The 54,794-nt window shown below is 74.7% G+C and carries 53 protein-coding genes and 1 pseudogene (1 of these 54 running past the window's edge); 25 read left to right on the top strand and 29 right to left on the bottom strand.

Annotated features, from left to right (window positions below; translation table 11 throughout):
- The 5 genes in view from AB0P35_RS03460 to AB0P35_RS03440 are tightly spaced (at most 31 nt apart) and all read left to right on the top strand, a layout consistent with a single transcriptional unit that may run on beyond the window.
- Positions 1–1,074, top strand: partial view of a prenyltransferase/squalene oxidase repeat-containing protein gene (locus tag AB0P35_RS03460; RefSeq protein ID WP_363505898.1) — the 3' portion only. The gene continues 261 nt to the left of window position 1, outside the view; the window shows 1,074 of its 1,335 coding nt (coding positions 262–1,335); its start codon lies beyond the left edge, outside the window; it ends in the stop codon at positions 1,072–1,074.
- Positions 1,071–1,715: an SCO2322 family protein gene (locus tag AB0P35_RS03455; protein ID WP_363505895.1), complete on the top strand. Its 645-nt coding sequence runs from the start codon at positions 1,071–1,073 to the stop codon at positions 1,713–1,715. The genes AB0P35_RS03460 and AB0P35_RS03455 overlap by 4 nt, the downstream gene beginning before the upstream one ends.
- 31 nt (positions 1,716–1,746) lie before the next feature.
- Entirely contained in the window at positions 1,747–2,853 is a 1,107-nt protein-coding gene (locus AB0P35_RS03450; RefSeq protein ID WP_363505892.1) for an energy-coupling factor transporter transmembrane protein EcfT, read from the top strand.
- Complete coding sequence (locus AB0P35_RS03445; RefSeq protein ID WP_363505889.1) at positions 2,850–4,460, top strand: ATP-binding cassette domain-containing protein; 1,611 nt, start codon at positions 2,850–2,852, stop codon at positions 4,458–4,460. The genes AB0P35_RS03450 and AB0P35_RS03445 overlap by 4 nt, the downstream gene beginning before the upstream one ends.
- Positions 4,412–5,344, top strand: a complete 933-nt coding sequence (locus tag AB0P35_RS03440; RefSeq protein WP_363505886.1) for an ECF transporter S component — start codon at positions 4,412–4,414, stop codon at positions 5,342–5,344. Before AB0P35_RS03445 ends, AB0P35_RS03440 begins: the two co-directional genes overlap by 49 nt.
- A 41-nt stretch (positions 5,345–5,385) precedes the next feature.
- On the opposite strand, the gene AB0P35_RS03435 is transcribed toward AB0P35_RS03440, so the two are convergent.
- Both AB0P35_RS03435 and AB0P35_RS03430 read right to left on the bottom strand, forming a co-directional pair.
- Positions 5,386–5,718, bottom strand: a complete 333-nt coding sequence (locus AB0P35_RS03435; RefSeq protein ID WP_095875065.1) for an antibiotic biosynthesis monooxygenase — start codon at positions 5,716–5,718, stop codon at positions 5,386–5,388.
- 35 nt (positions 5,719–5,753) lie between these two features.
- On the bottom strand, positions 5,754–6,245 hold the full coding sequence (locus AB0P35_RS03430; RefSeq protein ID WP_257019207.1) for an anthrone oxygenase family protein: 492 nt from the start codon (positions 6,243–6,245) through the stop codon (positions 5,754–5,756).
- 118 nt (positions 6,246–6,363) lie between these two features.
- Here AB0P35_RS03430 and AB0P35_RS03425 point away from each other — a divergent pair, with 118 nt between their 5' ends.
- The 3 genes from AB0P35_RS03425 to AB0P35_RS03415 all read left to right on the top strand — a co-directional run bounded on the left by AB0P35_RS03425 (position 6,364) and on the right by AB0P35_RS03415 (position 9,449).
- On the top strand, positions 6,364–7,311 hold the full coding sequence (locus AB0P35_RS03425; RefSeq protein WP_363505882.1) for an AraC family transcriptional regulator: 948 nt from the start codon (positions 6,364–6,366) through the stop codon (positions 7,309–7,311).
- Between the two features lie 64 nt (positions 7,312–7,375).
- Positions 7,376–8,287 carry a GNAT family N-acetyltransferase gene (locus AB0P35_RS03420; RefSeq protein ID WP_363505879.1) on the top strand — a complete coding sequence of 304 codons (912 nt, stop codon included), beginning with the start codon at positions 7,376–7,378 and terminating at the stop codon, positions 8,285–8,287.
- A 166-nt stretch (positions 8,288–8,453) separates the two neighbouring features.
- Complete coding sequence (locus AB0P35_RS03415) at positions 8,454–9,449, top strand: hypothetical protein (protein ID WP_363505876.1); 996 nt, start codon at positions 8,454–8,456, stop codon at positions 9,447–9,449.
- A 16-nt stretch (positions 9,450–9,465) separates the two neighbouring features.
- On the opposite strand, the gene AB0P35_RS03410 is transcribed toward AB0P35_RS03415, so the two are convergent.
- Both AB0P35_RS03410 and AB0P35_RS03405 read right to left on the bottom strand, forming a co-directional pair.
- Entirely contained in the window at positions 9,466–10,215 is a 750-nt protein-coding gene (locus tag AB0P35_RS03410; protein ID WP_363505873.1) for an ABC transporter permease, read from the bottom strand.
- A 3-nt stretch (positions 10,216–10,218) separates the two neighbouring features.
- A complete protein-coding gene (locus AB0P35_RS03405) occupies positions 10,219–11,844 on the bottom strand; it encodes a phospholipid carrier-dependent glycosyltransferase (RefSeq protein ID WP_363505870.1) in 1,626 nt (541 codons plus the stop codon).
- Between the two features lie 183 nt (positions 11,845–12,027).
- Between AB0P35_RS03405 and AB0P35_RS03400 the strand changes: the two genes are divergently transcribed.
- Positions 12,028–13,113, top strand: coding sequence for a MerR family transcriptional regulator (locus tag AB0P35_RS03400; protein WP_363505867.1), 1,086 nt, complete (start codon positions 12,028–12,030; stop codon positions 13,111–13,113).
- 305 nt (positions 13,114–13,418) lie between these two features.
- Here the strand turns inward: AB0P35_RS03400 and AB0P35_RS03395 are convergent, their stop codons facing one another.
- Together AB0P35_RS03395 and AB0P35_RS03390 are read right to left on the bottom strand one after the other, a co-directional pair.
- Complete coding sequence (locus AB0P35_RS03395) at positions 13,419–13,964, bottom strand: DUF2637 domain-containing protein (protein WP_179419498.1); 546 nt, start codon at positions 13,962–13,964, stop codon at positions 13,419–13,421.
- A 157-nt stretch (positions 13,965–14,121) separates the two neighbouring features.
- Entirely contained in the window at positions 14,122–14,442 is a 321-nt protein-coding gene (locus AB0P35_RS03390) for a hypothetical protein (protein WP_363505864.1), read from the bottom strand.
- 355 nt (positions 14,443–14,797) lie between these two features.
- Here AB0P35_RS03390 and AB0P35_RS03385 point away from each other — a divergent pair, with 355 nt between their 5' ends.
- Complete coding sequence (locus tag AB0P35_RS03385; RefSeq protein WP_363505861.1) at positions 14,798–16,102, top strand: IS21 family transposase; 1,305 nt, start codon at positions 14,798–14,800, stop codon at positions 16,100–16,102.
- Here AB0P35_RS03385 and AB0P35_RS03380 read toward each other — a convergent pair.
- Positions 16,086–17,471, bottom strand: a complete 1,386-nt coding sequence (locus AB0P35_RS03380) for an FAD-binding oxidoreductase (RefSeq protein ID WP_363505858.1) — start codon at positions 17,469–17,471, stop codon at positions 16,086–16,088. The genes AB0P35_RS03385 and AB0P35_RS03380 overlap by 17 nt on opposite strands.
- A gap of 113 nt (positions 17,472–17,584) precedes the next feature.
- Entirely contained in the window at positions 17,585–18,889 is a 1,305-nt protein-coding gene (locus AB0P35_RS03375) for an MFS transporter (RefSeq protein WP_363505855.1), read from the bottom strand.
- Positions 18,890–19,030: 141 nt separating this feature from the next.
- Here AB0P35_RS03375 and AB0P35_RS03370 point away from each other — a divergent pair, with 141 nt between their 5' ends.
- A complete protein-coding gene (locus tag AB0P35_RS03370; RefSeq protein WP_095875685.1) occupies positions 19,031–19,591 on the top strand; it encodes a MarR family transcriptional regulator in 561 nt (186 codons plus the stop codon).
- Positions 19,592–19,682: 91 nt separating this feature from the next.
- Here the strand turns inward: AB0P35_RS03370 and AB0P35_RS03365 are convergent, their stop codons facing one another.
- The 3 genes from AB0P35_RS03365 to AB0P35_RS03355 form a co-directional block, all read right to left on the bottom strand.
- Positions 19,683–21,434 carry a glycosyl hydrolase family 18 protein gene (locus AB0P35_RS03365; RefSeq protein ID WP_363506326.1) on the bottom strand — a complete coding sequence of 584 codons (1,752 nt, stop codon included), beginning with the start codon at positions 21,432–21,434 and terminating at the stop codon, positions 19,683–19,685.
- A 345-nt stretch (positions 21,435–21,779) separates the two neighbouring features.
- The gene (locus tag AB0P35_RS03360; protein ID WP_363505851.1) at positions 21,780–22,295 is read right to left on the bottom strand and encodes an FxLYD domain-containing protein; all 516 of its coding nucleotides are present in this window, start codon (positions 22,293–22,295) and stop codon (positions 21,780–21,782) included.
- Positions 22,296–22,365: 70 nt separating this feature from the next.
- Positions 22,366–22,929, bottom strand: a complete 564-nt coding sequence (locus AB0P35_RS03355; protein ID WP_363505848.1) for a DoxX family protein — start codon at positions 22,927–22,929, stop codon at positions 22,366–22,368.
- 104 nt (positions 22,930–23,033) lie between these two features.
- Between AB0P35_RS03355 and AB0P35_RS03350 the strand changes: the two genes are divergently transcribed.
- Complete coding sequence (locus AB0P35_RS03350) at positions 23,034–23,345, top strand: barstar family protein (RefSeq protein WP_095875052.1); 312 nt, start codon at positions 23,034–23,036, stop codon at positions 23,343–23,345.
- 125 nt (positions 23,346–23,470) lie between these two features.
- The gene (locus tag AB0P35_RS03345; RefSeq protein ID WP_363505845.1) at positions 23,471–24,142 is read left to right on the top strand and encodes a DUF4232 domain-containing protein; all 672 of its coding nucleotides are present in this window, start codon (positions 23,471–23,473) and stop codon (positions 24,140–24,142) included.
- A 41-nt stretch (positions 24,143–24,183) separates the two neighbouring features.
- Here the strand turns inward: AB0P35_RS03345 and AB0P35_RS03340 are convergent, their stop codons facing one another.
- Together AB0P35_RS03340 and AB0P35_RS03335 are read right to left on the bottom strand one after the other, a co-directional pair.
- Entirely contained in the window at positions 24,184–25,446 is a 1,263-nt protein-coding gene (locus AB0P35_RS03340; protein ID WP_363505842.1) for an alanine racemase, read from the bottom strand.
- 78 nt (positions 25,447–25,524) lie between these two features.
- Entirely contained in the window at positions 25,525–25,959 is a 435-nt protein-coding gene (locus tag AB0P35_RS03335) for an Lrp/AsnC family transcriptional regulator (RefSeq protein ID WP_095875050.1), read from the bottom strand.
- Positions 25,960–26,138: 179 nt separating this feature from the next.
- Between AB0P35_RS03335 and AB0P35_RS03330 the strand changes: the two genes are divergently transcribed.
- Both AB0P35_RS03330 and kynU read left to right on the top strand, forming a co-directional pair.
- On the top strand, positions 26,139–26,969 hold the full coding sequence (locus tag AB0P35_RS03330) for a tryptophan 2,3-dioxygenase family protein (RefSeq protein WP_363505839.1): 831 nt from the start codon (positions 26,139–26,141) through the stop codon (positions 26,967–26,969).
- Complete coding sequence (gene kynU, locus AB0P35_RS03325) at positions 26,966–28,189, top strand: kynureninase (RefSeq protein WP_363505836.1); 1,224 nt, start codon at positions 26,966–26,968, stop codon at positions 28,187–28,189. Before AB0P35_RS03330 ends, kynU begins: the two co-directional genes overlap by 4 nt.
- Here the strand turns inward: kynU and AB0P35_RS03320 are convergent.
- From AB0P35_RS03320 to AB0P35_RS03305, 4 genes are read right to left on the bottom strand one after another with little or no spacing between them, the layout of a single operon-like run.
- Positions 28,164–31,169 carry a TIR-like protein FxsC gene (locus tag AB0P35_RS03320; protein ID WP_363505833.1) on the bottom strand — a complete coding sequence of 1,002 codons (3,006 nt, stop codon included), beginning with the start codon at positions 31,167–31,169 and terminating at the stop codon, positions 28,164–28,166. The genes kynU and AB0P35_RS03320 overlap by 26 nt on opposite strands.
- Positions 31,159–32,166 (bottom strand): MoxR family ATPase, encoded by a 1,008-nt coding sequence (locus AB0P35_RS03315; protein WP_363505830.1) that lies wholly within the window; start codon positions 32,164–32,166, stop codon positions 31,159–31,161. Before AB0P35_RS03315 ends, AB0P35_RS03320 begins: the two co-directional genes overlap by 11 nt.
- Before the next feature lie 48 nt (positions 32,167–32,214).
- Entirely contained in the window at positions 32,215–34,029 is a 1,815-nt protein-coding gene (locus AB0P35_RS03310) for a trypsin-like peptidase domain-containing protein (protein ID WP_095875045.1), read from the bottom strand.
- A 12-nt stretch (positions 34,030–34,041) separates the two neighbouring features.
- Positions 34,042–34,395: a CU044_2847 family protein gene (locus AB0P35_RS03305; protein ID WP_095875044.1), complete on the bottom strand. Its 354-nt coding sequence runs from the start codon at positions 34,393–34,395 to the stop codon at positions 34,042–34,044.
- A gap of 235 nt (positions 34,396–34,630) precedes the next feature.
- On the opposite strand from AB0P35_RS03305, the gene AB0P35_RS03300 reads away from it, so the two are divergent.
- Both AB0P35_RS03300 and AB0P35_RS03295 read left to right on the top strand, forming a co-directional pair.
- Positions 34,631–35,371, top strand: coding sequence for a 4'-phosphopantetheinyl transferase superfamily protein (locus tag AB0P35_RS03300; RefSeq protein ID WP_363505827.1), 741 nt, complete (start codon positions 34,631–34,633; stop codon positions 35,369–35,371).
- Positions 35,372–35,453: 82 nt separating this feature from the next.
- Positions 35,454–35,957 (top strand): DUF2269 family protein, encoded by a 504-nt coding sequence (locus AB0P35_RS03295; RefSeq protein ID WP_363505824.1) that lies wholly within the window; start codon positions 35,454–35,456, stop codon positions 35,955–35,957.
- On the opposite strand, the gene AB0P35_RS03290 is transcribed toward AB0P35_RS03295, so the two are convergent.
- Positions 35,926–36,177 carry a DUF2277 domain-containing protein gene (locus AB0P35_RS03290; protein ID WP_095875042.1) on the bottom strand — a complete coding sequence of 84 codons (252 nt, stop codon included), beginning with the start codon at positions 36,175–36,177 and terminating at the stop codon, positions 35,926–35,928. The genes AB0P35_RS03295 and AB0P35_RS03290 overlap by 32 nt on opposite strands.
- A gap of 81 nt (positions 36,178–36,258) precedes the next feature.
- Positions 36,259–36,504, bottom strand: a complete 246-nt coding sequence (locus tag AB0P35_RS03285) for an Lrp/AsnC ligand binding domain-containing protein (RefSeq protein ID WP_363505821.1) — start codon at positions 36,502–36,504, stop codon at positions 36,259–36,261.
- A 2-nt stretch (positions 36,505–36,506) separates the two neighbouring features.
- On the opposite strand from AB0P35_RS03285, the pseudogene AB0P35_RS03280 reads away from it, so the two are divergent.
- Positions 36,507–36,650 (top strand): annotated as a pseudogene (locus AB0P35_RS03280) (3'(2'),5'-bisphosphate nucleotidase CysQ); the annotation flags it as partial.
- A gap of 22 nt (positions 36,651–36,672) precedes the next feature.
- Here the strand turns inward: AB0P35_RS03280 and AB0P35_RS03275 are convergent.
- The 6 genes from AB0P35_RS03275 to AB0P35_RS03250 all read right to left on the bottom strand — a co-directional run bounded on the left by AB0P35_RS03275 (position 36,673) and on the right by AB0P35_RS03250 (position 42,646).
- Positions 36,673–37,536 carry a DMT family transporter gene (locus AB0P35_RS03275; RefSeq protein ID WP_095875040.1) on the bottom strand — a complete coding sequence of 288 codons (864 nt, stop codon included), beginning with the start codon at positions 37,534–37,536 and terminating at the stop codon, positions 36,673–36,675.
- A 129-nt stretch (positions 37,537–37,665) separates the two neighbouring features.
- On the bottom strand, positions 37,666–38,547 hold the full coding sequence (locus tag AB0P35_RS03270; protein WP_363505818.1) for an amidohydrolase family protein: 882 nt from the start codon (positions 38,545–38,547) through the stop codon (positions 37,666–37,668).
- Complete coding sequence (locus AB0P35_RS03265) at positions 38,544–40,169, bottom strand: acyl-CoA dehydrogenase family protein (RefSeq protein WP_363505815.1); 1,626 nt, start codon at positions 40,167–40,169, stop codon at positions 38,544–38,546. The genes AB0P35_RS03270 and AB0P35_RS03265 overlap by 4 nt, the downstream gene beginning before the upstream one ends.
- A gap of 79 nt (positions 40,170–40,248) precedes the next feature.
- A complete protein-coding gene (locus tag AB0P35_RS03260) occupies positions 40,249–40,875 on the bottom strand; it encodes a TetR/AcrR family transcriptional regulator (RefSeq protein ID WP_363505812.1) in 627 nt (208 codons plus the stop codon).
- Positions 40,876–41,062: 187 nt separating this feature from the next.
- Entirely contained in the window at positions 41,063–41,899 is an 837-nt protein-coding gene (locus tag AB0P35_RS03255; protein WP_363505809.1) for a serine protease, read from the bottom strand.
- 123 nt (positions 41,900–42,022) lie between these two features.
- On the bottom strand, positions 42,023–42,646 hold the full coding sequence (locus tag AB0P35_RS03250; RefSeq protein ID WP_095875036.1) for a TetR family transcriptional regulator: 624 nt from the start codon (positions 42,644–42,646) through the stop codon (positions 42,023–42,025).
- A gap of 108 nt (positions 42,647–42,754) precedes the next feature.
- On the opposite strand from AB0P35_RS03250, the gene AB0P35_RS03245 reads away from it, so the two are divergent.
- Positions 42,755–42,910 carry a hypothetical protein gene (locus AB0P35_RS03245; RefSeq protein WP_363505805.1) on the top strand — a complete coding sequence of 52 codons (156 nt, stop codon included), beginning with the start codon at positions 42,755–42,757 and terminating at the stop codon, positions 42,908–42,910.
- A 67-nt stretch (positions 42,911–42,977) separates the two neighbouring features.
- A complete protein-coding gene (locus AB0P35_RS03240) occupies positions 42,978–43,241 on the top strand; it encodes a DUF4190 domain-containing protein (protein WP_363505802.1) in 264 nt (87 codons plus the stop codon).
- A gap of 65 nt (positions 43,242–43,306) precedes the next feature.
- Here the strand turns inward: AB0P35_RS03240 and AB0P35_RS03235 are convergent, their stop codons facing one another.
- Positions 43,307–45,202: a ricin-type beta-trefoil lectin domain protein gene (locus AB0P35_RS03235; RefSeq protein WP_363505799.1), complete on the bottom strand. Its 1,896-nt coding sequence runs from the start codon at positions 45,200–45,202 to the stop codon at positions 43,307–43,309.
- A 279-nt stretch (positions 45,203–45,481) separates the two neighbouring features.
- On the opposite strand from AB0P35_RS03235, the gene AB0P35_RS03230 reads away from it, so the two are divergent.
- A complete protein-coding gene (locus AB0P35_RS03230) occupies positions 45,482–46,687 on the top strand; it encodes an alginate lyase family protein (protein ID WP_363505796.1) in 1,206 nt (401 codons plus the stop codon).
- 68 nt (positions 46,688–46,755) lie between these two features.
- Here the strand turns inward: AB0P35_RS03230 and gcl are convergent, their stop codons facing one another.
- On the bottom strand, positions 46,756–48,537 hold the full coding sequence (gene gcl / locus AB0P35_RS03225; protein WP_363505793.1) for a glyoxylate carboligase: 1,782 nt from the start codon (positions 48,535–48,537) through the stop codon (positions 46,756–46,758).
- Between the two features lie 185 nt (positions 48,538–48,722).
- On the opposite strand from gcl, the gene AB0P35_RS03220 reads away from it, so the two are divergent.
- A complete protein-coding gene (locus AB0P35_RS03220) occupies positions 48,723–49,478 on the top strand; it encodes a protein phosphatase 2C domain-containing protein (RefSeq protein WP_363505790.1) in 756 nt (251 codons plus the stop codon).
- Positions 49,479–49,617: 139 nt separating this feature from the next.
- Positions 49,618–50,313, top strand: coding sequence for a type 1 glutamine amidotransferase domain-containing protein (locus AB0P35_RS03215; RefSeq protein WP_363505787.1), 696 nt, complete (start codon positions 49,618–49,620; stop codon positions 50,311–50,313).
- Between the two features lie 93 nt (positions 50,314–50,406).
- Here AB0P35_RS03215 and AB0P35_RS03210 read toward each other — a convergent pair whose 3' ends face one another.
- Complete coding sequence (locus AB0P35_RS03210) at positions 50,407–51,726, bottom strand: aldehyde dehydrogenase family protein (RefSeq protein ID WP_363505784.1); 1,320 nt, start codon at positions 51,724–51,726, stop codon at positions 50,407–50,409.
- Between the two features lie 78 nt (positions 51,727–51,804).
- On the opposite strand from AB0P35_RS03210, the gene AB0P35_RS03205 reads away from it, so the two are divergent.
- The gene (locus AB0P35_RS03205; RefSeq protein ID WP_363505781.1) at positions 51,805–52,230 is read left to right on the top strand and encodes a MarR family transcriptional regulator; all 426 of its coding nucleotides are present in this window, start codon (positions 51,805–51,807) and stop codon (positions 52,228–52,230) included.
- A 37-nt stretch (positions 52,231–52,267) separates the two neighbouring features.
- On the opposite strand, the gene AB0P35_RS03200 is transcribed toward AB0P35_RS03205, so the two are convergent.
- Positions 52,268–52,747, bottom strand: coding sequence for a hypothetical protein (locus tag AB0P35_RS03200; RefSeq protein ID WP_363505778.1), 480 nt, complete (start codon positions 52,745–52,747; stop codon positions 52,268–52,270).
- Between the two features lie 213 nt (positions 52,748–52,960).
- On the opposite strand from AB0P35_RS03200, the gene sulP reads away from it, so the two are divergent.
- Positions 52,961–54,694 (top strand): sulfate permease, encoded by a 1,734-nt coding sequence (gene sulP, locus AB0P35_RS03195; protein ID WP_363505775.1) that lies wholly within the window; start codon positions 52,961–52,963, stop codon positions 54,692–54,694.
- Positions 54,695–54,794 lie beyond the last annotated feature (100 nt).

Genomic DNA, 54,794 nt, shown 5'->3' with positions numbered 1-54,794 from the left:
CCCAGCTTCCGGGCGGACACCTCCGCCGCCTGCGACGCCAAGACCGAGGACAGCAACGCCACCGCCGTCGCCGTGCAGGCGCTCGTCGCGCTCGGCGGCCACCAGGACGCGGTCACCAAGGGCGTCGGCTGGCTGAAGGCCAACCAGAACGCGGACGGCACCTGGGCCTACAACCCGGGCAGCCCCGGCGACGCCGACTCCACCGGCCTCGCGATCAGCGCGCTGACCGCCGCGCACACCGACCCGGCGCAGGTGGCCAAGGCCGGCCGCACCGCCTGGGACGGCCTCGCCGCCTTCCAGCTCGGCTGCGCCGCCCCGGCCGCCGAGCGCGGCGGCTTCGTCTACCAGCCGGCCGCGGACGCCAAGGCCAACGGCCTGGCCTCCGGGCAGGCCTCGCTGGCCACCGCCGGCGGGGCGCTGCCGGTGACCACCACCGACCGGACGGACGCCGCGCCCGCCGCCCAGGCCTGCGCCGACGGCGCCGCGACCGCCGTGCCGCACGCGCAGTCCGCCGAGGCCGCCTCCGCGTACCTGGTCGGGCAGCTGAACGCCAACGGGCAGCACCTGATGCTGGCCACCCCCGGCGCCGAGCCCGCCCCGGATCTCAACGCCACCTCCTGGGCGGTGCTGTCGCTGGTGAAGGCCGGCCACCCGCACCAGGCCGCGGGCGCCGCCGACTGGCTGGCCGGCAACGGCTACTCCTGGGCCGCCAAGGGCAAGAACGGCACCGACCCGGCGGCCGCCGCGACCCTGCTGCTGGTCGCCCGGGCCGCCAAGCTCGACCCGTACAACTTCGGCGGCACCAACCTCGTCCAGCTGCTGGCGGACTCCGGCCCGAAGCCCGCCGCGCTGCCCTCGGCGGCGGCCTCGGCCGCCTCGGCCAACCCGGACGGCACCGAGGCGCCCGGCTCCGGCATCACCGACGGCGAGGACAACGGCGGCTTCTCGCCGATCTGGCTGGTCGGCACCGGCCTGGTGGTCGGCATCGGCGGCGGGCTGATGATCAGCCTCAACCGGCGCCGGCAGGCCGCCGCGGCCGCAGGCACCCCGGCGAAGGACGACGGGCAGCAGTGACCGCTGCGCTCCGCCGGACGGCGGCGGCGCTGCTCGCCGCCGTCCCGGCCGCCCTCCTCGTCCTGGTGCCCGCCGCGCCCGCGCAGGCCGCCGACTACCGCTACTGGTCGTTCTGGAAGTGGAGCGGCGGCGCCTGGGCCTACCAGCAGCAGGGCCCGGCGGTGTACGTGCCGGCCGACGGCTCGGTCGACGGCTGGCGCTTCGCGCTGAGCCCCGACGGCGGCCGGGACGCCGCGCGGCCCGGCGCCGCCGGGGACTTCGCGGCGCTGTGCGGCGCCACCGCGGCCCAGCAGGGCCGCAAGCGGGTCGCCGTGGTGCTCGACTTCGGCACGCCCGCCGACGCCCCGAAGGGCGCGGGCACCCCGCCCGCCGCCCGGACGGCCTGCGCCTCGGTGCCGGCCGCCGCGACCTCCGCCGAGGTCCTCGCCGCCACCGTCCCGCCGCTGCGCTACGACAGCGCGGGCATGCTGTGCGCGATCGCCGGCTACCCGAGGGCGGGCTGCGGCGAGGCCGTGGCCGACGCCCCCGCCGCCTCCGGCTCCCCGTCCGACGGCGGCGGCCTGCTCGGGCCGGTGCTCGGCGGCGTCCTCGTCCTGCTGCTCGGCACCGGCGCCTGGTGGCAGCTGCGCCGCCGCCGCTGACGTCCGACCCGGCCGCCCGGAGAACCCCGCCATGCCACGAACCCGCACCGCCGCACGCCCCGCCGCCGGCCCGCGCCACCTGCACCCCGGCGCCTGGTGGCTGTGGGCGCTCGGCCTCGCGGCCGCCGCCTCCCGCACCACCAACCCGCTGCTGCTCCTGCTGATCGGCGCGGTCGCCGGGTACGTGGTCGCGGCCCGCCGCGGCGACGAGCCGTGGTCCCGCTCGTACGGGGCGTTCCTGCGGCTCGGCCTGCTGGTGCTGGGCATCCGGATGGTGTTCACCGTGCTGCTCGGCTCGCCCGTGCAGGGCACCCACGCCCTGCTGACCCTGCCGCAACTGCCGCTGCCGCACTGGGCGCAGGGCGTCCGGGTGGGTGGTGCGATCACCCTGGAGGGCCTGCTGTTCGCCCTGTACGAGGGGCTGAAGCTGGCCGTGCTGCTGGTCTGCGTGGGCGCCGCCAACGCGCTCGCCTCACCGACCCGGCTGCTGCGCGCCCTGCCCGGCGCACTGTACGAGGCCGGGCTGGCCGCGGTGGTGGCGATGACCTTCGCCCCGAACCTGGTCGCCGACGTGCGGCGGCTGCGGGCCGCCCGCCGGCTGCGCGGCCGCGACGACCGCGGCGTCGCGGCCCTGCTGAGCGTCGGCCTGCCGGTGCTGGAGGGCGCGCTGGAGCGGTCGGTGGCCCTGGCCGCCGCGATGGACACCCGCGGCTTCGGCCGCACCGCCGACGTGCCGCGCCGCCTCGCCCGGGCCACCGCCGCGCTCACCCTGCTCGGCCTGCTCGGCGTCTGCGCCGCCCTGTACGGGCTGCTCGGCACGGCGGGCGGCGGCTGGGCGCTGCCGGTGCTGCTGCTCGGGCTGGCCTCGGCCGCCGCCGGACTGCTGCTCGGCGGCCGGCGCAGTCTCCGCACCCGCTACCGGCCCGACCCGTGGGCGGCCCGCGAGTGGCTGGTCGCCGGCTCGGGCGTCGCCGTCGCGGTGCTGACGATCTGGTGCGCCGGGCGCTGGCCGGCGGCGTTCGCGCCGTCGGTGGTGCCGCCGGAGATCCCCGGACTGCCGCTGCCCGCCGCGGCCGCCGTGCTGCTCGGCCTGGTGCCGGCGGTGGCCGCCCCCACCCCGCCCCGGAGGAGCTCGTGATCACCTTCGAGCAGGTGTCGGTGACGTACGCCGACGCCGCCGAACCCGCCCTGACCGGGGTCGACCTGACCGTCCCGGAGGGCGAACTCTGCCTGCTGGTCGGCCCGTCGGGCTCCGGCAAGTCCACCCTGCTGGGCGCGGTCAGCGGGCTCGTCCCGCACTTCACCGGCGGCACCCTGCACGGCCGGGTCACCGTCGCCGGCCGGGACACCCGCACCCACCGGCCGCGCGACCTCGCGGACGTGGTCGGCACCGTCGGCCAGGACCCGCTCGCGCACTTCGTCACCGACACCGTCGAGGACGAACTCGCCTACGGCATGGAGTCGCTGGGTCTCGCCCCGGACGTGATGCGGCGCCGCGTCGAGGAGACCCTCGACCTGCTCGGCCTCGCCGAGCTGCGCGACCGCGCCCTCACCTCGCTCTCCGGCGGCCAGCAGCAGCGGGTCGCGATCGGCTCGGTGCTCACCGTCCACCCCCGGGTGCTGGTGCTGGACGAGCCGACCTCCGCGCTCGACCCGGCCGCCGCCGAGGAGGTGCTGGCCGTGCTGCAGCGGCTCGTCCACGACCTCGGCACCACCGTGCTGATGGCCGAGCACCGGCTGGAGCGCGTCGTCCAGTACGCCGACCAGGTGCTGCTGCTGCCGGGGCCCGCCCGCGCCCCGGTGCTGGGCGACCCGGCGGAGGTCATGGCGCACTCCCCCGTGCATCCGCCGGTGGTCGCGCTCGGCCGGGCGGCCGGCTGGTCGCCGCTGCCGCTGTCGGTCCGCGACGCCCGGCGCCGCGCCGCCGGGCTGCGCGCCCGGCTGGCGGAGCGCACCCCGCCCGCCCCCGCCGCCCCGGCCGGCGAGCCGCTCGCCCTGGTGCAGCGGCTGGCGGTCAAACGCGGGCCGGTGCACGCGCTGCGCGGCGTGGACCTGGTGCTGCGGGCCGGCGAGACCACGGCGCTGATGGGCCGCAACGGGGCCGGCAAGTCCACCCTGCTCGGCGGCCTCGTCGGGCTGCACGCCCCGTCCGGCGGGAGCGTGCGGGTCGGCGGGCTCACCCCGCACAAGGCCCGGCCCGCCGAACTCGTCCGCAGGATCGGGCTCGTCCCGCAGGAGCCGCGCGACCTGCTGTGCACCGAGAGCGTCGGCGCCGAGTGCGCCGCCGCCGACCGGGACGCCGCCGCCCCCGCCGGCACCTGCCGGGCCCTGGTCGCCGACCTGTTGCCCGGGCTGGCCGACGAGCGGCACCCCCGCGACCTCTCCGAGGGCCAGCGGCTCACCCTCGCCCTCGCCGTGGTGCTCACCTCCGCACCCCCGGTGATCCTGCTGGACGAGCCGACCCGCGGCCTGGACTACGCCGCCAAGGCCCGGCTGGTGACGGTGCTGCGCGGCCTCGCCGAGGCCGGACACGCCGTACTGCTGGCCACCCACGACGTGGAGCTCGCCGCCGAACTCGCCCACCGCACCGTGGTGCTGGCCGAGGGCGAGGTGGTCGCCGACGGTCCGACGGCCGAAGTCGTCACCGCCGCACCGGCGTTCGCCCCGCAGATCGCCAAGATCCTCAACCCCGGGCCATGGTTGACGCTCGGTCAGGTCACCGCGGAACTCGGGGAGGAGCTGTGAGCGCCCCGGCCGGGCCGGCCCCGCTCGGGCGGCGCTCCGGGCCGGCACTGGCCCTGCTGTCGGCGATCGGCGTCGCCGCGTTCGGCTGGCCGCTGCTCGCCTCCCCCGGCTCAGACCTGGTCGGCCACTCCGCCGACGCACCCTGGCTGTTCGCGCTGCTCATGCCGCTGCTGCTCGCGGTGGTGGTCGCCCAGATCTCCGAGGGCCGCGCCGCGGGCGGCGGCGCCCCCGGGCTGGACGCCAAGGCCGTCGCCCTGCTCGGCGTGCTGGCCGCGGCCGGGGCGGCGCTGCGGCCGCTCGGCGCGGGCACCGCCGGACTGGAGCCGATGTTCTTCCTGATGGTGCTGGCCGGGCGGGTGCTCGGACCGGGCTTCGGCTTCGTGCTGGGCTCGGTCTCGATGTTCGCCTCGGCGCTGCTCACCGGCGGGGTGGGGCCCTGGCTGCCGTTCCAGATGCTCGCCATGGGCTGGGTCTGCCTGGGCGCCGGGCTGCTGCCCGGCACGGCCGGACTGCGCGGCCGCGGCGAGCACCTGCTGCTCGCCGGGTACGGGGCTCTCGCGGCGGTCGGGTACGGCACGGTGATGAACCTGCAGGGCTGGCCGTACATCGCCGGGCAGGCGAGCTCGATCGCCTTCGTCCCGGGCGACCCGCTCTCGGCGAACCTGCCGCGGTTCGCCCTCTACTGCCTGACCACCTCGCTGGGCTGGGACCTGCCACGGGCGGCGCTCACCGCGGTGCTCTGCCTGACGGTGGGCGGCGCGGTGCTGCGGGCGCTGCGCCGCAGCACCCGCCGGGCCGCGTTCGGCGCCCCGGTGGCCTTCGCGCCGCCGGCCGAGGTGCCGGCGACGGGGGCGCCGGCGACGGCACCCGCCGAGAAGCAGTGACGGGGTACGGCCGCCGGCCGTACCCCGTCACTGCTCCGCGATCAGGCCTTGGGGCCGGCGGACTGCACCACCTCGAAGGACCAGAGCACCGAGTCGCTGGCGGCGGGCCGCTTGGGCGCCTCGCCCTCGGCGGCCGGCGGGCCCTGGCGGTGCGCTGCCTGCATCGGGCCCTCCATCCACGCCTTGAAGGCGTCCTCGCTGGCCCACCGGGTGTACACCAGGTACTGGTCGGTGCCCTCGACCGGGCGCAGCAGTTCGAACCACTCGAAGCCGTCGGAGTTCTCCACCGCCCCGGCGCGGGCGGCGAACCGCTTCTCCAGGGTCTCCCGCATCTCGGCCGGGACGGTCAGCACGTTGATCTTCACTACGGACATGTCTCCATCCTGCACCACCTCACACCCGGTGGCGGTCAGGCCCCGGCGCGTCCGGAGAGGACGAGCGCCCAGCCGAGGCAGCCGAACGCGGCGGTGTTGAGTACCGCGCGGACGGTGTTCCAGCGCACCCAGGCCTGCTCGAAGGCGGCCCGGACGGCGGCCGGGTCGGTGAGCGAGCCGGGTTCGCCGGCCGCGGCGAGCCGGTCGTTGAGGGGCACGTTCACGGCCATCGTCACCACCAGGACGACCAGGTAGAGCCCTGCGGCGGCGGCGATCCAGGGCAGCGCGGTGCGCCCGGCCCCGCCGAGGTGCAGTGCCCCGGCCGCCACGGTGAGCAGCAGCGCGCCGACGAACGCGGCGGCGAACCAGCCGTTCAGGATGGCGGTGTTGATCCGCTGCATCGCCTCGACGAAGGTGTGGTCGCCGCTCCGCCCGAGGCCCGGCATCACCGCGCAGGCGAACGCGTAGAAGAGCCCGGCCATCAGTCCTGTCGCGATGGCGGCCGCGAGCAGCAGTGCCGTCGCCATGGTCCGCACCTCCCTGTCCCCCGTGGTCCTTGTCATACCGTCAAGTCAACCGGCGGGACGGCGCGGTGACCATGGCCGGTCCGCTCGCCCGCATACGCGTGCGTCTACGCTGGGAGCCATGGACGGCTCCGACGGACTGGCCGGGCTGCTCGCGGCGCCGCGGGCCCGGGGGGCGTTCCTGCTGCGCTCGGTGCTGGCCCCGCCGTTCGCGGTGGCGGTCCGCGACGAGGCGCCGCTGACGGTGGTCAGCATGGTGCGCGGCACGACCTGGATCGTGCCCGCGGCCGGGGAGCCGGCCCTGCTGGCACCGGGCGATCTGGCGATCGTGCGCGGCCCGGAGCCGTACACCGTGGCGGACCGGCCGGACACACCGGTGTCGGTGGTGATCCACCCGGGGCAGGTGTCCACCGATCCGGCGGGTGCCCCGCTGTGCGAGGAGATGGACCTCGGCGGCCGGTCGTGGGGCGATCGGGCGGACGGCGCGGCGGTGCTGCTGACCGGCACCTACCAGCTGCGCGGCGAGGTGAACGGGCGGCTGCTGCGGGCGCTGCCGCCGGTCGCGGTGGTGCCGGCGGACGCCTGGTCCTCGCCGCTGCCGGCGCTGCTCGGCGAGGAGATGGACCGGGACGCGCCGGGCCAGGAGGTGGTCCTCGACCGGCTGCTGGACCTGCTGCTGATCACGGCGCTGCGCGAGTGGTTCGCCCGGCCGGAGGCGGCCCCGCCGCGCTGGTACCGGGCGTCCGGGGACCCGGTGGTGGGCCGGGCGCTGCGGCTGCTGCACCGGCGGCCGGCGGAGCCGTGGACGGTGGCGTCGCTGGCGGCGGAGACCGGGGTGTCCCGGGCCGCGCTGGCACGGCGTTTCACCGAGCTGGTCGGCGAGCCGCCGATGGCGTACCTGACGGGGTGGCGGCTGGATCTGGCGGCCGACCTGCTGCGCGAGCCGGAGGCGACGCTCGCGGCGGTGGCCCGCCGGGTCGGGTACGGCAGCCCCTTCGCACTGAGCAGCGCCTTCAAGCGGGTGCGCGGGGTGAGCCCGCGGGAGCACCGGGAGTACGGGGCGGGCTGATCCGGCCGCGGTGGCCGGATTTTTCCGATGGCAGCGCCGGGCGGCCGGTGTCTAGGGTGCCTGGATGACCACGGACATATCGCTGGACGCCGACCGGGCGGCCTGGCTGCCTGCCTTCCTGCGGAGGCTCGCGGACGGCTACCGCGCGGAGGGGCTGGCGGCCCCTGCCGCCGAGCACCTGGCCGAGCAGCAGCGCGAGCAGACGGAGAAGTGGACGCTCGCCGCGGTGCGGGAGGGCGGCCGGACGGTCGGGTACGCCGCGGTGGCGGTGACCGACCGGGACGGCTCCCCGGTCGGCCGGATCGGCGAGGTGTGGACGGAGCCGGGGCGGACGGAGCTGCGCCCGGCGGTGCTGGCCTGGGCCGAGCGGTGGTGTGCGGAGCGCGGCGGCCGCCGGATCGAGGTCCGGGTGGTCGGTTCGGACCCGCTCTTCGACCGGTACGCGGTGCGCGGGCAGACCCGGGTCAAGGAGCTCGCCGCGACGGCGGTGGTGCCGGGCGGCGTGACGGCCCGTCCGATGACGGCCGAGGAGTACCCGCTCTGGCGGGCGGAGCAGGACGACGCCTACGTCGCGGACATCGTCCGCTCCGGTTCGCACACGGAGCCGGAGGCCCGGGCCAAGTCGGCGACGGACTTCGCCCGGCTGCTGCCCGAGGAGATGGCCACACCGGGCCACGCCTTCCTGGTGATGGAGGCGGACGGCGGACCGATCGGCACCGGCTGGCTGCTGCACGGCTTCCTGCCGGGTGTCACCTTCGGCTACTCGCTGGACGTCCGCCCGGAGCTGCGGGGGCGGGGCTTCGGCCGGGCGGCGATGGCGGTGGGCGAGCAGGCGGTGCTGGCCGCCGGTGACCGTGCGTTGATGTTCAACGTGTTCGGCGGGAACGAGGCGGCGATGGGCCTGTACACCTCGGCGGGCTACCGGGTGCTGGAGGAGGGCCGCTCGCGGGACGTCAGCGGCGGGCCGGAGGCGTAGTGGTGGCGCACCGGGAGGACGGTGGGCCGTCACCGACCGTTCATCCCGGCCGTTTCGTCATCAAATAGGACAAGCCCACCGCTCGTCACAGGACCTCCCTGTCCTACCCGTGCAACCTCCTGCATAATCGGGCGCGTTCGTCACACCGACCGAGGAGGACCGGCCGATGCCGGGAGAGCTCTGCCCGCTGTGCGGCACGGTCCGGACGGCCGTCGGCTGCGCCTGCGCCTCCTCGTCCCCGGATGCCGCCGAGACCGCCGTGCTGCCCCACATGGAGGGTCCGCCGCTGGTCAGACCCTACGTCGCGGCGGGGGGCGGCTACGGTTACCCGCCCAACCGGCCCGGCCCGGACCCGTTCGCGACCACCCTGATGCCGCCGGCCCCGGCCGCGCCCCACCGGGCCGCTCCCCCGCCGCCGACCGCCCCGCCGGTCGTGCCGCCGCAGCGACCGGCCGCCCCGAACGGCCCGGCCGCGCCCCGCGGCACCGGCGACGACCTCGGCGTCTTCGACTTCCACGGGACACCGCAGCAGCGCCCCGGCGGCCGGGCCGACCGGCGCGAGCGCGCCCAGCTGCTGGCCGGCCGGCGCCGCACGGCGGTCGTCGCCACCGGCCTCGGCATCGCCGTGGTCGGCGCCGGACTGGCCCTGGCGCTGGCCCCGTCCTCGGACCGGCCGACCATCGACCAGGCGCTGCCCGCGCCCTCCGGCACCCTCGACTCCGCGCCGCCGGACACCGATCAGCCGGCGCCCACCGCGACGGCCTCCGCCTCGACCACCAGGACGGCCTCCGCCGCGCCGAGCCGCAGCAGGGCCGGCACGGCGAGCCGGGCCCCGGCGGCGGCGCTGAGCCCGGTGGATTCCGCGTCGGCCGGCGCCAGCGCCGCACCGCCGGTCTCGCCCAGCAGCTCGGCGGCCACGCGGGTGCTCAAGCCCGGCGACTCGGGGGCCGACGTCAAGACGATGCAGCAGATGCTGATCACGGTCTCCTGCGGCGACCTCAACATGTGGTTCGCCACCGGCACCTTCGACTCGTGGACGCAGTGGATCCTGAGCGAGTTCCAGCGGGACGCCCGGATCAAGGGCGACGAGCGCAACGGCACGCTGTACGGCCCGAAGACCCGCGCGGCGCTGGAGAAGGCTTCGGCCGACCCCCACTGCTGAGACCGGGCCGCCGCCGTCAGACGGGCACCCGGCCGCGGCCGACCAGCTCCAGCACCAGCACCACCGCGGTCGACTCCACGGCGAGCAGCGCGATCAGCACGAAGAGCTGCACCGCACCCGCCTGCGCCGGCCCCGCGCCGCCGAGCAGCATGCCGACGAACGCCCCGGGCAGCGTCACCAGTCCCACCGTCCGGGTCTGGTCCAGCACCGGGACGAGCGAGGTGGCGGCCGCCGTCCGGCAGATCTCCAGCCGGGCGTCTCGGTCCTCGAAGCCGAGCGCCAGCGCCGCCTCCACCTCGCCGCGGCGGGTGCGCAGCTCGTCCAGGGACCGCCGGCCGGCCAGCGAGGTCGCGGTGAGCCCGCCGCCGATCAGGATGCCGGCGACCGGGATCAGCGCGATGCCCTTGTGCGGCAGCAGCCCGGTGGCGAGCAGCAGGACGAGCACCGGCAGCACCCCGGCGCCGATCGGCAGCGCCGCCCACGCCCAGCCCGGCCCGTCGGTCATCCGCCGGCCGGCGGTGCGCACCGCCACCGCGAACATCAGCAGCACGAACAGCGCCGAGGTCCACAGCGAGCCGACCACCCAGGTGATCACCAGCGCCACCGCGGCCAGCTGCACCACCGCGCGCAGCCCGGCCCGCAGCACGGCGTGCCCGTGCCCGAGCCGTCCCCGGCCGGCCACCGCGACGGCCGCCGCCAGCAGCAGCGCGACCACCACGCCGAGCAGCCAGGTGACCGGCAGCAGTTGCCCGGCCGACGCGGCCACCGGTCAGATCCAGCTGATGAACCACATCCGGTCCTGCCAGTCCGACATGGGGATCACCTCCGCCGTGTACAGCGGGTAGAAGTACGCGAAGCAGCCGACCACCGCGAACACCACCAGCCCGGCCCCCGCCGCGCCCCAGGCCCGGCGCCGCCGGCTGCTGCCCGCCGGGCCGAGCATCGCCCCGAGCATCTGGGCCACCGCCAGGCACAGGAAGGGCACCAGGATCACCATGTAGAAGGAGAAGATCGTCCGCTCCTGGTAGCCGAACCAGGGCAGGTAGATCCCGGCGACCCCGGCGAGGATCGCGCCCGAGCGCCAGTCCCGCCGGAACAGCCAGCGCCAGATCGCGTACGCCAGGGCGAAGCAGGACGCCCACCACAGCAGCGGGGTGCCGAGCGCCAGGATCTGGCTGGCGCAGCCGCCGGTCGCCGTGCAGCTGTCCTGCCCGTCGACGAGCTGCTGCCAGTACATCGACACCGGGCGGCCCTGGACCAGCCAGCTCCACGGGTTGGACTGGTAGGTGTGCGCCGAGGTCAGCCCGGTGTTGAAGTCGTACATCTGGGCGTGGAAGTGCCACCAGCCGCGCAGCGCGGACGGCACCCAGGTCATCGGCACCTGTGGCAGCGGGATGTCCACCACCGGGGTGCGCGGCGGCGACAGGCCGGCGCGGTGGTCGGCCCAGTGCCGGTCGTAGCCGCCGTCGGTGGCGAACCAGCCGGACCAGGAGGCGACGTACACCAGCACCGCCGTCCCGACCACGGCGAGCAGGCCGGGCAGCAGGTCGCGGCGGAGCAGGCTGCGGGTCGGGCGGTGGGCGCCGGCCCAGCGGCGGCCGGCCCGGTCCCAGAGCAGGGTCAGCACGGCGAACACCAGCAGGATCTGCAGGCCGTTCCACTTCACCGCGGCGGCGCAGCCGAGCAGCGCACCGGCCCCGATCCGCCACGGCCGCAGGCCGAGCCGGACCTCGTCGGCGGCCCGCCCGCCCTCGGCCCGGGCGGCGGCCAGCAGCTGCCGGGCGCGGTCCCGGTCGACGAGCAGGCAGCCGAAGGCGCCGAGCACGAAGAACATCGAGACGCCGTCCAGCAGGCCGACCCGGCTCATCACGAAGTGCAGGCCGTCCACCGCCATCAGCAGGGCGGCGGTGCAGCCGAGCAGGGTGGAGGAGAACAGCCGCCGGCCGATCCGGGCCAGCATGAGCACCGAGAGCGTGCCGAGCAGGGCGACCATCACCCGCCAGCCGAAGGGGTGCAGGCCGAAGGCCCACTCGCCGAGGGCGATCACCCACTTGCCAAGCGGCGGGTGGGCGATGAACGCCGGTTCGGCGGTCAGCGGGATCTTCTGCGGGGTGGAGAGGATGGCGCGGTTGGCGATGTCCGGCCAGACGCCCTCGTAGCCCTGGTGCAGCAGCGACCAGGCGTCCTTGGGGTAGTACGTCTCGTCGAAGACGAAGGCGTCCGGCTTGGCGAGGCCCCAGAAGCGCAGCACGCCGGCGAAGAGCGCGACGGCGATCGGGCCGAGCCAGTCCGTGTGCCGGACGATCCACGGCAGCGCGCCGCGCGGGGCGGCGTGCCGGCCCTCGGCAGGGCCGTCGGTGGGCGCCGCGTGCTCGGTGACTGCCGGGTACGCCATGGTCTGCCGCCGCTCCTCGCTCGGTGTCGCGGCGGCCGCGGCGGTCGCGGGCTGACGGGTCGCAGGCCCGGACTGGCGCTATGTCGCCTTTGTCGGAGAGATCCTAGCCGGACCGCGCCGCCCGACCGTCCACCCGCCCCGCGGTTTGACCCTCGACCTGGTCGAGGGGGCAGAGTCGGCCGTGTGGACAGCGGACTTCACAGCATCGGCGAGACGGCCAGGCTCAGCGGGCTCAGCGTCAGCGCGCTGCGGTTCTACGACGGCGCGGGCGTGTTCGGCCCGGCCCGGGTCGACCCGCAGACCGGCTACCGATGGTACGCACCCGGGCAACTGGCCGACGCCCGGCTGATCGCCCGGCTGCGCCGGGTCGGCATGCCGCTCGCGGACATCTCCCGGGTGCTGGCCGGCCGTCCCGGCGAGGCCGCCGCCGCTCTGGACGCACACCTGCGACGCCTGGAGGAGGGCCTGGCGGACGCCCGCCGCGAACTCTCCACCGTCCGACACCTACTGGAACTGAGGGAGCATCCCGTGACCGTCACCTGTCTGACCCTGCCCGCCGCCGACCTGGCCGCCGCGCTGGACGCCGTCCGCTTCGCCGTCGGCCCCGACGGCGCACTGCCCCAGGTGGCCGGGGTGCTGTTCGAGGCGGAGGCCGGACTGCTGCGCCTGGTCGCCACCGACCGGTACCGGCTGGCGGTCTCCGAGGCAGCCGCCGGCGCGGTCGAGGGCCCGGCCGTCGGCGTGGTCGCGCCGACCGCCTTCGTGGACGGGCTGCGCGGCCTGCTCGCCGAGGCCGGCGACGGCGAGGCCGAGCTGGCGGTCTCCGCGGACGGCCTGCGGGCCGCGGCCGCGGGCCGCGAGCTGACCGGCACCCCGGTGCCGGCCGACTTCCCGGACTACCGCCCGATGCTGCGCCTGGACGCCGTCCACCGGGTCGAGATCGCCGCCGACGCGCTGCGCGACGGCCTCGGCGCGGCGCCCGTCCGCACGGTGCACCGCGAGCAGGACGGTGTGGACTTCCCGGTCTCGGTGCTCACCGTCTCGGCCGACGGCACGCTCGCGGTCGGCGACGGCACGGCCGGGGAGATCGGGGAGGGCGGGGAGGGCGGGCTGCGGGTGCAGGTCAACCGCGACTTCCTGCTGGAGGCGGTCGGCGCGGGCGCACGCGGTCAGCTCGTCCTGGAGCTCGGCGGCCCGGTCGCCCCGCTCGCCGTCCGCTTCCCGGAGCGCGCGGGCACCTTCTCGCTGCTGATGCCCACCGCTCCCTGACGGTCCGGGGTCGGCCGGCGGGGTCTCGCGCAGGCTCCGGCGCGCGGCCGTTGGGCTGAATCGCACGTGGCGCGCCGAAACTGTGCAGACCGCAGCGAATTGATCAGGCATCTGCCGATCGCTCCCTACGGTGGTTGCGCCGCCTGCGGCACCCGGTCCGCCGTCCGGGCCCGCAGGGGCACCACGACGACCAGGAGTCCTGCATGGCTGCTCACCCCCCGTCAGCTGCGCCCCCGGCCGGCCGGCCGGGGGCGACCTCCGGCCGGCGGGCCGGCGGTGACCCCTGCCGCCGGCCCGCCGACGCGTCACCGCCGCGATCGCCCGCCGTGCCGGGACCGCGGCCGCTGGGAGGGGTGGCGGGTGATCAGCTGGCGCGCGAGTTGGTCGAGGCAGATCGCCGCCGCCACGGGAGGCAGCCCGGCAACGATGACGTCCGGCACGGTCTGCGCGACACCGCAGACGCAGAGCCCGGTGGCGACGGCGGAGAAGGCGAGGACCACGATCCAGGCGTGCAGCGCACGCCGACCGTCGAGGGCGGCCCGGAGCACGGACAGGCAGCCGGCCAGCCAGGGCCCGTACACCACGACCGGCCACAGCAGGGACAGCCCGCCGGGCACCCGGGCGATGGCGAGGTCCTGCAGAGGCGCATAGGAGAGGACCCAGCCCAGCACGCACACCACCGTCACCGCGACGGCGAGCAGGGTGCGGAACAGCTCGCCCAGGGTCTCCTCGCGCCGGTCCGCCGCGGCACGCACCCGGCGCCGCTGCCGCGGGGCCCGCGGCGGTGCCGCCGGCGGCGGCGGGGCAGGCTGCGGCAGGGAATCGGCGACCGGGGCCGCCTGGCTCGGCACGAAAACGCCGGTACTCCAGGTGCCGGCCATTTCGACGGTCGGTGCCCCGTACCATCCGGCGTCCGCGACAAGCGGCCCCGCCGTCCCGTCATAATGCTCGCCGGGACCGGAAAACAGCGGGTCATTTCCGTACGGACGAAAGAATTCCAGCAGTGGGTCATGCACGGGGCGGCTCATTCCCCGGCACGGCTGCGGAATGGCCTGCCGGCGGCACCTCCGGGGCGTCGGCTGCCGCGGGGCCGGGGGACTGTGCGGCACTGCCGGGAACGGCGAGCCGGCATTCCAGGCGGCGCAGCGTCCGGAGCAAGTCGGCGAGGATCCGGGAACAGTGCCACAGGACGACGCGCCGGCCGTTGCGCACCAGGTACCCGGTCTCCACGTCGCCCGCGGCGTTCTGCCGGTCCGGGACGAAGAGCCAGGCCCCGATGGTGCAGATCGGGTCGCGCTCGAAGCTGTGCGGGGTCGCTGGGTCAGGCATGGGAATCACACCACGGTCAACGAAGCGATCTTCCACCCGGGTGTGCGGAATTCGGGCGACATTCCGTATGAACGGGCGCGTGCGCTCTCCGGATCTCCTCGCAGGTAGTGCGGTCCGAGCATATGAGCAAGGCCGCTCTCCGAATTTTCCCACCCGTGCGGCGCAGCGCAGTTGCGCTGCGCCGCGCTCTCCGAAATTACCCGGACGGCGCACCGGAGAAACGTTTCATCTGATTCCGATCTTCAAAGTGGTGCTGTAGGGTCACTCTCTTGCAACGATCCATTGCGAATTCTTAGTCGATGTGGCCGGCAAGCCTGCACGTAGGGGGTTTGGGTTGCTCAGCACGAACGAATACATGGATGTCCGACGGCTCCACGGCCAGGGGTGGTCGATCTCGGCGATCGCCCGGCAGCTCGGCCGGGACCGCAAGACCGTCCGGAGGTACCTGTCCGGGAACCGCGAGCCCGGGGTGCGGACCCCGGCGGAGGACGTCTTCCTCTCCTTCCTCCCGTACTGCCGCCTGCGCATGGCGGACGATCCGCACCTGCCGGCGACCGCACTCTTCGACGAGATCACCGATCTCGGCTACCGCGGCGGCTACTCGACCTTCACCCGCGCCCTGCGCAGACACCGTCTGCGCCCGCTGTGCAGAGGCTGCCACCCCGGCGCCCCCGGTGCCCCCGGCGGCGGACCGGGCGGTCCGCACACCGACCACGAGGAGATCCGGTTCAGCTGGACGGACCTCGCCGACTCCCCGCCCGGCTGGGGCGGCGGCGTGAAGGCCCATCTCCTGACCGGCTCGCTGCGCCACGCCCACCGCTGGCGCGGCGTCCTCCTCGACAGCGACGAATTCCCGCAGGTGCTGGAGGCCGTCGACTACCTGCTGCGGCGGCTCGGGGGCACCGCCCCACGCTGGCGCTTCGACCGCGCCGCGCCCGTCCGGTGCCCGTCGACCGGCCGGCTTGCCAAGGACTTCGCGCCGGTCGGGCGGTACTACGGGGTCGAGATCGAACTGGAGACCGCCGGCCCCACCGCCGAGGAGGAGCGGCGCGCCGCAGCCGCCGGGCAGCACTGGCGCAGCGTCGTCGACGACCTCGGCCCGCGCGCGGCGCAGCGCATCCTCGACCGCCTGGCGAGGTGGTCCGACGAACGGCTCCCGGCCGGCGACGGCGCGCCGTCCACCACCCCGGCGCTGGGGGCGCTGCCGCCGGCTCCGTTCCCGGCCTGTGTGCGCACCCTCCGCACGGTCGACCAGCGCGGGCTCGTCCACTTCCGCGGCAACCGCTACGCCGTGCCGCCGGACCTCGCCGGAGCGCTGGTGGAGGTCCGCCACCGGCTGGACGAGCCCCGGCTGTCGATCACCGCGTCGAGCGGGGCGGTCATCGCGCGCCACTCGCTGGCGCCGCGCGGCGAGGGCCGGACGGTGGCCGACGGCGGCACGGTCTTCGTCCTGGAGCGCCCGCCCCGTCTGGTCCTGCCCGGTTCGGCGGCCTGTCCGGACACCGGTGTCCGCCGCCCGCCGTCCGCGGAGGCGTCCGCCGAGGCCGAGGCGCTGCGCAGGCGGTACCTCCGCCCCGGTCCGACCGTGCCGGGGCAGCGTCCCGCGGGCGCCCGCGCTGCGGCTGACGGCTGCCGACCCGGCCTCAGGCCGCGGGCCTGATGTTGTGGTTGAAGTGGAGGACGTTCGCCGGGTCGTACTCGGCCTTGACGGCGGCGAGCCGGGCGAGGTTCTCCGTGCCGCGGCCGGCCGCGGCGCGGTCCTCGCCCTCGTCGCCGATGAAGTTGAGGTAGACCGCGCCGATCGACCAGGGCCGCAGGTCGGCGCAGACGGCCTTGGTCCAGCCGCGGCCGCGCTCGTCGTCGGCCGGGTCCTCCCAGACCGCGAACGGGTGGACGGCCCAGGGCGCGGCTCGCCACGGCACCGGCCACCGGTCGTCGCCCGCCGCGACGGCGCCGCCGAGCGCGAAGGCGATGTGCTGGCTGGGCGAGGGCACGATCATGTCCCGGGCGCGGGCGGCGAAGGCGTCCACGGCCTCGTCCGGGAAGCCGGAGAGGTACTCGGCGGACCAGTAGTTCCGGAAGCCGGGCGGGTCGTCGAGCATGCACTGCAGGTCGGCGTACGGGATGTCGGTGACCACCTCGGCGGCGTGGCCGAGACCGAGCATCGGCGCGAAGGCGGGGCGCGCGGTCTCCAGGTCGCCGGCGTAGGTGAGCAGGACGCCGATGGCGGGCTGCCCGACCAGCTGCGGGGGCACGAACTCCTCGGGCGGCGCGGTGAGATAGATGAAGGCGCCGCCGACCTCGTCCGGTGCGGCCTCCATCGTGTCGCGGTAGGCGCGCAGCACGTCGGCGCCCTTGTCGGCCTCGAAGAGCAGCAGCGCGATCGAGAAGGCGGGCAGCGGGTGCAGGCCGAAGGTGAACTCGGTGACCACGCCGAAGTTGCCGCCGCCGCCGTGCAGCGCCCAGAAGAGCTCGGGGTTCTGCTCGGCGCTGGCGTGCACCCGGCGGCCGTCCGCGGTGACCAGGTCGGCGGCGAGCAGGTTGTCGCACATCAGGCCGAAGCGGCGTTCCAGCCAGCCGGATCCGCCGCCGAGGGCGAAGCCGCCGATGCCGGTGGTGGAGGCGCGGCCGCCGGTGGTGGCGAGGCCGTGCGGCTGGGTGGCCCGGTCGAGGTCGCGCATCAGGGCGCCGCCGCCGACCTGGGCGACCCGGGCGTCGGGGTCGACCCGTACGGTGTTCATCCGCCGCAGGTCGAGGACCAGGCCGCCGTCGACGAGGGCCTGGCCGCTGACCGCGTGGCCGCCGCAGCGGACGGCGATCTCCAGGCCGCGGCTGCGGCCGAAGGCGAGGGCGGCGGCGACGTCGTCCGGCCCGTCGCACTGGGCGATCACCGCGGGCCTGCGGTCGATCATGCCGTTGTGGATGGTTCTCGCCTCGCCGTAGCCCTCGTCCTCGGGCAGCAGCACCCGGCCGGCGAAGCCCTCGGCGAGTTCCTCCGGGCGCAGGCCGTCGATCGCTGGGGAAGCCATGGTGAGCCGTCCTTCCCGGCCGGTGCGGGGCCGCCGCCGCCGGCGGCCCCGTTTTCGACAGTAGGCCGGACGGGTGAGCCCCGCATGCGGGCCGGGCCCGGCCTGACGCCGGTTCAGGCCGCGGTCTGCAGCTCCCGCACGATCGGCCGGACCTCGGCCGCCGCGCGGACGGCGTTGTCCTGCGCCGGCGTCAGGTGGCCGCGCAGCCGCACCGCCAGCAGGACGATCAGCACCGTGCAGGCGGCCATCGCCAGCAGGTAGAGCGGCCAGGTGCCGGCGCCGACCAGCAGCACGCCGACGGCCGGGCCGACCGCGATCGCGATCTGCTTCACCAGGGCGTGCGCGGCGTTGTAGGTGCCGAGCAGCCGGGCCGGGGCGAGGTCGGCCACGATCGGGCCGAGGGTCGGGGCGAGCAGCGACTCGCCGACGCCGAACAGCGCGTAGACGGCGACCACGGCGACGGTCGCGGCGAGCGCGTCCGAGCGGACCAGACCGGCCACCAGGGCTGCGGCCCAGGCGCCCAGCCAGACCACGCCGGCGGCGGCCATCGCGGTGGTGCGGCGGCGGCGCTCGGTGAGCCGGACGACGACCATCTGCAGCAGCACGATGGTCAGCGCGTTGGCGCCGATCGCGATGCCCAGCACGGACGGCGCGGTGCCGACCGTGTCGGTGGTGAACGCGGCGACACCGGACTCGAACTGCCCGTAGCAGGTGAAGAAGATCAGCCCGACGAGCAGGCAGAGCCGCAGCATGGCCTTGTCGGCGGTCACCGCGCGCAGGCCGGTGGCCGAGCCGCCCTCGGCGGCCGGGACGGGCTCGGCGGCCGGCATCCGGGCGGTGCCGGCGATCACGGCGAGGCCCAGCAGGGTGAGCGCCTCGATGGTGAACAGCCGGGTCAGGCTGGCCGGGTCGGCGGGGTCGACGATCTGGCCGCCGACCAGGGCGCCGATGCCCATGCCGAGGTTGACCAGGGTGAACTGGAGGGCGAAGGCCCGCGAGCGGCCGGCCCGGCCGGTGCTGCGGACGATCATCGTGGCGAGCGCCGGCTGGCAGGCGGTGATGCCCGCGCCGAAGAGGAACGAGGAGACCAGCAGGGTCGGCGCGGTGCCGGCCTGCCCGAAGGCGTACGCGCCGCCGGCGGCGAGGGCCGCACCGGCGAGCAGCACCGGGCGCGGGCCGTACCGGTCGATGCCGCGGCCGGTGAACGGCAGGACGGCCAGCGCGGCCAGCGCGAAGACGGTGAACACCATCCCGGCCGCGAGCGAGCCCAGCCCCCGCACCTGGTCCACGTACACGAACATGTACGGCATCGTGAAGCCGCTGCCGAACGCGCTCAGCGCGTTGCCGATCTGGACGCGGCGCAGCGGGCCGCCCGCCCCGTCCGTCCGCCGCACCCGCTGCTTCACCGTGCCGGTCACCGTGCACACCCCTTTGTCGTCGCGGAAGGTTGAAGCCTTCCTGCTTTAAGCCCGTAAGATTTCAGAGCTAAAATCTAAGTCTTCGAAGACTCAGGTGTCAAAGGCTTAACGGCTGCACGATGGCGTGGGAGAATGACGGCCATGAGCACACGCAAGCCGGACCAGCCGGCCGCCACCGAGCTCGGCATCGCCGAGCAGGTGGCCCTCTACCAGCGGGAATTCCCCACCGTGGACCCGCAGGTCGAGACGATCGTGTCCACCCTCTCCCGGCTGTCACGACGGATGAACGTGGCCTACAGCCGCCAGCTGGCTGTGCTGGGGATCACGTCCGCCGAGTGGGAGGTGCTCAAGGCGCTGGTCTTCGCGGGCAGCCCGTACCGGCTCGGCCCGGGCGACCTGGCCAAGCGGCTGGGCCTCACCCCGGCGGCGATGACGCACCGGATCGACCGGATGGTCGCCGACGGCCTGGTCACCCGCGAGCGTGACGAGGCCAACCGGGTCCGCGTGATCATCGAGCTCACCGAGCCCGGCCGCGACAAGTGGCTGGAGCTCATGCGGATGGCCGCCGTCTTCGAGGCGGACCTGCTGCAGGACATCGTCGGTGAGGACCGGACGGCCCTCTCCGCCACGCTCGGCCGGATGCTGCGCCGGATCGAGCAGAGCCAGCCGGACGCCCTGGGCCGCACCGAGGACCTCGACTGACCCGACCGGCGCGCGGCGACGAAGCACGAACGGGGACTGCCCCGGACGGAGGATCCGTCCGGGGCAGTCCCGTCCCTGCGGTGCGGGTCGGTCAGCAGGCGCCGTTGTCGGCCCAGACGCCCCACTGGCCGCTGAGCGTCGGGTCCTCGCCCTGGGTCCACCACTTGTTGGTGTAGTTGTGGCCCTTCCAGGAGACCTTGGCGCCGGCGGTCGCGTAGACCGTGGCGGCGTTCCAGCTCGGGGCGGTGCAGCTGCCGCCGGTCGGGCTGGCCGAGGTGGAGGGGGAGGTCGACGGCGAGGTCGACGGGGACGAGGAGGGCGAGGCCGAGGAGCTGGGCGACGAGCTCGGCGAGGCGGAGGCGGAGGCGGTCGGCGAGGTGGTCGGCGCCGGGCAGGAGGCGGCGGAGCCGTTGGTCGCGCTCACCATCGAGTCGAAGAGCGACGTCTGGGTGCCCAGGTCGTACAGCGAGAAGGCGAAGGAGCCGCCGAGGCCGTTGCAGTGCGCGTAGTCGAGCTTGGCCTGGATCGACTTGGTGTTCTCACCGGTCCAGAAGGTGGTGCCGTCGTAGAAGTACGCGGTCTTCGCGGCGTCGTCCCAGTAGGTGTTGGCCGCGTTGCCGACGAAGCTGCTGAGCTCCTTGTACATCTGGATGCCGGCGACGTTGCCCGACATGGCGGCGCCGGGGGCCGGGCCGGTCGCGCTCTGGAACAGGCCGTGGTTGGAGCCGGCCGGGACGCCCGTCCACCCGCGGTAGTAGAACGGCACACCCATGTTGATCTTCTTGGCCGGGAAGCCGCCGGGGATGCCGTACTGCGGGTCGCCGACCGTCCACGCCTTGATGGCGTTGTCGATCGAGTACTTGCCGGTACCGCCCGGGACGGGGGTCATCGGGTCGCTCGGGTTGGTGTAGATCGGCGCCTGGTGGTTGGTCGGGCCGGTCTTGTCCCACGCGCCGTGCATGTCGTAGGTCATGACGTCGAGGAAGGTCAGGTACTGGCCGAGCTTGTCGGTCTCGACGTTCTTGATCTTGTCCTGGCCGGCGCCGACCGCCGCGGAGAGCGCGTAGCTCTTGCCGTCGGTCGCGCCCTGGGCGTTGAGCTGGGAGCGCAGCTCGGCCATCAGCAGGGTGAAGTTCTGCTTGTCGTTGGGCGAGGCGTGGTTGCCGGTGTGGCCGCCGCCGCCCGGGTACTCCCAGTCGATGTCGAAGCCGTCGAAGACACCGGCCGCGGAGCCGGCGCCGCCGAAGCCGCCCTGCACGGGCAGGTTGCCCTTGATGAACATGTCGACGCAGGAGGAGGCGAACTTCTTGCGCGCGGCGTCGTTGGCGGCCACGTCGGAGAAGTACTTGGAGTAGGTCCAACCGCCGATCGACAGCAGCACCTTGAGGTTCGGGTTCTTCGCCTTCAGCTTCTTCAGCTGGTTGAAGTTGCCGACCAGCGGCTGGCTCCAGGTGTCGGCCACGCCGTCCACGCTGGTCGCCGCGTCGAAGGTCTTCTGGTAGTCGGCGTACGCGTCGCCCGCGCCGTCGCCCGCGTTCGGGTCGTCCTCGTTCTGCGAAGCGGCCTTGGTGGCCTGGAAACAGGTGAGGTTGGTCGGGTCGATGTTCGCGAAGTCGTAGATCAGGTAGTCCAGCTTGGAGGCCACGCCGGTGTCCTGAACGGTCTTCAGGTAGTACGCGTTGCCGTAGATCGACCACTGGTCGAAGTACGCGACCTTGATGCCGCCCGAAGTGGCGGGCGCGCCGGTCGAGTTGGTGGGGGCGGCCTGGGCGGAGGTGCCGGTCAGGGCGAGTGCGCCGCCGAGCAGCAGGGAGGCCGCGGTGCCCGCGGCGAGGAGGCCCATGCCGCGGCGGCGGCGGTGCCCGCTCGGCCGCGGCTGGGACGGAACGGAACGAAGCATGGCTGCGTGACTCCTGGTTGTGGGGGGGAGATCCCGCCGCGCTCCTGGGGGTGTCGCGGCGGGTGGGACCACCGCGGTCAGGAGCATGACAGGGGAATCGAGCGTTGGCCTGCACGCGAAGAAGAACCAGCTGCGGGGAGACGCGCCGAACCGGCGCCGGCGGCCCGAACCGCCGGCACCGGTCCAGGGGCTCCCTGCACCTGGCCACAAAAATGGACTAGACCAAACGTCCCGTCAAGAGCCCTCCACGGCACTTGAGGTGCCCTTAAGGTTCCGTTCGGGTGCGCCTCAGTAGCGCAGCGCCCGGGCCACCGTCGCCTTGACCTGACCGGTCAGCGCCCGGTTGCTCTGGGCCGTGGCCTGCGCCGTTCCGCCCGCGGGGACATCCGGCACGGTCACCGCCACGGTGTCCAGCCGGTTGCCGCTGGAGTCCTGGAAGTCGACCTGCACGACGTACTTCTGCGGGTCGCTCTGCGTATTGGAAACGGTGATGGGTACCTCCAGCTTGCCGTCCGAGGAGGTCACCGGGGTGCCGAGCTTGACGTCCGCGGTGGCGTCCAGCCCACCGGTGATGTCGGCGACCGCCGAGGAGGCCGCCGCCTCCGCCGACGCCACCGCGGACGCCGCCGAGGAGGCCAGGCCGCCCGCGGACGAGGCCAGCTCGGAGGCCTTCGACTCGATCGCGGCGGCCGCCGAGGAGGCGACCGAGGACGGCGAGGAGTCCGACGAGCACCCGGTCAGTGCGGCACCGCCCAGCACCACGGCGGCACCCAGCACGGCTGCGGAACGGATCTGGAGGTTCATGGATTCTGCTCCTGGGGGAACGACGGCGGACGGGGATCGCGCGGGCGGGGTGCCTTCGGCACCGGCCCGGTCAGGACAGGCCCGCGCCCTCCTGCATGGCGGCCTGCTCGATCTCCCGGATCTCCCGGCGCCGCACGGTGTCCTGGCGTCGGGTCACCACGGCCGCCGCGCCGACCGCGCTGGCGCCGAACGCCAGCAGCCCGATCCACGGGCGGTCCAGCGCATGGCCGAGCGCGTGGTCCAGCGAGTAGCGGCCCGCCCCGGAGATGCCCAGGGCCAGCCCGCAGGTGCCGAGCAGCGCCGGGTACTCGAAGCCGCCGCCCATCGCAAAGAACCCGGCGGGCGCGTGCACCGCGATGGCCCCGGCCATCGTGCCCGCCACCACCGAGCCGGCCACCGGCGTCGCGAGGCCCAGCACGAGCGCCGCGCCGCCGCCCGCCTCGCCCAGCCCGGAGGCGATCGCGTTCGGCCGGCCCGGCTCGTAGCCCATGTGCTCCATGGCCTGGGCGGTGCCCTCGATCCCTCCCCCGCCGAACCATCCGAAGAGTTTCTGGGCGCCGTGCGCGAACATCACCCCGCCCACGGCGGCGCGCAGGACGAACAGGCCGAGGTCCTTGCGGTGCAGACTGGTCATGATGGGGCCCCTGGGTCGATGGCGGCACGTCCTCTCCATCCCAGCCCACGGGCCGAGGCCGCTCGACCCGGGACCGCCATCCGGGCGAACCACCGAGGAGCGCCATGTCCGCGCCGGCCACACCCGTGTTCCACCTCGACGGGACGGAGATCACCGACGAACGCGCCCTGTTCGGCGCGCTGGGTGCGGCCCTCCGCCCGCCGGACGGCTACTACGGCAGCAACCTGGACGCGCTCGCGGACTGCCTGCGCGGCGGCTACGGCCCCGAACCGCCGTTCGTGCTGGTCTGGCACGCCTCCGCGCTCGCCGCCTGCCGCCTGGACCGCCGGATCCTGCTCGCCGGCCGCGAGTGCAGCTACTTCGAGGCCGTGCTGGACGTCCTGAAGCAGGGCGGCGTCACCGTGCGGCTGCGCTGACCGGCCGCCGCACCGCCCGCCCGGGGCCGCCGTTACGCAGCCGGGACACGCCGCACAGAACCGGGCTGCCGGTGCCGGACGTGATCACGCCCGACACCCGTGAACGGCAACCCCCAGGAGCACCCGTGAAGCACCGCCCGACCACCCCGGCCCGGGCCGCGGCGGCGGCCGCCGCCGTCCTCGCACTCGCCCTCGGCGCCACCGCCTGCGACGACGGCACCACTGCGGCCGGTGCCGGCACCGCGGCCCCCACCGCCGCCGCCGCCTCCGCCTCCACCGGCACCGCGGGTGCGGCGACCACCGGGACGTCCGGCCCCGGCTCGGCGGCGGGCAGCGGCGGCACCACCGCCCGGGCCGGCGCGGACCGCTGCCACACCGCCGACCTCAAGGCCGACGTGCAGATCCAAGACGCCGGCCGGGCCATGGTGATGCTCACCAACAAGGGCAGCCGGCACTGCACCGTCAAGGGCTACCTCGGCTACGGCGGGCTGCTGGCCGACAACTCCCGGACGGACACCGCCACCCACCGGGTCGCCAAGCCCGGCCCGCCGGTCGCCGTCACCCTCAAGCCCGGCACCACCGCCTTCTCCGGGCTCTCCTGGAGCAGCTGCGACAAGGCCGACGCCTCCTGCGCCGTGCTGGCCGGCCTGGTCGTCACCCCGCCGGACGAGACCACCCAGCTGACCGCCACCGTGCTCGGCACCGACGGCAAGCCGGTCGTCCAGTTCCCCGTCGCCAAGGCCGGCTTCACCGTCGGCACCCTCCAGCCCTCCAACCAGGGCGTCCTGCTCGGCTGACGCCGCCGGGACGGACGGGCCGCCGGCGGGCGCGGCACGGGTCAGAAGAACGTCCGGACCAGGTCGACGACGCGGGGGTGGTCGGCGTCCGCGTCGTCGAGGACGGGGATCAGGGTCCACCGGTCGAAGGCCGTGCACGGGTGGGAGACACCGAGGCGGACGACGTCGCCCACCACGACCTCGGCGTCCCGCAGGTAGGTGTGCTGGTCGTTGAGGGCGCTCACGGTGGCGCCGGCCAGCGGCTTGCCGCCGCGGACCCGCTGCGGGACGGGCAGGCCGAGGTCGACCGGCAGGTCGCGCTTGCCGGCGTCCAGCAGGGCCAGCCCCGGCTCCGGGGCGGACACCACCCGGGCCCAGCCGTGCAGGGCCGCCCGCAGCGGCTCCCCCGCGCCGCGGCCGAACGGCGAGATGCCGCGGTAGAAGCCGTCGTCGTGGGCGAGGTAGGCGCCGGCCCGGACGACGACGCTGGTGCGGGCGTCCGCCAGCGGGGCGAGCTCCTCGGCGACGGTGTCGAAGAAGGCGCTGCCGCCGGCCGTCACCCAGACCTCGTCGACCTCGTCGAAGAGGCCCTCGCCGGCGAGCTGCCGGTACAGCTCGGCCGCCGTGCGCAGGTAGCCGGTCACGGCGGCCACCGAGGCCGGTGAGGCGTCCGGGCCGAGCGGGCCCTCGTAGCCGCTGACGCCGGCCAGCCGCAGGCCCTGCGCGGCGTGCACCGCGCGGGCCACCTCGACCGCCTCCGGCAGGGTGCGGCAGCCCGTCCGGCCGCCGGGGGCGCCGAGCTCCACGCAGACGTCGACCGGGGCGGGGGCGCCGCGCAGCGCCTCGGACATCAGGGCGACCGCGCGGGTGGAGTCGACCCAGCTCGCGAAGCGGAACTCCGGGTCGGCGGCGAGCTCGGCGGAGAGCCAGCGCAGGCCGGCCGGGTCGAGCAGGGTGTTGGCCAGGTGGATGCGGCGCAGGCCGAACGCCCGGCCGACCCGCAGCTGCGGCAGGTTGGCCAGGGTGATGGCGCGGGCGCCGGCGTCCAGGTGGCGCTGCCACAGGGCGGGAGCCATCGAGGTCTTGCCGTGCGGGGCGAGGCCGACACCGGCCTGCTCGCACCAGGCGGCCATGGTGCGCAGGTTGTGGTCGACGGCGGACGCGTCCAGGGTGAGCAGCGGGGTGCCGAGGCCGTCCAGGGCGGGGCCGGTGGCCAGGTACTCGGCGACGGTCAGCCCCCAGGCTTCGGCGGGGATCGCCTTGAAGCGGAAGTCCAGCCGCTCCCCGGCCAGTTCGGCCACCTTCGCCCGGTCGATCAGCTCCATCGCGGCCCCGCCGTCCTCTCGCCCGCGCCCGCAGGTTCCCGGGCGTCCGCAGAGCAGCCTATGCGCCGACGGGGGCGGTCAGGGCGCGACCACCGGGCGCCACGGCACCGGGCTGGAGAGGATCATCGAGCTGGCGGGCTGGCCGTAGGCGGCGAGCCGGTCGATGAGCTGCTCGAAGGCGACCATGCCGGGCACCCCGACCAGCAGGGTGCAGCAGGCGCCGCCGGTGACCCGGTGCAACTGGAAGACCTCGGGCCAGCGGGCCACCTCGGGGTCGCGGAGCACGCAGTGCGGGCCGTAGCACTGCATGGTGACCAGGGCCGTCACATTGAGGCCGGCCCGGGCGGGGTCGACGTGGGCGTGGTAGCCGGTGATCACCCCGTCGGCCTCCAGGCGGCGGACCCGTTCGGCGACCGCCGGGGCGGAGAGTTTCACCCGTCGGGAGAGCTCGTTGTAGGAGAGCCGGGCGTCGGCCTGGAGTTCGGCGAGCAGCAGCCGGTCGACGGCGTCCAAGGCGACTCCCGGGGTCGGGTTTGCGTTCGAAAAGCGATACGGCCGAAAGACCTTTCGGTCGTGAAGCCAGGGCACGCTTTCGCTGCCCGCCGCCCATTCAAGACGGAACGGGTGCCGCCGCACAATGGTGGACCCCACGATGGGAGTGGGACAGATCAGAACGAACCAGGAGGAGTGCCATGGGCGGGGACACCGTCGAGCGGCCGAATCTCGCCTTCGCGCCCGAGGGGGAGCCCGGCAACGGCACCCCGTACGCGCGCTACGTCATGCTGGACGTGCTGCACAGCCTCCAGCAGCCGCGCAGCAAGGTGCCGGCCGAGTACACCTTCATCGTCGCCACCCAGGTGATGGAGCTGCTCTTCGACCTGCTGCACCGCGAGTGGGTCGGCGCCCAGCACGCCCTGCGCGAGAACGACCTCACCGAGGCGCTCGCCGCGCTGCGCCGCGGCACGCACGTGCAGGACGTGCTGGTGAGCTCCTGGGACCTGCTGGCCACCATGACGCCCGCCGAGTTCAACTCCTTCCGCGAGGTGCTCGGCGAGGCCTCCGGCTTCCAGTCCGCGGCCTTCCTGCGGCTGGAGTTCCTGCTCGGCAACAAGGCCGCCTCGCTGCTGCGGATGTACGAGGACTCCCCCGCCGTGCACGCCGACCTCACCGAGGCGCTGAACGGCCCCAGCCTGTACGACGACGCCCTGGCCCTGCTGGCCCGCCGCGGCGTGGACGTGCCGCACGAGCCGACCGCCGGCCGGCACCGGCCGAGCACCGAGGTCGAGCAGGCCTGGCGGCAGGTCTACACCGCCCCGGAGCTGGCGGAGCTCGCCCGCCTCGGCGAGGCGCTGCTGGACACCGCCGAGCGGGTCACCCGCTGGCGCCAGCGCCACCTCTCCTCGGTCAAGCGGACGATGGGCGCCAAGCCCGGCACCGGCGGCTCCAGCGGCATGACCTGGCTGAAGCAGTCCGCCGACCAGGACATCTTCCCCGAGCTGTGGACCGTGAGGAACGAGCTGTGACCACCCGCGAGGAGTGCGCGGCGCTCGACGCCGCCGATCCGCTGGCCGCGCTCCGCGGCGAGTTCGCCCTGCCCGAGGGCGTGCTGTACCTGGACGGCAACTCGCTCGGCGCGCTGCCGAAGGGCACCGCCGCCCGGGTCGCCGGCATGGTCGAGCAGGAGTGGGGCCGCGGCCTGATCCGCAGCTGGAACGAGGCCGGCTGGTTCGAGCTGCCGCACCGGCTCGGCGCACGGCTGTCGCCGATGCTCGGCGCGGCCCCGGGCCAGGTGGTGGTCTGCGACTCCACCTCCGTCAACCTGTTCAAGGTGCTCGGCGCGGCGCTGCGGCTGCGCCCCGGCCGGCACACGCTGCTCGCCGAGCACGCCGCCTTCCCGACCGACCTGTACATCACCGAGGGCGTCACCGGCCTGTTCGACGGCGCCCGCACCGTGCTGCTGCCGCAGGCCGCCGACCTCGCCGCGCACCTCGACGGGGACACCGCCGTGGTCGTCCTCTCGCACGTCGACTACCGCACCGGCGAACTGCTCGACATGGCCGCGATCACCGAGCAGGTGCACGCCGCCGGCGCCCTGATGGTCTGGGACCTGTGCCACACCGCGGGCGCGCTGCCGATCGAACTCGACGCCTGCGGCGTGGACTTCGCCGTCGGCTGCGGCTACAAGTACCTCAACGGCGGCCCCGGCGCCCCCGCCTTCCTGTACGCGGCGCAGCGCCACCACGCCTCCGCCGCACAGCCGTTGAGCGGCTGGTTCGGCCACGCCCGGCCGTTCGCCTTCGAGCCCGGGTACGCGCCGACCGAGGGCATCGGCCGCTTCCTGACCGGCACCCCGCCGCTGCTCGGCCTGGCCGGGCTGGACGCCGCCCTGGACGTCTGGGAGAAGGCCGACCTGGCGCAGGTGCGGGCCACCTCGCTGGCGCTCACCGACCTGTTCCTGGAGCTGGTGGAGCCGCTCGGGCTGGAGTACGTCACCCCGCGCGAGCACGCCCGGCGCGGCAGCCACGTCTCGCTGCGGCACCCGGACGGGTACGCGGTGATGCAGGCGCTGATCGCCCGCGGGGTGATCGGCGACTTCCGCGCACCGGATCTGATGCGCTTCGGCTTCACCCCGCTCTACCTCTCCCGCACCGACGTCTTCGACGCGGTGCGGCACCTCGCCGAGGTGCTGGAGGGCGGCGAGTGGCGCGAGGAGCGGTTCAGCCGCCGGGGCGCGGTGACCTGAGGAAGGCGTTCTCCAGGCCGTCCCAGGTCAGCGGGCGGCCCGGGGGGATCCGCGTCTCGTGCGCGACCTGCACGATCCGGGTCGCCAGCCGGTGCACCGCGAGCTCGTACAGCTCGCGGCGGCCGGCGACCCGGGCCAGCGAGTACAGCCCCTCGCTCTGGTACTCCGGGCCCAGGCTGCGGTGGTTGAACCGCAGTTGGCGGGCGGCTGCGGGCTGCTCGGCGGAGGCGACCGGCACCCAGATCACCGGGACGATGCCGCTCGCCTGCACCGCCGAACGCTCCGCCGCCCGGGCGGCCCGGCGGGCGAAGCCGTACCACTCCTTGCCGCAGCGCTCGCTGACGAAGTAGCGCGGCGAGTACAGCGGGACGAAGACCCGGCAGGTGGCGAGCGCCTCGGTGATCTGCCAGCGGGACCAGCTGTCCAGCTCCGGGCTGCGGTCGAGGAAACCGGGCGGCACCGAGGCGGGCAGGTCGGTCAGCTGCAGCACCTCCTCGCAGAGGTCCTGGTACAGCCGGTCCACCGCGCGGTCGCCGGGTCCGCCGGGGTGGCTGAGGAAGAAGTAGGGTCTGGGCGCCTCCGGGCCGGCCGGCTCCTTGCGGTGCGTACCCGAGTGCGACGGGGTGCGCGACTCGACCGGCCCGCCGTGGAGTTGGGCGTTGCGGGCGAGCACCAGCGGGCGGCCGTCCCGGGGCGGCCAGATCCGGGTCACCGGCGGCGCGGGCGGAGTGGACTGCAGGGCGATCTCCAGCAGGTGGTGGACGGTCAGCTGCGGCGCGCCGTCCGGGTCGCCGGTGCGGATCGCGGCGGCCAGCCGGCCGGCCACCGAACGGTCCACCGGGTGGCGGAGGTTGACCACCTGGAAGCTGCCCGGGTCGACCGCCACCGCGCCGCCCGCGGCCGGCTCCGGCGGCACGCTGCGCGAGCCGTCCAGGATCAGCAGCCGACGGGCCGCCCGGCCGCCGGCCACCGTCTCCACCACCGCCTGCCAGTCCAGGCCCGGCCGGTGCACCCCGCCCCAGCGTCCGGCGCCGACCGCCACGCCCAGCTCGTCGCCCGGCCCGAGCGGCCCGCCGACGTGCACCACCAGGGTGTCCTCGGCCTCCTGAACGGCCCGCTGCAGCGCCCGCTGGAAGCCGTCCGGGTCGTCCTCGCCGAGCCAGATGTGCCGCCGGTCCAGGCCCACCAGGGCCGGGTCGACCAACGCCTCGGCGAGCGCGGCGAGATCGCGCAGCGCGGTGTACTCCTGCTCCTCCAGCACCTCGCCGGGCGCGCCGCGCGAGGTGGTCAGCAGCAGCACCGCCCGGGAGCGCTCCGGGTCGGGCAGCGCGGCCGGCTCCGGCGCGGGCGGGGCGGGCGGCACGTCCTCGTCCCCGGCCTGCCCCGCCGGCTCCGGCGGGTGCGCCCCGGCGACCGGCCCGGCCAGGGTGAACACCGGGGCGCCGGTGACCCCGAGCAGCCGGGCGGCCTCCGGGCTGACCAGTGCGAACGGCCGGGTGTCCAGCAGCGTCAGGGTGCCACCGCCGGCGGTCTCCACCCAGGCGGGGAAGGTGCCGGCCGCGGACCGGCCCGGGTCGCCGATCCGCCCGCCGACCCGGATCAGCAGCTCCAGCGCGTGGTGCGCGGTGGACCGCGGCAGGGTGTGCAGCAGCAGCTCACGCACCCCCGGGCGGAAGGCGAAGTAGCCCGGCCGGCCCGTCTGTTCGCGCAGCAGGCCGCTCACCACCACCTCGGCGAGGTGCTGCGGCTGCGGCCGGGCCAGCCCGACCTGCTGGAGCAGCCGCATCACCGGCAGCGCGGGCGTGGTGAGCGCGGTCATCCCGGCCAGGGTGAACGCCTCCCGGGAGGCGGTGGCCCGGAACCGCACCACGAGCTCCTCCGGGGTCAGCTCCTCCGGGTCCGGTCCGGCCTCGACCGGGCGGCCGGCTGCGGACGGTGCGGCGCCGAGCATCAGCGCCGCGCCGACCACCTGCCCGCCGGTCGGACTGCCCACCAGCTGCGCCCAGTTGGCCAGCCAGTCGGGGCCGGGCTCCAGTACCGGGACGGCCGGCGCACCGCGCCCGGGCGGGGCGTCGGTGAACGGGGCGAAGCCGTACGCGGCGTCGGGGGCGCCCGCCTCGGTGGCGGTGAACACCCCGGGCACGGCGGGCACCGCGGCGAGCGGCCAGAGCCGTTCGGGCAGCGGCTGGACGACGGCCACCGGCAGCCGGCGGGCCAGGCCGTGCAGGGTGCGGTGCCAGCGGTCGCCGGCCGGTCCGGTGCGCCACTGCGGGCCCATGCAGTCGCTGATCACCAGCACCGCGGAGCGGCCCTCGGCGATCCGGCGGTGGGCCAGCCGTCCGTCCGGGAGGAGCCGGCCCGAGGTGACCTGGCGGAAGGCGCCGGTCTGCTGGAAGAGCGTGCGCAACTCCCGCGCGAGCGGCCGCCAGAGGGTCATCGTCGGGCCCAGGTCGAGCACCAGGTGCAGGTCGAGCCAGCGTTCGGTACTGGGCCGGAGCACCGGCAGCCACTGCACCGGTCCGGGTTCGCGCAGCGCCTCGGCGAGCCGGTCGGCGGTGGCCTGCTCGTCCAGCAGCCGGCGGCGCTCGTCCGGGACGAGGCGCTTGAGCGGGCGCAGCGCGCGCTGCAGCGGCAGCGGGCGGGCCAGCATCGGGGCGTCGGGGGTGGGTGCGGGAACGGCGGGGGCGGGGCGGCCGCCGCGGTCGGGGGCGGGCAGGTGCAGCGCGGTGCGCGGGCCGGTGCCGTCGGGGCCGGGGGCGTGCTCGGTGCGGTGGCGGGGGCGGTGTCCGCCGCGGTCGGCGGCGGTGGGGCGGTCGGTGCGGGGTGCGGGCTGCCCCGGGGTGTCCGGGCCGGGGCCGCCCTCGGTGCCGCGGGCCGCCAGCCAGAGCAGTTCGGCCAGTTCGACGGGGGCCCGTGCGGCGAGTCCGAGTTCGGCGAGCAGGTCGGTCAGGCGGTCGAGCGCCGCCGGGTCAGAAGACATCGTCGTCCTGGCCGCGGCTGAGGTAGGGCATCACCTGGGCGGCGAGCGCGGCCCGGTCGGCGGCGTCGCCGAGTTCGGGGCGGGAGGTGAGGTAGATGGCGTTCAGCAACTGGTCGGTGGCGAGTTCGCCCTCCTCCCGGCGGGCGAGGAAGACCTCCAGGATCTCGACGACCAACTGCCGGTCGGACTCCGGGAGGTGGGAGTGGACGATGGACTCCAGCTCGGCGCCCTCGGGGCGGCGCAGCTCCAGGACCACGCAGCGGCGCAGGAAGGCGGCGGGGAACTCGCGTTCGGCGTTGGAGGTGAGGACGGTGAACGGGAAGGCCCGGCAGCGGACCCGGCCGCCGTACACGGGCGCCCGGCTGGTGCCGTCGGCGGTGAGGACGTTCGCCTCGGGCTGCTGGGGTGCCGCGCGGACGAGTTCGTCGATCTCGTACTGGCCCTCCTCCAGGATGTGCAGCAGGTCGTTGGGCAGGTCGAGGTCGCCCTTGTCGATCTCGTCGATGAGCAGGACCCGGGGCCGGCGGTAGGGCAGCAGGGCGGTGCCGAGCGGGCCGAGCCGCAGGTGTTCGTCGAGCGAGGCGTCGGGGGTCTGCGGGCCGGAGCGGTTGGCCGCGTAGAGCCGGGAGAGCGGGTCGTACTGGTAGAGGCCGTCGCGCAGGGTGGTGCGGCTGGTGATGTTCCAGCGCAGCACCGGGCCGAGGCCGAGTTCGCGGGCGACGGCGTACGGCAGGCTGGACTTGCCGCCGCCGGGCGGGCCGGTGACCAGCAGCGGCCTTCGCAGGTAGAGCGCGGCGTTGACGAGTTCGACGGTCTCCGGGGTCGGCCGGAAGGTCGCGGCGCGGTGCCGGGCCGGGTCGGGTACCGGGTCGGCGGGGCCGTCGGGCTGCGGCAGCAGCGGCCCCCCGTCGAAGTCGCGCCAGGGCGGCGGGGCGGGCAGCTCGGCGATGCCGTCGTGCGGCTCGGTGACGCCCTGGTAGATGCGCTTCAGCGGCATTGCTCTCCTGCTCCTGCTCACTCGTCGGGGCCTTCGGCGGTCTGGGTCTCACTCGGGGCCCGCGGCGTGGGGCGGCGGCGCGGTCGGGACGACGCGGTACGGGCGGTGCGGGCCGGGCAGCACCGCCGGGTCCTCCCAGAGCAGCACCAGGCCCGCCGCCCAGTGCTGGGAAGGGTCTGCCGCCTCCTCCACCTCGTGCCGCAACTCCCTGACCCGGCGCGGCAGGTCGGCAGGTGCGACGTCGGCCAGTTCCTCCGCCAGTCTGGCAAGGAATCGCTCGTTGCGGCAGGTCCGGGTGTGCGTGTGGTCGGCGGTGCAGGGCTGCCCGGGCCACAGCACGGCGGGGACGCCGGCCCGCAGGGCGGCGGCCAGCAGCGGTTCGTACGGGGCTCCCCTGGGCGGGCCGGGCAGGGCGGGCAGCTCGACCCGCTCGGGCGGCCGCAGCCGGTGGTAGAGCCTTTTGCCGTCCGGGAGTTCGGTGCAGCGCAGCTGGTGCAGGCGGGTGCCGGCGGCGGTCCGCAGCGGCGCCCATTTGAGTTCCAGCTGGCGGCGGGCGGCCGGGTCGGCGCGGCGCTGGGCGTCGACCACGACGACGGCGTGGTCGGCGCCGAGCGGGCCGTAATCGGTGCGCCGGCGGGCCCAGGTGTGCACCGGCTCGGTGAGCCACTTGCGGGGCAGCGAGAAGATGACCAGTTCCGCGCCGTCCGGTTCCAGGCGGCCGAGTTCGTGGTCGATGCGGTCGCGGACGGCGTGCTTGAGGCGCAGCCGCGGCACGGTGCGGGTGTCGGCGGCGCCGATCCGGCCGTCGCGGACGGCGGCGACGGCGACGTGGAACATGGCGGGCCCGGCGCCGCTCGGGGTGATCTCGACCAGGATGGGCCGCCAGCGTTCGCGCCGGGGGCCGGCGGCGGGGGCGGTGTCGCGGTGCCGGTCGAGCCAGTCGTGCAGGCCGTCGCGGACGGCGCGGTCGGTGTGCGCCTCGGCGACGTGGTGGGCGAAGTGGAGGACCGGGTGCGGGCCGTGCTGCGGCCGGGGGACCTCGGCGAGCAGGTACCAGCCGGCGTCCCAGAGGGTGGTGGGGCGGCTAGGCGGGTCGGGGCAGCCGAGCGGTCCGACGGCGGCGCGGTAGAGCTCCAGCGGGTCGGCGGGCGGCGGTCCGGCGCCGAGCAGCAGCCGCAGGCCGCGTACCGCGTGGGCGGGCAGGGCGGCGCCGGTCAGCCGGTCGGCGAGCTGCGGGACGTACCGGGCGGCGGCCTCGGCGGGGAGCATCTGGCCGAGCCGGGCGGCGGGGCGGCTGCGGTCGTCGGGGCCGCGCGGCACGCCGAGGGTGTCGAGGGCGGCGGTGACCAGGCCGGCCACCTCGCCGGTGGCGGCGATGACCACCGGGCCGCCGCTGAAGCCCGGGGAGAGCGGCATGCCGGTGCCCTCGTGCTCCAGTTGCACCAGCTCGCCGGCGATCCGGAAGCCGCCGCGGGTGAGCCGGATCTCGCTGCTGAGCCCGGTGTCGTGGCCGGCGGGGAAGCCGTAGGCGACGAGGGCGGGGGCGGGCGGACCGGCCCAGCGGTGCAGCGGGGCGAACGGGGCGGGGGCGGCGGTCTGCGCGGGGACGGGTTCGCCGAGTTCGAGGACGGCCACGTCCCCGGCGCCGCCCGGGAGTTCGGGCCAGGGGCCGCGCAGTGCGACGGTGGCGGTGATCGGTGGCAGGTCGGGGTGGGCGACCAGCCGGACCTCGGCCTCGTGGACGCCGTGCACCACATGGGCGCAGGTGAGCACCTCGCGGTCGGATATGAGGATGCCGGCACCGGTGAGCGGCCCGGCGGGCCCGGCGGTGTCGATCCGGGCGAGCCAGCGGACGTCCTGCATCGGCACGTCCGGTCAGTGCCCGGGCCGTTCTCCGGTGCTGCCGGGTGACCAGGAGAGCTTGACGGTGAGGTGCGCGTCGGCGGCCGTCCTGGCGATCAGCGCGCCGGCCTCGGCGGAGAGCTTGACGCCGAACTCGATCTCCACCGTGTCCGGCCTCAGGCTGCCGTCGCGGAGCACGGCGAGGGCGGCCTCGGCGGCGGCGCGGACCCCGCCCAGTGCGTGCTCGAAGGTCTCGGAGGCGCGGACGACCGCGTCGCCGCCACCCCTCCCGACCGGCTGCATGCCGTACGCCGCCGGGGTCTGGGAGGTGCTCTCCACCCGGACCACCGCGCCGTCGGCCGTCAGGAACTCCACGTAGTGCGACATGGGCACTCCCCACCGTGTCAAGCCGTACTGTCAGCCGAATTCCTTGGCGATGGTCGCACAGCGCAGGCCGTGGCGCAGCGGTTCCGACGGGGTTGACATCAGTAATCTTCAAGGAACATGACAATATGTCAGTTTGATCCGCCTGTGCCGCACCGGCCGGATCCCGCCGGGTGCGGGAGCGGCCCCGATAGGCTGGCCGGACCGGACGGGGAAGCGGGCCGAGGAGGGTGAGCGGGTGAACGGCGCAGCCGGCGCGGCGTTGGTGGCGGTCGCGGGGAGTGCCGAGGTGCTGGCGCTGCCCGGCCTCGGCGAGGAGCTGCTGACACCGGTCGAGCGGGAGCGGGCGGCCCGGTTCCACCGCGAGCGGAACCGGCTGGACTTCGTCGCCGCGCACCTGCTGGTCCGGCTCTGCGCGGCCCGGCTGCTCGGCGTCCCGGTCGCCGAGGCGGTGCTGGAGCAGCACTGCCCCGACTGCGGCCGGTCCGGGCACGGCGTGCCCGCGCTGGCCGGGCGGCCCGGTGTCGGGCTGAGCCTCTCGCACACCGAGGGCGTGGTCGCGGCGGCCGCCGGGCCGGTGCCGGTCGGGGTGGACGTGGAACTGCCGGGCGACGGCCGGGACGGCACCGCCGATCTGCACCGGCGGGTGCTGGGCGCCGCCGAGTCCGACCTGGTGGCGGCCCACCCGGATCCGGCCGGGGCCTTTCTGCGGCAGTGGGTGCGCAAGGAGGCGATGATCAAGATCGGCCGGGCGAGCCTGGACACCCTGGCCTCCGTCGACCTCTCCGCGCTGCCGCTGGACGCGGCCGTCGGCGCCCCCGTCGCGCACCGGCACGGGGGCCTGCACCTGCTGGACTGGACGGAGCCGGCGAGCGGGGCCCTGGTCGCGGCGGCCAGCACCGGGCCGGTGCGGCTGCTGCCGGCGGGCGAACTGGCCGGGGCGGCGACGACGGGGACCGGCACGCGGGCGCCCGCGTAAGGGGTGTTAGCGTCGGCGACGGCCGCGCCGGACCTCCCGCGCGGGCCCGACCAGCCCTTTTTGCGCGAAGGACGACTCCCCCATGGCCAAGTTCCTGCTGAGCCTGCACGTGCTGGCCTCGGTGCTGTTCATCGGCCCGGTCGCGGTCGCCGTCAGCATGTACCCGCGGCGCGCGGCAGCGGCACTGGCCTCCGGGGCGGAGCAGCCGACCGCGGCCGCATCGGTCCGCCTGCTGCACCGGATCACCCAGATCTACGCGCTGCTGGGGATCGCCGTCCCGCTGCTCGGCGTGGGGGTGGCCCAGGTGATGGGCATCCTCGGCCAGCCGTGGCTGATCGTCTCGATCGTGCTGACCGCGCTCTCGGCCGGCTCGCTGCTGCTCTTCGTGCTGCCCGCCCAGCAGTCCGTGATCGACACCCTGGACGCGGAGGCGGGCACCCCGGCCCCGCACTCCCGCGGCGACGACCGGGAGCGGGCGGAGCGCGGCCTGAAGCTGCTGCCGATGACCGCGGGCGTCTTCAACCTGCTGTGGGCGGTGGTCGTGGTGCTGATGGTCATCCGACCGGGGTCGACGACGGGGGCCTGACCTCCACCCGTCCGGCACCCCGGATCTCCAGGCCTTCGAGCAGCTCCAGGGTCGCGGCGGCCACCGCCGCGACCGCCTGCTCGAAGGCCTCCCTGTTGTGGGCGGCCGGCGCCCGGAAGCCCGACACCTTGCGGACGTACTGCAGGGCCGCGGCGTGGACGTCGTCGGTGGTGACCTCCGGCATCTCCGGCGGCCTGAGCGTCTTGATCGATCGGCACATACCCCCAGTCTGCCCCGCCGCCGCCACCGGCGGGCCCGCACCACCGGATCGGTCCGCGACGGCGTACGCCCGCGCGCCGGGTCAGCGGGCCGGGGCGGCGGGGAGACGCACTCCGGCGCGTTTGACGGCGCGGGCGACGATGGCGGTCTCGGCGCGGGTGATGCCGAGCGGGCCGAGGACGTCGGTGGTGAAGCGGTCGAGGCCGGAGTGGTCCTCGCAGAAGTCGGTGGCCATCAGGTCGGCCCGGCCGCTGGTGGCGAGGACGCCGTGGATCTGCGGGTGCCCGGCCAGTGCCTCGCCGACCTCGGCCAGGCGGCCGGGCGGCACGACCGGGCGCGCTGGTCGCCGGCGAGGCCGGCGCGGTCGTCACCGACGCGGCGGGCCGGCCCTGGACGGCGGCCGCGGACAGCTTCCTCGCCGCCGCTCGCGGGGTGCACGCCGGGGCGCTGGCGGTCCTGGCGGACGTCCGCTGAGCACCGGCCCCGGCGGGCGGCATCAGCCCTTCGGGCTCATCAGGGTGCGGGTGAGCGGGGTGCTGGCGAGCACGAGCACCCCCGCCACGATCAGGGCGACGCCGAGGGCCTCGGGGATCAGCCACAGGCCTGCGCGCAGCGTCTCCTCGTACAGCAGGACGCCCAGCAGCAGGCTGACCCCCGCGTCTCCGAGGGTCAGCGCCGGCTGCGAGGCCACCAGCGGGCCGGACTGCAGGGCGTTCTCCAGCAGGTACAGCGCCCCCACGCCGGCGATCGCGAAGCCGTAGGTCTGCCAGGCGGTGAGGAAGGCCTCCAGACCGTGCTTGTCGAGCAGGTGGGTGGAGGACTTGATGAGCGCGGCGGTCAGCGCGTTGCCGACGGCCGCCGCGCCCGCCAGGCAGGCGGCGCGGACCCCGCCGGGCGGGCGGCGCAGCGCCACCAGGCAGAGCACGGCGATCGCGGCGCCGCAGCCGGCCAGCGCGGGGATCCAGCGGGACATCGGGACGTGCATGGTGCCGGGGGTGGGTGCGGCGGCGCCCAGGGCGAGGCCGAGGCCGGCCACCATGCAGCCGACGGCCGCCCAGGCCCGGCGGGAGAGGTTCCGGCGGGACATCGCCGAGGCGATGACCAGCGCGAACGGCAGCTCCAGCACGAAGACCGGTTGGACGACGGAGAGCGCGCCGCGGGCCAGCGCCACCGCCTGGAAGAGCGCGGCGGCGGTCACCGCGGCGATGCCCGCCAGCCAGACCGGCCGCCGGGCCAGGTCGCGCAGCAGCCCGAACCGGAAGCCGTCGGAGCGCGGCACGGTCTGGGCGGCGCGGTGCTGCAGCACGGTGGCCAGGGCGTTGCTGATCGCGCCGCACAGGGCGAACAGGACGGGGAGCAAGGCGTGCGGTTCCCTTCGCCGGGTCCGCCCAGTCTCACCCGCCCGCGTCCCGCCCCCCGGCGCACCGCGCCGCCGGCCGGCCCCGCTCCACCCCGAACAGCCGTGCCGCGTCCCCTCAGGACGCCGGTCTCACGGCGCCGCGATCCCGAACAGCCGGGCCGCGTTCCCCCAGCAGACCGCGCGCAGCCACTCCTCCCCCAGGCCCAGCCGTTCCAGCGCCTCCAGCGCGTGCGTGTACCGGTCCGGGATGTTGGGGTAGTCGGTGCCGTGCAGGATGCGGTCTCCGAGGTCGGCGAGCCGGGGCCGCAGCCCGGGCGGGAAGGGCGCCAGGCGCTCGGTGAAGTCGGTGAACACCATGGTGGTGTCGAGGTGGACGTTCGGGTGGCGGGCGGCCAGGTCGAGGAAGTCGGCGTACTCGGGCAGGCCCAGGTGCGCCACGACCAGGTGCAGCCGCGGGTGCCGGGCGAGGACGGCGCCGATCGGCCCGGGACCGGTGTGCTTGCCGGGGGCGGGCCCGGAGCCGCAGTGCGTGACGACCGGGGTGCCGCTCTCGGCGAGCAGACCCCAGACGGCGTCCAGCTGCGGGTCGGCGGGGTCGTACCCGCCCACCTGCACATGGGACTTGAAGACCCGGGCGCCGCGGTCGAGCGCCGCCGCCACGTACGCGGCGGCGCCCGGTTCGGGGTAGAAGGTGGCGGTGTGCAGGCAGTCGGGGGTGCGGGCGGCGAAGTCCGCGGCCCAGGAGTTGAGCCAGGCGGCCATCGCCGGTTTGTGCGGGTAGAGCATGGCGGTGAACGCCCGGACGCCGAACTCCCGCAGGGTGTCGACGCGTTGCTGTTCGGCGTGCCGGTAGGCGATCGGCCAGGGCCGGCCGGTGAGCGGCCCGACCGCGTCGAAGTACGCCCACACCTTGTCGAGCACCTGCTCGGGCATGAAGTGCGTGTGTACGTCGATCAGACCGGGCAGCTCCAACCGCTGCCAGAAGGACCTGACTTCGGCGGACTCGCTCACCGCCGAACGGCCCTGTCCAGGATCGCCGCGGTGTCGGTGCCGGCCGGCAGGGTGCCGAAGGCGGCGCCGTGGTCGCCGCCGAGGCGGGAGGCGCAGAAGGCGTCGGCGACCGCCGGGTCGCCGTACCGGACGAGCAGCGAGCCCTGGAGGGCGAGGGCCATCGACTCGACCAGCCGACGGGTGCGGAACTCGAGGTCGGTGAGGTCGCCGAGCTGCTTGCGCAGGGCGGCGGTCGCGGCGTCCAGACGGCGGTCGGCGCCGGCCGCGGCGTCGACCTCGGCGAGGAAGGCCTCGACGGACGCGGGGCGGCGGGCCATGGCGCGCAGCGCGTCCAGGGCGGCGACGTTGCCGGAGCCCTCCCAGATCGAGACCAGTGGGGCCTCCCGGTAGAGCCGGGGCATGCCGGACTCCTCGACGTAGCCGTTGCCGCCCAGGCACTCCAGGGCCTCCGCGGCGTGCCCCGGACCGCGCTTGCACACCCAGTACTTGGAGACGGCGAGGCCCAGGCGCCGCAGCATGGCCTCCTGCTCGTCCCCGGCGAGGGCCGCGTCGGTGGCGGCCGCGAGGCGCATCGCGACGGTGGTGGCGGCCTCGGACTCCACGACGAGGTCGGCGAGGACGTTGCGCATCAGCGGCTGGTCGACCAGCGCGGCGCCGAACGCCCGCCGGTGGGTTGCGTGGTGGAGCGCCCGGACGGTGCCGTAGCGCATGCCGGAGGCGGCGCCGATCGTGCAGTCGAGGCGGGTCATGTTGACCATCTCGATGATGGTGGGGACGCCGCGGCCCTCCTCGCCGACCAGCCAGCCGGTGGCGCCCTCGTACTCGATCTCGGCGGAGGCGTTGGACTTGTTGCCGAGCTTGTCCTTGAGCCGCTGGAGGCGGATCGGGTTGCGGCTGCCGTCCGGCAGCACCCGGGGCAGCACGAAGCAGCTGAGGCCGCCCGGCGCCTGGGCCAGGGTGAGGAAGACGTCCGACATGGGCGCGGAGGTGAACCACTTGTGGCCGGTCAGGCGGTAGCTGCCGTCGGTGTGCGGGACGGCGGTGGTGGTGTTCGCCCGGACGTCCGAGCCGCCCTGCTTCTCGGTCATCGACATGCCGGCGATCAGGCCGCGCTTGGTCTGCGGTTCGCGCAGGCCGAAGTCGTACTCCCGGGCGGCGAGCAGGGGTTCGTAGCGCTCGGCGAGGGCGGGGGTGGCACGCAGCGCGGGCACCGCGGCGTAGGTCATGGAGATCGGGCAGGTGTGGCCGGCCTCGACCTGGCCCCAGACGTAGAACTTGGCGGCGCGGGCGGTGTGCGCGCCGGTCCGGTCGTCGGCCCAGGGGGCGGCGTGCAGGCCGTACCGGACGGCGGTGTCCATCAGCCGGTGCCAGTACGGGTGGAACTCGACCTCGTCCACGCGGTGGCCGTAGCGGTCGTGGGTGCGCAGCACGGGCGGGTTCTCGTTGGCGATCCGGCCCCAGGTGTCGGCCTCCTCGGAGCCGGCGAGGCGGCCGAGTTCGTGGAGCTCGTCCTCGGCCCAGCCGGCGCCGGCCCGGTGCAGGGCGGCGAGCAGGGCCGGGTCGGCGGCGACGTCGTGGCCGTACGGGTCGGGGACCTGGTTGGTGACCTCGTGCGTCGGCATTGCCGTCCTCCTGGGCGGTGGTCTGCGGGATGGTGGTCTGAGGGGTGGTGGTCTGCGGGGCTGTGGCCTGCAGGGTGGTTCAGTGCTGGGCCGCGCGGTGCGCGGGCGCGGCCTCGGGGGCGCCGAGGGCGCGCAGTGCGAAGGCGGTGAGCGCGGGGATGGTGTCGCCGGGGTCGCCGGCGGCGAGCGGGCCGACGAGCGCCTCGCCGATCGCGCCGACCAGTGCGGCGGCGGTCAGTTCGGCGTCCTGGGGCGGGAGTTCGCCGCTGTCGACGGCGGCGGCGATCTGCGTGGCGATGACGTCGCGAAAGGCCCGGCGGAAGACCAGGCGTTCGGCGTCGACGACCGGGTCGACGGGTTCGGCGAGCAGCGCGTAGGCGCGGCGGGGGGCCTTGAGGGCGCGGGCGGCGAAGGTTTCGACGACCGCGGCGACCCGGCGCTGCGGGGTCTCCTCGCGGGCCAGGGCCTCGGTGACGGCGGCGACCTCCCGGCCGACGACCGTGCGGAAGAGTTCGACGGCGAGGTCGGACTTGCCGGCGAAGTGGCGGTACATGGAGCCGGTGGCGATGCCGGCGCGTTCCGCCACGGCGGCGACCGAGCAGCCCGCGTAGCCGCGCTCGGCGAGCAGCGCCACGGCCGCCTGGAGCACGGCGGCGCGCTGGGCGTCCAGCCGGGCCTGGACGGCGGGGGTGCGTCGGTATGCCATGCCAAGCATTGAAGCACTGATTCACTGCTTCGAGAAGTCCCGCGGGCCGGGCGCCCGGGAATGCCGCGAGGGCCGCCCGCCGGTCGGCGGGCGGCCCTCGGGAGGGGGCGGCAGGTGGCTGTGGGGCCCGGGCGCGCAGGCACCGGGAGGGCTTCGGCGGGGGCTGCGGCTCGGGCTTCGGCCGGGGCTACGGCTTGGGCAGCGCGCAGCCGGACCGGGTGAGGTCGAGCTTGTTGCCGGCGGCGAAGCAGGCGGGGATGAGGTAGGTCTCCTCGGCGTAGTTGATGCCCTTGCGGACGGTCACCGTGCCGTTCTGGTCGACCTCGCAGGGGTTGTTCTCGGTGCAGCGCTCGCCGTCCTCGTTGCCGGTGTTGTTGACGGCGACGACCTGGCCGGTGGCGGTGTCGACGACCGGCGAGCCGGAGGTGCCGCCGATGGTGTTGCAGCTGGAGGTGTAGCGGACGGCGTCCTTCCAGGTCCAGCCGCCCTCCTTCAGCCGGTAGGCGAACCCGTCCACGCTGCAGGAGTAGATCCTCTTCCAGTACCCGGAGACCACCTTGATCGAGGCGCCGGCCGCCGGGTGGCTCGCCGAGAGGGTGAGCGGGGCGATGCCGTAGCGGGACTGGATGGCCGAGTAGGTGGTGTTCAGCTGGTAGAGCGTCACATCGGTGTCGGTCATGGTGCTGTAGACCACCTTGCTCGCCCGCAGCGTGCCGAGGCTGCCGCCGGAGGAGCTGAGCAGGGTGAAGCTCCGGCTGGACGAGCGGTTGGTGATGACCTGGCCCGGGGAGGGCATCCCGGTCTCCAGGCAGTGGCCGTTGGTGAGCACCAGGGCGGGGTCGGAGGCCGTGGACGCGGGCAGCCGGACGACCGATCCGGAGCAGTTGCTGAGCGCCACCGTGCCGGCGAAGTCGACGGCGACGGCCGCGGGGGCGCTCGCTGCGGAGGCGGGGGCGGCACCGGCCAGCGCGGTGGCGCCGCCGAGCAGCAGGGCCAGGGACGCGCCGATGAGCGGCTTCTTCATGGGAGGGCCTCTCGGTCTGTGGGGGTCCTCCAAAGTTGGCGTGTCCATGAAATTGTGTCAATGCGCTTGTATGAATTACGGGTTACGAGAGTCGCCGGTCGGCACCGCCCGCACGACGGAGTGTCAGCCCTCGTCCAGCCAGTGCCTGCGGCCGGCGCTGATCAGCCGCAACCGGGTGCGGGCGGCACGGGCGATCCGCGCCTCCTCGGCCGGACCGCCCTCCATGAAGGCCGCCGCCGTCGCCACCATGTGCTCGACGTACAGGCCGGCGAGCATCCGCAGGTCCTCCGCCGACCAGCCGGCCGCGGCCGGCTGCGCGCCGAGGCCGGCCGCCACCTCGTCCGTGAAGCGTTCGAACTCGGCGGCGATGGCCTCGCGGACCGGCCGGACCCCGCCGTGCCGCTCACGCGCCAGGAAGCGCACATGCGCCCGGTGCTCGCGGACGTGGTCGGCGATCAGATCGACCGTGCGGTCGATGATCTCCTCGGAGCCGTCCTGCTCGGCCAGCACCCGGCGGATCATCCCGTGCAGGCTGGCCAGCGACTCCTCGACCAGCACCACGGCCAGTTCGGACAGGTCGCGGAAGTGCCGGTAGAACCCGGCCGGCGAGAGTCCGGCCTCCCGGGTGACCTCGCGGACGCCGATGCCGCTGAGGTTCTGGTGCTCCAGCAGCCCGAGGGCGGCGTCGAGGAGGGCGCGGCGGCTCTGCTGCTTCTGGGCCTGGCGGACCCCGGGGGTGTGACTCACATCATTCAGTAAACAACTGTTTGCCGACTTTGGCGAGCGTACGATGGAGAAGTCGGCGAACAGTCGTACACCGAATCGGCCGCCGACCGGGGAGAGGACACACCTGCCGTGAGCCTTCTGATCGTCATCGTCGCCATGAGCCTCCTCGCGGGGGCCGCGATCCACACCTCCATGCCGGTCTTCCTGGCCGCCTCCGCAGCGATCGCGCTCTGGCTGCTCGCCTTCGGCGCCCGCGAGCGGATCGCCCGCGTCCGGCACCGCTGACGGCGGGCCGTCTCCGAGGCCCGCCCCGACGTCCCGGCATCCCACGACCTCCCACCGGAGTCCTGCCATGGAACAGCTCGCCACACCCCGCTCCGCCGCCGACGGCGACCAGATGGCCGTCGCCTCCTTCCTGCTGGCCCTGCCGGGCCTGCTGCTCTTCAACGTGGTGCTCGGCCCGGTCGCGATCGTGCTCGGCACGCTGGCGCTGGTCCGCGGCACCGGCCGGCGCGGCCGGGCGGTGCTCGGCATCGCGCTCGGCGTCGCCGACCTCGCCGTCCTCGCGGCCGTCACACTCGCCGGCCACGGCACGGTCTGGCAGCTCGGCGCCTGACGGCACGACGACGCGCCCGGTTCCGCCCCCTGCGGCGGAACCGGGCGCGTCCGCGCCACCGGCCGTCAGGCGGTCGGGGCCGTCCACTTCTGGTTGGCCGCACCCGTGCAGCTCCAGATCTGGATCCGCGCGCCGTTGGCCGCGCTGTTGTCGGACACGTCCAGGCACTTGTTCGCCTGCGGGTTGACGAGGTCGTGCGTCGCGGGGTTGTACGTCCACTGCTGGGCGCCCGTCCCGTTGCAGTCGTACAGCTGGGTCTTGGCGCCGTCCGCGGTCGAACCGGCGGCCACGTCCAGGCACTTGCCGAACGCGCGGACGGTGCCGTCGCCGCCGACCGTCCAGGTCTGGGCGGCGGTGCCGTTGCAGTCGTAGAGCTGGACGGCGGTGCCGTTGGCGGAGTTGGCGCCCGCCACGTCCAGGCACTTGCCGGCCAGGCCGGTGATCCGGCCGGTCGCACCGCCGCCACCGCCCTGGGCACCGGCCCAGGTGAAGGTGGCCGAGGTCTTCGCGGGCAGGCCGTAGCTGAAGTTCTGGCCGCCCCAGACCACCCGGACGGTCTGCGCGCTGCCGCTGTCGTTGTAGGCGATCAGCGCCTTGGAGCCGTCCGGGTTCTGCCAGGCCACGTTCGGCACCGCGGCGTTGGCGGTGGAGGCGATCCGGTACGCGCCGGGCTTCACGAACTTGGTGAGATGGCCCATGGTGTAGTACTCGACCGTGTAGTCCACCTGGCCGCTGCGGGAGTCCCCGTTGTGCACCGTGACCAGGCCGGTGCAGGTGCCGCAGCCTCCGTAGTGCGGGCCCATGTTCTGGTCGACGGCGAGGCTCCACTTGGTCACCGACTTACCCCAGTTGCGGGTGTAGTCGATGATGTTGCGCATGTCCTCCTGCTGCTGGTTGCCGATCCAGGTGCCGCCGGAGTGCTCGGTGTCGAAGGCGTCCATCGTCGGGTACTGGTCGTGCACCGTGGTCTGCGTCGCGACGTCACCGCCGTAGCCGTGCCAGGCCATGCCGCCGAAGTTGGGGTGGGTGCGGATCGCCGTGTCGTCCACCACCGGGGCGGCGTAGCCGTTGTACTGGTCCCAGTTCCAGTCCAGCGCCAGGACCTTGGTGGCGAGACCCGCCCCGGAGAGCGCCGGCAGCAGGTTGTTCTCGGTGAAGTAGGCGAGGCCCGAGCCGTTCCAGCTCGTCGACGGGTAACCGGCGCAGCAGGTCGGCTCGTTCTGCACCGTCACGTAGTTCACCGGTACGCCCTGGGCCTGGTAGGCCTGCAGGTACTTCACGAAGTACTGGGCGTAGGAGCCGTAGTACTCGGCCTTCAGCCAGCCGCCGTTCAGGCTGCCGCTGTCCTTCATCCAGGCGGGCGCCGTCCACGGGGACGCCATCACGGTGAGCGCCGGGTTGAGCTGCCTGGCCTGCTTGGTGAGCGGCAGCACGTCCGCGAGGTCGTGGCCGATCGTGAAGCCGTTCAGCGCCGGGTCGACCGAGCCCGCCGGCTGGTCGTCGTAGGTGTAGCCGTAGCGCGCCAGGTCGGAGGAGCCCATCGGGTTGCGCAGGAAGGACAGGCCGATGCCCTCGGTCGGTGAGAACAGCCGGCGCATGGCCTCGCCGCGGGCGGTCGCGCTCAGCGCACCGCTGCCTTTCATCAGCCAGGCGGCGGTGTCGGTGAACGAGGCGCCGCCACCGGTGAACTGCTGGTAGCGAGTGGACTCGTCGACCGAGATCAGCTGGCCGCCGCTGCCGGCGCCGCCGGTGAAGGTGAACGCCGCCTGCTGGGCGAGGCCGCGGGTGACGTGCCGGCCGCCCTCGTCGTCGGTGGTGGTGAGCCAGACGTTCACCGTCTCGCCCGCCGCGTGCGCTCCGGGCGCGCCGGCCAGCAGGCCGGTGGCGGCCAGGGCGCCGGAGAGCAGTGCGGCGGCCGCCCGGCGCGTGCGGGCGGCATGGTGGGGTGGGGGCCAGGCCATGATCGGATCCGCCTTCGATCGGGGGAATGGGTGGGGATGTTCGACTGCCGGCCGGCGGTCGAGATTCAACTCCTGATGCTGGTGGACCGTCAAGTCATAGGTATCGACCAATTTTTGATCAACTCATGAACACAGGAGAGCGGTTGCTCGCCGATCGGGCCGCACGAGTTGACGATGCGCCCGACAGGCAACCGATAGGAAACTTTCCAGTCGTCTTGACGTGCGCACCTCCGGGCTAGTTGACTCCAGCTCCCGTCGCCCCCACCGACCGGAGGACCCATGCACCGTCGACACCGCCGCCGCCGACTGCCTGCGGCCGCCGCACTGCTCGCGCTCCTCTGCGCGATACCCGTCGGCATCAGCGCCACCGCCCCGGCCCCCGCCGAGGCCGCGCCGACGACCTTCGCCCACCCCGGCGTCCTGGTCTCCAAGTCCCAACTCGACTTCGTGCGCGGCAAGGTGCAGGCCGGAGCGCAGCCGTGGAAGAGCGCCTACGACCAGATGCACGCGAGCAAGTACGCCTCGCTCAGCCGCACGCCCAAGCCCCGCGCGGTGGTCGAGTGCGGCTCGTACTCCAACCCCAACTACGGCTGCACCGACGAACGCGAGGACGCGCTGGCCGCGTACACCCTCGCCCTGGAGTGGTCGATCACCCGGGACACCCGGTACGCCGCCAAGGCCGTCCAGATCATGGACGCCTGGTCCGGCACGATCAAGGACCACACCAACAGCAACGCCCCGCTGCAGAGCGCCTGGTCGGCCTCCACCTGGCCGCGCGCCGCCGAGATCATCCGCTACACCTACAGCGGCTGGCCCGCCGACAAGGTCGACCGCTTCGGCGCGATGCTGCGCAACGTCTACCTCCCGAAGGTGGTCAACGGCTCACGCTCCAACGGCAACTGGGAGCTGAGCATGACCGAGGCCACCATCGGCATCGGCGTCTTCCTCAATGACCGGACGGTCTACGACAAGGCGGTGGCCACCTTCCGCGGCCGGGTGCCCGCCTACATCTACCTCGCCTCCGACGGCGCCCTGCCGAAGACGGCGCCCGGCAGCGGCCTCGACACCCGGGACGAGATCGTCAACTACTGGCAGGGGCAGAGCACCTTCGTCGACGGCCTGACCCAGGAGACCTGCCGCGACCTCACCCACACCGGCTACGGCCTCTCCGCGATCGCCCATGTCGCCGAGACCAGCCGCATCCAGGGCCAGGACCTCTACCCCGAGGTCGCCGACCGCCTGCGGCACGCCCTCGGCCTCCAGTCCAAGAACGAACTGGGCACCGCCGTCCCGTCCTGGCTCTGCGGCGGCACCCTCTCCCAGCACCTGGGCCCCGTCACCGAGGTCGGCTTCAACGCCCTGCACAACCGCCTGACCTACGGCATGGACAACACCCAGAAGCTCACCGAGCAGCGCCGTCCCGCCGGCACCGACAACCTCTTCACCGCCTGGGAGACCCTCACCCACGCCAACAACCCCGCCTAGCCGCGACGACAGGGCCGCCCGGGCGAACGAGTGGCCCGGGCGGCCCTGTTGAGGGTGCGGCGGGTGGATCAGACGGCGAGCGGGCGGATCGCGGTCGGGGCGTGGCCCGGCTCGGTGGCGAGGTCCTCGAACTCGACGACGCTGGCGATGTCGCTGCCGCTCATCGCGATGTTGGTGACCCGCTCCAGGATCGCCTCGACGACGACCGGGACGCGGAACTCGGCGGCGAGCTTCTTCGCCTCCTCGAAGGCCGGCAGCAGCTGGTCCGGCTCGGTGACCCGGATCGCCTTGCAGCCGAGGCCCTCGGCGACCTTGACGTGGTCGACGCCGTAGACGCCCAGCTCCGGCGAGTTGAGGTTCTCGAACTCCAGCTTGACCTGGAAGTCGATGTCGAAGTTCCGCTGCGCCTGGCGGATCAGGCCCAGGTACGAGTTGTTCACCAGGACGTGGACGTAGGGGATCCGGTGCTGGGCGCCGACCGCCAGCTCCTCGATCATGAACTGGAAGTCGTAGTCGCCGGAGAGCGCGACGACCGGCGTCTCCGGGTCGGCGGTGGCGACGCCCAGCGCGGCCGGGATGGTCCAGCCGAGCGGCCCGGCCTGGCCGCAGTTGATCCAGTGCCGCGGCTTGTAGACGTGCAGCATCTGCGCGCCGGCGATCTGCGAGAGGCCGATGGTGGTGACGTACCGGGTCTCCGGGCCGAAGGCCCGGTTCATCTCCTCGTAGACGCGCTGCGGCTTGAGCGGCACGTTGTCGAAGTGGGTGCGGCGCAGCAGGGTGGCCTTGCGCTCCTGGGCGGAGGCGGCCCAGGCGCCGCGGTCCTTGAGGGCGCCGGCGGCGTCGCGCTCCTTGGCGATCTCGACGAAGAGTTCCAGGGCGGCCCGGGCGTCGGAGGCGATGCCGTAGTCGGGGGCGAAGATCCGGCCGATCTGGGTGGGCTCGATGTCGACGTGCACGAAGGTGCGGTCCTTGGTGTAGACGTCGAGGTTGCCGGTGTGGCGGTTGGCCCAGCGGTTGCCGATGCCGAGGACGAAGTCGGACTCGAGGAAGGTCGCGTTGCCGTAGCGGTGCGAGGTCTGCAGGCCGACCATGCCGGCGTTGAGCGCGTGGTCGTCCGGGAGGGTGCCCCAGCCCATCAGCGTGGGGACCACCGGGACGCCGGTCAGCTCGGCGAATTCGACGAGCAGGTCGGAGGCGTCCGCGTTGATGATGCCGCCGCCGGCGACGATGAGCGGGCGCTCGGCGGCCTGCAGCAGGTCGAGGGCCTTCTCGATCTGGGCGCGGGTGGCGGTGGGCTTGTAGACCGGCAGCGGCTGGTAGGTCTCCGGGTCGAACTCGATCTCGGTCATCTGGACGTCGATCGGCAGGTCGATGAGGACGGGGCCGGGGCGGCCGGAGCGCATCAGGTGGAAGGCCTGCTGGAAGACGCCGGGGACCTGTGCCGCCTCCAGGACGGTGGTGGCGGCCTTGGTGACCGGGCGGGCGATCGAGGCGATGTCGACCGCCTGGAAGTCCTCCTTGTGGATCCGGGCGACCGGGGCCTGGCCGGTGATGCACAGGATCGGGATGGAGTCGGCGATCGCCGAGTACAGGCCGGTGATCATGTCGGTGCCGGCCGGACCGGAGGTGCCGATGCAGACGCCGATGTTGCCGGGGTTGGTGCGGGTGTAGCCCTCGGCCATGTGGGACGCGCCCTCGACGTGGCGGGCCAGCGTGTGGTGGACGCCGCCGGCCGCCTTGAGGGCGGCGTAGAAGGGGTTGATCGCCGCGCCGGGCACACCGAACGCGTTGGTGACGCCCTCGCGCTTGAGGATCTCCACTGCCGCACGGGCGGCTGTCATACGAGGCATCGGTTTCTCCTGCCCGAGCGGGGGATACAAACTGTTCCGCGATGCGGAAGTACGATTCTGAATCGCGAAATCAAAGTAGGCCGGGCCCCGCGAGGCCGTCAAGGTAGGTTTCAACAGAACGTTGCAGATCTGGGCGGGGCCGGCCCGGCGGGCACCACAATGGGAGACGAGAGGGGGCGAGCCGCATGCCGTACATCAGCGTCAGCGCACTCAGTCACGAGGGCCTGGTCCGCGACCACAACGAGGACAGCCTGGCCGTCGGCCCGTGGACGCTCTGCGCCACGGTGACCGAGAGCCCGCAGACACTGCTCTTCCCGCTCGGCGCCACACCCTGCCTGGTCGCGGTGGCGGACGGGCTCGGCGGCCACCCGGCCGGCGAGGTGGCCTCCTCGCTGACCGCCCGCCGGCTCGCCGCGGCCGGCCACGACCTGCGCTCCGAACAGCACGTCCAGGACGAGCTCCGCGCCTGCAACGCCACCCTGTACGACGCCGCGGACGCCGACCCCGGCCTCACCGGGATGGGCACCACCGTCGCCGGCCTGGTGCTGAGCGCCGAGCAGGTCCTGGTGTTCAACATCGGCGACAGCCAGGTCTTCGAGATCGCCGGCACGGCCGGCACCCCCGAACTGCGCCAGCTCAGCACGGACGACAGCCCGCCGCCCCCGCCCGGCCGGCGCACCACGAACATCGTCACGAGCACCCTCGGCGGCACCGTCGTGCGCCGCGAGGTCGACCCGCACCTGCGCCGCCTGCCGGCCGAGGTCGGCGCCCGCTACCTGGTCTGCAGCGACGGCCTGACGGACCCGGTGCCGCCGCAGGAGCTGGCGGCCCTGCTCGGCGGCGAGGACGACCAGCGGGCCGCCTTCGAGCTCTGGCGGGCCGCGATCGAGGCGGGCGGGCCGGACAACATCACCCTGGCGCTGGTGCGGATCGGCGAGTGATCCGGCCCCCGGCCGCGGGAGGGCGCCGACCGGGTGAACCATCGGAATCCCGATGGCTGCCATCCGGTCGCCTATTGGCCCGACCGCCGGTCGGCGGCCTAGCGTCGGAGGAAAGCCGAACGAAGGAGTGACCGCCGACATGGCGAAGATCCTGTTTGTGATGACCGGCGCCGACCACTGGACCCTGGCCGACGGCAGCAAGCACCCCACCGGCTACTGGGCGGAGGAGTTCCTCACCCCGTACCGCGCGTTCACCGCGGCCGGGCACGAGGTGGTCGTGGCCACCCCGGGCGGCGCGGTGCCGACCGCGGACGCCGGCAGCCTCTCCGCCGGTGCCCTCGGCGGCGAGGAGAACGCCGCCGCCGCGACCGCCGCGATCGCCGCCGCCGAGCCGCTGCGGCACCCGCTGGTGCTGGCCGACGTCGACCCCGCCGAGTACGCGGTCGTGTTCTACCCCGGCGGCCACGGGCCGATGGAGGACCTCGCCGTGGACGCCGACTCCGGCCGGCTGCTCACCGCGACGCTCGACTCCGGCCTGCCGCTCGGCGTGGTCTGCCACGGCCCGGCCGCCCTGCTCGCCGCCGAACGCCCGGACGGCACACCGACGTTCGCCGGGTACCGGCTGACCGGCTTCAGCAACACCGAGGAGCGGATGGCCGGCCTCGCCGACCGCGCCCCCTGGCTGCTGGAGGACCGTCTGGTGGCGCTCGGTGCCGAGTACTCGGCGGGCGAGCCCTGGGCGCCGTACACGGTGACCGACCGGAACCTGTACACCGGGCAGAACCCGGCCTCCTCCGGCCCGCTGGCCGAGGAGCTGCTCAAGGCGATCGGCTGAGGCACAGCACCGGCCGCGGGCCGACTGCTTGACATCATCAAGCAGACGGGCGGGCGGGATCCGGTCTCCGGCTCCCGCCCGCCGTCGTGCCGGTCAGCCGACCGGCACCTCCAGCACCGCCTTGCGGTGGCTGAACGCCTCGATCGAGTACCGCCCGTGGTAGCTGCCCATGCCGCTCTCCCCCACGCCGCCGAACGGCAGGTCGGAGACGGTCAGATGGGCCAGCGGCAGGCCGAAGCCCAGACCGCCGGAGGAGGTCTCCTCGGCGAGCCGGCGCCGGGTCTCCTCGGCGGGGCTGAACACGTACAGGGCGAGCGGCTTGTCCCGGTCGTTGACGAAGTCGATCGCCTCGTCCAGGCCGGCGACCTCGACGATCGGCAGGATCGGCCCGAAGACCTCCTCCTGCATCACCGGCGAGTCCGGGGCCACGTCCGCGAGCACGGTGGGCGCCAGGTAGCGGCTCTCCCGGTCGCGGCCGCCGCCGACCACCGTCCGACCCGAGTCCAGCAGTGCGGCCAGCCGGTCGAAGTGACGCTCGTTGACGATCCGGCTGTACAGCGGCGAGGCCGCCGGGTCCTTGCCGTAGCGGGTCTCCACCGCCTCGGCCAGCAGCGGCTCCAGGGCCCGGGCGGTGGCCGGGTCGGTGAGCACGTAGTCCGGGGCCACGCAGGTCTGTCCCGCGTTGAGGAACTTGCCCGCCACCAGGCGCTCCGCCACCACCGCCAGGTCGGCCCCCGCGTCCACGAACGCCGGTGACTTGCCGCCCAGTTCGAGGGTGACCGGGGTCAGGTGCTCGGCCGCCGCGCGCATCACGATCCGGCCCACCGCGCCGTTGCCGGTGTAGAAGATGTGGTCGAAGCGCTGGGCCAGCAGGGCCGTGGTCTCCGCCACCCCGCCCTCCACCACCGCGACCGCCTCGGTGTCCAGGTACGCGGGAAGCAGCCGGGCGAGCACCGCCGAGGTCGCCGGCGCCAGCTCGCTGGGCTTGGCCACCACCGCGTTGCCCGCCGCGAGCGCGCCCGCGACCGGCGCCAGCAGCAGCTGCACCGGGTAGTTCCACGGCGCGATCACCAGGACGACGCCGAGCGGGTCGTACTGCGTCCGCGCCTGCGCCCCGGCCAGCCGTTCCGGCACCGGCGCCGCCTCCGGGCGCAGCCACTCCGCCAGGTGCTCCAGGGTGTGGTCGATCTCCCGCACCACGAAGTCGACGTCGGTGCGCAGCGACTCCTGTTCGCTCTTGCCGAGGTCGGCGCCGAGCGCCGCGGCGAGCTCCGGGCCGTTCTCGGTGAGCAGCGCGCGCAGCCGGTGCAGCTGCTCGGTGCGCCAGGAGAGCGGCCTGGTCCGGCCGGTGCGGAAGGTCGCGCGGAGGCGGGCGACGAGGTCGGCGGCCTGCTCGGCCGGGCGGTCGTTCATGAGAGGGTCCTCGCAGCGAAATGGTTGATATCCTCAACTACCTGAATCCAGGAAACGCCGGTTACTTGAGGATGTCAAGTGAATCCAGATGCGTCGGAGCTGGTGGAGCCGCTCGCCCGCGTGGTCCGCGGCTACTACGACGACCTGGCGACGGTCGCCGGCCGGCACGGCCTCAGCACCACCCAGGCCCGCGCGCTCATCGCCCTCGACCGGCCGCTCAGCATGAGCGCCCTCGCCGAGCACCTGGTCTGCGACGCCTCCAACGCCACCGGGCTGGTCGCCCGGATGGAGGCCCGCGGACTCGTGGTGCGGACCCCCTCCCCCGAGGATCGCCGCAGCAGGACCGTGCACGCCACCCCGGACGGACAGCGGCTCGCCCGCCGCATCCGCGCCGAGATGCACACCGTGCACGGCGCCCTCGCCGGCCTCACCCCCACCGAGCGCGGAGCCCTCCTTCCGCTGCTGCACCGCCTCGGCGAACTGCTCGGCCGGCCGCCGGGCTGAACCTCCGCCCCGCGAGCGGCCGGTCCGTGTCCTCCGCTCAGCCCGCCGAGGAGGCCTCCCGCTCGGCGAGGAAACGCGCCACGGCCGCATCCGTCCGCGGCAGCCCCGCCAGCGGCTCGCCGACCGCCCGGCCCGCGACCTCCACGGCCGTCGCCACCACGTCCGCGCGGAGCGCCGCCTCGGCCACCACCGCGCTCGCGGCCAGCTGCACCTGGGCGGCCGCGACGATCTCCTCACGGTGCCGCAGGCCCTCGGCCCGCGCCGAGGCGACCAGGGCGGCGCCCTGCTCGGCGGCCTCCTGCCGGATCCGGGCCGCCTCGTGGCGGGCGGCGTCCAGCTGCGCCCGGCGCTCGTCGTGGAGCGCCGAGGCCTCGGCGAGCAGGTGCTGCGCCTCGGCGAGCCGCCCGCCGGTGGCCGCCTCGCGTTCCGCGAGCGTCCGTTCGATCCGGGGCAGCACGACCCTGCCGAGTATCCCGAACATCACGAAGAAGCAGATCAGACCGAGGACGACTTCCACAGGGTTAGGCTCAAGGGGTCCCATGCCCGCAGACCTACCCACGGCTCGCACGGTCATGCGACTGACGCCGGGTCAGGCGCCGACCCTGCCCCTCTCGCGGCACCGCCCCGGCCCTCGTCCGGCCCTCGTCCGGCCCCGCCCGGTCCCCGCGCGTGGCCTGGCGGGCGTGCGGCGTGTTCCGGGGCATCATGACCTCAGGGCGAAGGGAGAGCCATGCCGCAGCAGACCGACGCCTCCCAGCCGGCGTGGTGGCACCGCCTCGTGCCCGCCGCACCCGGCCTCACCGTGCTCCGGCACTACCGGCGGAGCTGGCTCCGCGGCGACCTGCTGGCCGGTGTCACCGTCGCGGCCTACCTCGTGCCGCAGGTCATGGCCTATGCGAGCGTCGCGGGCCTGCCGCCGGTGGCCGGCCTGTGGGCGATCCTCCCGGCGATCCTGCTGTACGCCGTCCTCGGCTCCTCCCGCCTGCTCTCGGTCGGCCCGGAGTCGACGACCGCCCTGATGACCGCGACCGCCATCGGCCCGCTCGCCGCAGGCGACACCTCCCGCTACGCGGTCCTCGCCGCGGCGCTCGCGGTGGTGGTGGGCCTGCTCTGCGTGGTGGCCTGGGTGGCGCGGCTCGGCTTCGTCGCCGACCTGCTGTCCCGGCCCGTCCTGATCGGCTACCTGGCGGGCGTCGCCCTGATCATGATGGTGGACCAGCTGACCAAGCTCACCGGGGTGGAGACCGAGGGCGAGGGCTTCTTCCCGCAGCTGGTGTCCTTCTTCGAGAACCTCTCCGACATCCACCCGGCCACCGTGGCGCTCAGCGCCGCCGCCCTGCTCTTCCTCTTCGCGGTGGCCCGCTTCCGCGCCGTCCCCGGCCCGCTGCTCGCACTCGTGCTCGGCACCGCGGTGGTCTCCGCCTTCGACCTGGAGGCGCACGGCATCAAGGTGATCGGCGCGATCCCGCCGGGACTGCCCAGCCCCGAACTCCCGAGCCTCTCCGACCTGTCGCAGCTGGTACTGCCGGCGCTCGGTGTCCTGCTGGTCGGCTACACGGACGTCATCCTCACCGCACGGGCCTTCGCCACCCCGGGCGACACCACCCGGCTGGACCCCAACCAGGAGCTGCTGGCGCTCGGCGCGGCCAACGTCGGCTCCGGCGTGCTGCACGGCTTCCCGGTGAGCAGCAGCGCCAGCCGGACGGCGCTCGCCCAGTCCGCGGGCGGCCGCACCCAGGGGTACGCGCTGACCGCGGGGCTGGCGGTGGTCGCGGTGCTGCTGTTGCTCAGCTCGCTCCTCACCCACACGCCGACGGCCGTGCTCGGCGCGCTGGTGGTCTACGCGGCGGTCCGGATGATCGACGTGTCGGGCTTCCGCCGGCTGCTGTCCTTCCGCCGCGGGGAGTTCCTGCTGGCGCTGGGGTGCCTGGCCGGCGTACTCGCGCTGGACATCCTGTACGGCGTGCTGGTCGCGGTCGGGCTGTCGATCGCCGAGCTGCTGACCCGGGTGGCCCGCCCGCACGACGCCGTCCTCGGCACCGTGCCGGGGCTGGCCGGCATGCACGACGTCGACGACTACCCGGCCGCCCGGACGGTGCCCGGCCTGGTGGTCTACCGCTACGACTCCCCGCTCTTCTTCGCCAACGCGGAGGACTTCCGCCGCCGCGCCCTGGCCGCCGTCGACGACCAGCCGCACCCGGTCCGCTGGTTCGTCCTCAACACCGAGGCCAATGTCGAGGTGGACATCACCGCCCTCGACTCCGTCGACTCCGTGCGCCGCGAACTCACCGACCGCGGCATCGTCTTCGCCCTCGCCCGGGTCAAACAGGACCTCCGCGCGGACCTCGACGCCTACGGCCTCACCGACTCGGTCGGCGAGGACCGCATCTTCCCCACCCTCCCCACCGCCGTGGCCGCCTACGAGGCCTGGTCCCGGACGGCCGGGCCGGCCGCCGACGCCTGAGCCGCCCCTGCATGAGCGGACTCACGCATGAGCCCCTGACACGGGAATGCCCGACACGGCCGCGGCCGGACCGAGGGGTCCGGCCGTCGGCCGTTGGTGT

It is taken from the genome of Kitasatospora sp. NPDC085879, from assembly GCF_040686255.1.
In the GTDB taxonomy this organism is placed as follows: Bacteria; Actinomycetota; Actinomycetes; order Streptomycetales; family Streptomycetaceae; genus Kitasatospora.
Note: the sequence above shows the minus strand (reverse complement) of the source record. Positions and strands in the feature narration are given on the sequence as shown.

What these genes read in the sequence shown, in the direction of transcription:
- AB0P35_RS03415 (WP_363505876.1), top strand. Translation starts at nt 8,454, where the DNA reads ATGCCGGGAGAGCTCTGCCCGCTGTGCGGCACGGTCCGGACGGCCGTC.
- gcl (WP_363505793.1), bottom strand. Translation starts at nt 48,537, where the DNA reads ATGCCTCGTATGACAGCCGCCCGTGCGGCAGTGGAGATCCTCAAGCGC.
- AB0P35_RS03450 (WP_363505892.1), top strand. Translation starts at nt 1,747, where the DNA reads ATGCCACGAACCCGCACCGCCGCACGCCCCGCCGCCGGCCCGCGCCAC.
- AB0P35_RS03215 (WP_363505787.1), top strand. Translation starts at nt 49,618, where the DNA reads ATGGCGAAGATCCTGTTTGTGATGACCGGCGCCGACCACTGGACCCTG.
- AB0P35_RS03340 (WP_363505842.1), bottom strand. Translation starts at nt 25,446, where the DNA reads ATGGAGCTGATCGACCGGGCGAAGGTGGCCGAACTGGCCGGGGAGCGG.
- AB0P35_RS03265 (WP_363505815.1), bottom strand. Translation starts at nt 40,169, where the DNA reads ATGCCGACGCACGAGGTCACCAACCAGGTCCCCGACCCGTACGGCCAC.
- AB0P35_RS03360 (WP_363505851.1), bottom strand. Translation starts at nt 22,295, where the DNA reads ATGAACCTCCAGATCCGTTCCGCAGCCGTGCTGGGTGCCGCCGTGGTG.
- AB0P35_RS03380 (WP_363505858.1), bottom strand. Translation starts at nt 17,471, where the DNA reads ATGGCTTCCCCAGCGATCGACGGCCTGCGCCCGGAGGAACTCGCCGAG.
- AB0P35_RS03240 (WP_363505802.1), top strand. Translation starts at nt 42,978, where the DNA reads ATGGAACAGCTCGCCACACCCCGCTCCGCCGCCGACGGCGACCAGATG.
- AB0P35_RS03430 (WP_257019207.1), bottom strand. Translation starts at nt 6,245, where the DNA reads ATGGCGACGGCACTGCTGCTCGCGGCCGCCATCGCGACAGGACTGATG.
- AB0P35_RS03305 (WP_095875044.1), bottom strand. Translation starts at nt 34,395, where the DNA reads ATGTCGCACTACGTGGAGTTCCTGACGGCCGACGGCGCGGTGGTCCGG.
- AB0P35_RS03255 (WP_363505809.1), bottom strand. Translation starts at nt 41,899, where the DNA reads ATGAAGAAGCCGCTCATCGGCGCGTCCCTGGCCCTGCTGCTCGGCGGC.
- AB0P35_RS03330 (WP_363505839.1), top strand. Translation starts at nt 26,139, where the DNA reads ATGGGCGGGGACACCGTCGAGCGGCCGAATCTCGCCTTCGCGCCCGAG.
- AB0P35_RS03290 (WP_095875042.1), bottom strand. Translation starts at nt 36,177, where the DNA reads ATGTGCCGATCGATCAAGACGCTCAGGCCGCCGGAGATGCCGGAGGTC.
- AB0P35_RS03315 (WP_363505830.1), bottom strand. Translation starts at nt 32,166, where the DNA reads ATGCCGCTGAAGCGCATCTACCAGGGCGTCACCGAGCCGCACGACGGC.
- AB0P35_RS03220 (WP_363505790.1), top strand. Translation starts at nt 48,723, where the DNA reads ATGCCGTACATCAGCGTCAGCGCACTCAGTCACGAGGGCCTGGTCCGC.
- AB0P35_RS03210 (WP_363505784.1), bottom strand. Translation starts at nt 51,726, where the DNA reads ATGAACGACCGCCCGGCCGAGCAGGCCGCCGACCTCGTCGCCCGCCTC.
- AB0P35_RS03385 (WP_363505861.1), top strand. Translation starts at nt 14,798, where the DNA reads ATGGATGTCCGACGGCTCCACGGCCAGGGGTGGTCGATCTCGGCGATC.
- AB0P35_RS03230 (WP_363505796.1), top strand. Translation starts at nt 45,482, where the DNA reads ATGCACCGTCGACACCGCCGCCGCCGACTGCCTGCGGCCGCCGCACTG.
- AB0P35_RS03435 (WP_095875065.1), bottom strand. Translation starts at nt 5,718, where the DNA reads ATGTCCGTAGTGAAGATCAACGTGCTGACCGTCCCGGCCGAGATGCGG.
- AB0P35_RS03390 (WP_363505864.1), bottom strand. Translation starts at nt 14,442, where the DNA reads ATGCCTGACCCAGCGACCCCGCACAGCTTCGAGCGCGACCCGATCTGC.
- AB0P35_RS03235 (WP_363505799.1), bottom strand. Translation starts at nt 45,202, where the DNA reads ATGGCCTGGCCCCCACCCCACCATGCCGCCCGCACGCGCCGGGCGGCC.
- AB0P35_RS03260 (WP_363505812.1), bottom strand. Translation starts at nt 40,875, where the DNA reads ATGGCATACCGACGCACCCCCGCCGTCCAGGCCCGGCTGGACGCCCAG.
- sulP (WP_363505775.1), top strand. Translation starts at nt 52,961, where the DNA reads ATGCCGCAGCAGACCGACGCCTCCCAGCCGGCGTGGTGGCACCGCCTC.
- AB0P35_RS03370 (WP_095875685.1), top strand. Translation starts at nt 19,031, where the DNA reads ATGAGCACACGCAAGCCGGACCAGCCGGCCGCCACCGAGCTCGGCATC.
- AB0P35_RS03355 (WP_363505848.1), bottom strand. Translation starts at nt 22,929, where the DNA reads ATGACCAGTCTGCACCGCAAGGACCTCGGCCTGTTCGTCCTGCGCGCC.
- AB0P35_RS03405 (WP_363505870.1), bottom strand. Translation starts at nt 11,844, where the DNA reads ATGGCGTACCCGGCAGTCACCGAGCACGCGGCGCCCACCGACGGCCCT.
- AB0P35_RS03440 (WP_363505886.1), top strand. Translation starts at nt 4,412, where the DNA reads ATGGTTGACGCTCGGTCAGGTCACCGCGGAACTCGGGGAGGAGCTGTG.
- AB0P35_RS03420 (WP_363505879.1), top strand. Translation starts at nt 7,376, where the DNA reads ATGACCACGGACATATCGCTGGACGCCGACCGGGCGGCCTGGCTGCCT.
- AB0P35_RS03310 (WP_095875045.1), bottom strand. Translation starts at nt 34,029, where the DNA reads ATGCAGGACGTCCGCTGGCTCGCCCGGATCGACACCGCCGGGCCCGCC.
- AB0P35_RS03320 (WP_363505833.1), bottom strand. Translation starts at nt 31,169, where the DNA reads ATGTCTTCTGACCCGGCGGCGCTCGACCGCCTGACCGACCTGCTCGCC.
- AB0P35_RS03295 (WP_363505824.1), top strand. Translation starts at nt 35,454, where the DNA reads ATGGCCAAGTTCCTGCTGAGCCTGCACGTGCTGGCCTCGGTGCTGTTC.
- AB0P35_RS03425 (WP_363505882.1), top strand. Translation starts at nt 6,364, where the DNA reads ATGGACGGCTCCGACGGACTGGCCGGGCTGCTCGCGGCGCCGCGGGCC.
- AB0P35_RS03350 (WP_095875052.1), top strand. Translation starts at nt 23,034, where the DNA reads ATGTCCGCGCCGGCCACACCCGTGTTCCACCTCGACGGGACGGAGATC.
- AB0P35_RS03365 (WP_363506326.1), bottom strand. Translation starts at nt 21,434, where the DNA reads ATGGGCCTCCTCGCCGCGGGCACCGCGGCCTCCCTGCTGCTCGGCGGC.